54 protein-coding genes (2 of these 54 cut by a window edge) are annotated in these 56442 nt (G+C 66.8%); 23 read left to right on the top strand and 31 right to left on the bottom strand.

Annotated features, from left to right (window positions below; all coding sequences use genetic code 11):
- Positions 1-655, bottom strand: partial view of an MFS transporter gene (locus ACFC4D_RS36520; protein ID WP_376070250.1) — the start only. The gene continues 713 nt to the left of window position 1, outside the view; only the first 655 of its 1368 coding nucleotides appear in the window; its start codon is at positions 653-655; the stop codon falls past the left edge of the window.
- Complete coding sequence (locus tag ACFC4D_RS36515) at positions 655-1290, bottom strand: GntR family transcriptional regulator (protein WP_376070247.1); 636 nt, start codon at positions 1288-1290, stop codon at positions 655-657. Before ACFC4D_RS36515 ends, ACFC4D_RS36520 begins: the two co-directional genes overlap by 1 nt.
- 180 nt (positions 1291-1470) lie before the next feature.
- Here ACFC4D_RS36515 and ACFC4D_RS36510 point away from each other — a divergent pair, with 180 nt between their 5' ends.
- Positions 1471-1935 (top strand): YiiD C-terminal domain-containing protein, encoded by a 465-nt coding sequence (locus ACFC4D_RS36510; protein WP_364628932.1) that lies wholly within the window; start codon positions 1471-1473, stop codon positions 1933-1935.
- 71 nt (positions 1936-2006) lie between these two features.
- Here ACFC4D_RS36510 and ACFC4D_RS36505 read toward each other — a convergent pair whose 3' ends face one another.
- The 4 genes from ACFC4D_RS36505 to ACFC4D_RS36490 all read right to left on the bottom strand — a co-directional run bounded on the left by ACFC4D_RS36505 (position 2007) and on the right by ACFC4D_RS36490 (position 5722).
- A complete protein-coding gene (locus ACFC4D_RS36505; protein WP_376070244.1) occupies positions 2007-3227 on the bottom strand; it encodes a cytochrome P450 in 1221 nt (406 codons plus the stop codon).
- Between the two features lie 225 nt (positions 3228-3452).
- Entirely contained in the window at positions 3453-4469 is a 1017-nt protein-coding gene (locus ACFC4D_RS36500) for an NADP-dependent oxidoreductase (RefSeq protein WP_376070241.1), read from the bottom strand.
- Positions 4466-5023, bottom strand: coding sequence for a TetR/AcrR family transcriptional regulator (locus ACFC4D_RS36495; protein ID WP_376070239.1), 558 nt, complete (start codon positions 5021-5023; stop codon positions 4466-4468). The genes ACFC4D_RS36500 and ACFC4D_RS36495 overlap by 4 nt, the downstream gene beginning before the upstream one ends.
- Before the next feature lie 6 nt (positions 5024-5029).
- The gene (locus tag ACFC4D_RS36490; RefSeq protein WP_376070237.1) at positions 5030-5722 is read right to left on the bottom strand and encodes a type 1 glutamine amidotransferase domain-containing protein; all 693 of its coding nucleotides are present in this window, start codon (positions 5720-5722) and stop codon (positions 5030-5032) included.
- A 118-nt stretch (positions 5723-5840) separates the two neighbouring features.
- Here ACFC4D_RS36490 and ACFC4D_RS36485 point away from each other — a divergent pair, with 118 nt between their 5' ends.
- Complete coding sequence (locus ACFC4D_RS36485) at positions 5841-6767, top strand: LysR family transcriptional regulator (RefSeq protein ID WP_376070235.1); 927 nt, start codon at positions 5841-5843, stop codon at positions 6765-6767.
- A gap of 39 nt (positions 6768-6806) precedes the next feature.
- Here ACFC4D_RS36485 and ACFC4D_RS36480 read toward each other — a convergent pair whose 3' ends face one another.
- The 3 genes from ACFC4D_RS36480 to ACFC4D_RS36470 are packed head-to-tail and all read right to left on the bottom strand — an operon-like array spanning position 6807 to position 10104.
- Positions 6807-8573 carry an oleate hydratase gene (locus tag ACFC4D_RS36480; RefSeq protein ID WP_376070233.1) on the bottom strand — a complete coding sequence of 589 codons (1767 nt, stop codon included), beginning with the start codon at positions 8571-8573 and terminating at the stop codon, positions 6807-6809.
- 38 nt (positions 8574-8611) lie between these two features.
- A complete protein-coding gene (locus ACFC4D_RS36475) occupies positions 8612-9472 on the bottom strand; it encodes a 3-hydroxyacyl-CoA dehydrogenase (protein ID WP_376070230.1) in 861 nt (286 codons plus the stop codon).
- The gene (locus tag ACFC4D_RS36470) at positions 9469-10104 is read right to left on the bottom strand and encodes a TetR/AcrR family transcriptional regulator (RefSeq protein WP_376070227.1); all 636 of its coding nucleotides are present in this window, start codon (positions 10102-10104) and stop codon (positions 9469-9471) included. The genes ACFC4D_RS36475 and ACFC4D_RS36470 overlap by 4 nt, the downstream gene beginning before the upstream one ends.
- Positions 10105-10267: 163 nt before the next feature.
- Between ACFC4D_RS36470 and ACFC4D_RS36465 the strand changes: the two genes are divergently transcribed.
- The gene (locus ACFC4D_RS36465) at positions 10268-11587 is read left to right on the top strand and encodes a hypothetical protein (protein ID WP_376070224.1); all 1320 of its coding nucleotides are present in this window, start codon (positions 10268-10270) and stop codon (positions 11585-11587) included.
- A gap of 10 nt (positions 11588-11597) precedes the next feature.
- Here the strand turns inward: ACFC4D_RS36465 and ACFC4D_RS36460 are convergent, their stop codons facing one another.
- From ACFC4D_RS36460 to crcB (ACFC4D_RS36425), 8 genes are all read right to left on the bottom strand, one after another.
- Entirely contained in the window at positions 11598-12773 is a 1176-nt protein-coding gene (locus ACFC4D_RS36460; protein ID WP_376070221.1) for a hypothetical protein, read from the bottom strand.
- A 132-nt stretch (positions 12774-12905) separates the two neighbouring features.
- Positions 12906-13781, bottom strand: a complete 876-nt coding sequence (locus ACFC4D_RS36455; protein ID WP_375955600.1) for an alpha/beta fold hydrolase — start codon at positions 13779-13781, stop codon at positions 12906-12908.
- Positions 13782-13819: 38 nt separating this feature from the next.
- Positions 13820-14626: a phosphatase PAP2 family protein gene (locus ACFC4D_RS36450; RefSeq protein ID WP_376070218.1), complete on the bottom strand. Its 807-nt coding sequence runs from the start codon at positions 14624-14626 to the stop codon at positions 13820-13822.
- 127 nt (positions 14627-14753) lie between these two features.
- A complete protein-coding gene (locus ACFC4D_RS36445; RefSeq protein ID WP_376070215.1) occupies positions 14754-16169 on the bottom strand; it encodes an aminotransferase class I/II-fold pyridoxal phosphate-dependent enzyme in 1416 nt (471 codons plus the stop codon).
- Entirely contained in the window at positions 16166-22561 is a 6396-nt protein-coding gene (locus tag ACFC4D_RS36440; protein ID WP_376070212.1) for an SDR family NAD(P)-dependent oxidoreductase, read from the bottom strand. The genes ACFC4D_RS36445 and ACFC4D_RS36440 overlap by 4 nt, the downstream gene beginning before the upstream one ends.
- Before the next feature lie 61 nt (positions 22562-22622).
- On the bottom strand, positions 22623-23246 hold the full coding sequence (locus tag ACFC4D_RS36435) for a GNAT family N-acetyltransferase (RefSeq protein ID WP_375955592.1): 624 nt from the start codon (positions 23244-23246) through the stop codon (positions 22623-22625).
- Between the two features lie 237 nt (positions 23247-23483).
- Complete coding sequence (gene crcB, locus ACFC4D_RS36430; protein ID WP_375955590.1) at positions 23484-23843, bottom strand: fluoride efflux transporter CrcB; 360 nt, start codon at positions 23841-23843, stop codon at positions 23484-23486.
- On the bottom strand, positions 23840-24367 hold the full coding sequence (crcB, locus tag ACFC4D_RS36425; protein ID WP_376070209.1) for a fluoride efflux transporter CrcB: 528 nt from the start codon (positions 24365-24367) through the stop codon (positions 23840-23842). The genes crcB (ACFC4D_RS36430) and crcB (ACFC4D_RS36425) overlap by 4 nt, the downstream gene beginning before the upstream one ends.
- 104 nt (positions 24368-24471) lie before the next feature.
- Here crcB (ACFC4D_RS36425) and ACFC4D_RS36420 point away from each other — a divergent pair, with 104 nt between their 5' ends.
- On the top strand, positions 24472-25605 hold the full coding sequence (locus ACFC4D_RS36420; RefSeq protein ID WP_376070206.1) for an LLM class flavin-dependent oxidoreductase: 1134 nt from the start codon (positions 24472-24474) through the stop codon (positions 25603-25605).
- A gap of 10 nt (positions 25606-25615) precedes the next feature.
- Positions 25616-26290 carry an FMN reductase gene (locus ACFC4D_RS36415; protein WP_376070203.1) on the top strand — a complete coding sequence of 225 codons (675 nt, stop codon included), beginning with the start codon at positions 25616-25618 and terminating at the stop codon, positions 26288-26290.
- Between the two features lie 8 nt (positions 26291-26298).
- On the opposite strand, the gene ACFC4D_RS36410 is transcribed toward ACFC4D_RS36415, so the two are convergent.
- Positions 26299-27195: an alpha/beta fold hydrolase gene (locus ACFC4D_RS36410; RefSeq protein WP_376070200.1), complete on the bottom strand. Its 897-nt coding sequence runs from the start codon at positions 27193-27195 to the stop codon at positions 26299-26301.
- A 210-nt stretch (positions 27196-27405) separates the two neighbouring features.
- Between ACFC4D_RS36410 and ACFC4D_RS36405 the strand changes: the two genes are divergently transcribed.
- Positions 27406-28668 carry a hypothetical protein gene (locus tag ACFC4D_RS36405; protein WP_375955581.1) on the top strand — a complete coding sequence of 421 codons (1263 nt, stop codon included), beginning with the start codon at positions 27406-27408 and terminating at the stop codon, positions 28666-28668.
- A gap of 9 nt (positions 28669-28677) precedes the next feature.
- Here ACFC4D_RS36405 and ACFC4D_RS36400 read toward each other — a convergent pair whose 3' ends face one another.
- On the bottom strand, positions 28678-29109 hold the full coding sequence (locus ACFC4D_RS36400; protein WP_376070198.1) for a hypothetical protein: 432 nt from the start codon (positions 29107-29109) through the stop codon (positions 28678-28680).
- Positions 29110-29233: 124 nt separating this feature from the next.
- On the opposite strand from ACFC4D_RS36400, the gene ACFC4D_RS36395 reads away from it, so the two are divergent.
- From ACFC4D_RS36395 to ACFC4D_RS36375, 5 genes are all read left to right on the top strand, one after another.
- Positions 29234-29974: a glutamine amidotransferase gene (locus ACFC4D_RS36395; protein ID WP_375955578.1), complete on the top strand. Its 741-nt coding sequence runs from the start codon at positions 29234-29236 to the stop codon at positions 29972-29974.
- A 56-nt stretch (positions 29975-30030) separates the two neighbouring features.
- On the top strand, positions 30031-31560 hold the full coding sequence (locus ACFC4D_RS36390; RefSeq protein ID WP_376070196.1) for a bifunctional phosphatase PAP2/diacylglycerol kinase family protein: 1530 nt from the start codon (positions 30031-30033) through the stop codon (positions 31558-31560).
- A 77-nt stretch (positions 31561-31637) separates the two neighbouring features.
- The gene (locus tag ACFC4D_RS36385) at positions 31638-32408 is read left to right on the top strand and encodes a DUF3472 domain-containing protein (protein ID WP_376070193.1); all 771 of its coding nucleotides are present in this window, start codon (positions 31638-31640) and stop codon (positions 32406-32408) included.
- Entirely contained in the window at positions 32405-33271 is an 867-nt protein-coding gene (locus ACFC4D_RS36380; protein WP_375955573.1) for a DUF4436 family protein, read from the top strand. Before ACFC4D_RS36385 ends, ACFC4D_RS36380 begins: the two co-directional genes overlap by 4 nt.
- A gap of 82 nt (positions 33272-33353) precedes the next feature.
- Positions 33354-35612, top strand: a complete 2259-nt coding sequence (locus ACFC4D_RS36375) for a germacradienol/geosmin synthase (protein WP_376070191.1) — start codon at positions 33354-33356, stop codon at positions 35610-35612.
- Here ACFC4D_RS36375 and ACFC4D_RS36370 read toward each other — a convergent pair.
- The 3 genes from ACFC4D_RS36370 to ACFC4D_RS36360 form a co-directional block, all read right to left on the bottom strand.
- Complete coding sequence (locus ACFC4D_RS36370; RefSeq protein ID WP_376070188.1) at positions 35599-36951, bottom strand: hypothetical protein; 1353 nt, start codon at positions 36949-36951, stop codon at positions 35599-35601. The two genes, ACFC4D_RS36375 and ACFC4D_RS36370, sit on opposite strands and share 14 nt — an antisense overlap.
- Before the next feature lie 129 nt (positions 36952-37080).
- Positions 37081-37689, bottom strand: coding sequence for a dihydrofolate reductase family protein (locus ACFC4D_RS36365; protein ID WP_375955569.1), 609 nt, complete (start codon positions 37687-37689; stop codon positions 37081-37083).
- 64 nt (positions 37690-37753) lie between these two features.
- Positions 37754-38632: a LysR family transcriptional regulator gene (locus ACFC4D_RS36360; RefSeq protein WP_376070185.1), complete on the bottom strand. Its 879-nt coding sequence runs from the start codon at positions 38630-38632 to the stop codon at positions 37754-37756.
- Between the two features lie 84 nt (positions 38633-38716).
- Between ACFC4D_RS36360 and ACFC4D_RS36355 the strand changes: the two genes are divergently transcribed.
- A complete protein-coding gene (locus tag ACFC4D_RS36355) occupies positions 38717-39742 on the top strand; it encodes a bile acid:sodium symporter family protein (protein ID WP_376070182.1) in 1026 nt (341 codons plus the stop codon).
- Here the strand turns inward: ACFC4D_RS36355 and ACFC4D_RS36350 are convergent.
- A complete protein-coding gene (locus ACFC4D_RS36350; RefSeq protein ID WP_376070179.1) occupies positions 39705-40700 on the bottom strand; it encodes a polysaccharide deacetylase family protein in 996 nt (331 codons plus the stop codon). The two genes, ACFC4D_RS36355 and ACFC4D_RS36350, sit on opposite strands and share 38 nt — an antisense overlap.
- Before the next feature lie 112 nt (positions 40701-40812).
- Between ACFC4D_RS36350 and ACFC4D_RS36345 the strand changes: the two genes are divergently transcribed.
- The 3 genes from ACFC4D_RS36345 to ACFC4D_RS36335 all read left to right on the top strand — a co-directional run bounded on the left by ACFC4D_RS36345 (position 40813) and on the right by ACFC4D_RS36335 (position 42917).
- Positions 40813-42147 (top strand): putative glycoside hydrolase, encoded by a 1335-nt coding sequence (locus ACFC4D_RS36345; protein WP_375955562.1) that lies wholly within the window; start codon positions 40813-40815, stop codon positions 42145-42147.
- A gap of 130 nt (positions 42148-42277) precedes the next feature.
- Positions 42278-42508: a lipopolysaccharide assembly protein LapA domain-containing protein gene (locus ACFC4D_RS36340; protein ID WP_364629018.1), complete on the top strand. Its 231-nt coding sequence runs from the start codon at positions 42278-42280 to the stop codon at positions 42506-42508.
- A 103-nt stretch (positions 42509-42611) separates the two neighbouring features.
- Positions 42612-42917: a hypothetical protein gene (locus ACFC4D_RS36335; protein ID WP_375955560.1), complete on the top strand. Its 306-nt coding sequence runs from the start codon at positions 42612-42614 to the stop codon at positions 42915-42917.
- Here the strand turns inward: ACFC4D_RS36335 and ACFC4D_RS36330 are convergent.
- Complete coding sequence (locus tag ACFC4D_RS36330) at positions 42912-43580, bottom strand: cysteine hydrolase family protein (RefSeq protein ID WP_376070176.1); 669 nt, start codon at positions 43578-43580, stop codon at positions 42912-42914. The genes ACFC4D_RS36335 and ACFC4D_RS36330 overlap by 6 nt on opposite strands.
- The gene (locus ACFC4D_RS36325) at positions 43564-43890 is read right to left on the bottom strand and encodes a hypothetical protein (protein WP_364629026.1); all 327 of its coding nucleotides are present in this window, start codon (positions 43888-43890) and stop codon (positions 43564-43566) included. Before ACFC4D_RS36325 ends, ACFC4D_RS36330 begins: the two co-directional genes overlap by 17 nt.
- 111 nt (positions 43891-44001) lie before the next feature.
- Between ACFC4D_RS36325 and ACFC4D_RS36320 the strand changes: the two genes are divergently transcribed.
- Positions 44002-44355, top strand: a complete 354-nt coding sequence (locus tag ACFC4D_RS36320; protein ID WP_376070173.1) for a winged helix-turn-helix transcriptional regulator — start codon at positions 44002-44004, stop codon at positions 44353-44355.
- 3 nt (positions 44356-44358) lie between these two features.
- Here ACFC4D_RS36320 and ACFC4D_RS36315 read toward each other — a convergent pair whose 3' ends face one another.
- Positions 44359-45258 (bottom strand): MarR family transcriptional regulator, encoded by a 900-nt coding sequence (locus tag ACFC4D_RS36315; RefSeq protein ID WP_376070170.1) that lies wholly within the window; start codon positions 45256-45258, stop codon positions 44359-44361.
- Positions 45259-45327: 69 nt separating this feature from the next.
- Here ACFC4D_RS36315 and ACFC4D_RS36310 point away from each other — a divergent pair, with 69 nt between their 5' ends.
- Positions 45328-46131, top strand: coding sequence for an SDR family NAD(P)-dependent oxidoreductase (locus ACFC4D_RS36310; protein ID WP_376070168.1), 804 nt, complete (start codon positions 45328-45330; stop codon positions 46129-46131).
- A 5-nt stretch (positions 46132-46136) separates the two neighbouring features.
- On the opposite strand, the gene ACFC4D_RS36305 is transcribed toward ACFC4D_RS36310, so the two are convergent.
- The 5 genes from ACFC4D_RS36305 to ACFC4D_RS36285 form a co-directional block, all read right to left on the bottom strand.
- Positions 46137-47138 (bottom strand): ABC transporter permease, encoded by a 1002-nt coding sequence (locus ACFC4D_RS36305; protein WP_364629038.1) that lies wholly within the window; start codon positions 47136-47138, stop codon positions 46137-46139.
- A complete protein-coding gene (locus tag ACFC4D_RS36300; RefSeq protein ID WP_376070165.1) occupies positions 47135-48661 on the bottom strand; it encodes a sugar ABC transporter ATP-binding protein in 1527 nt (508 codons plus the stop codon). The genes ACFC4D_RS36305 and ACFC4D_RS36300 overlap by 4 nt, the downstream gene beginning before the upstream one ends.
- Positions 48662-48743: 82 nt before the next feature.
- Entirely contained in the window at positions 48744-49697 is a 954-nt protein-coding gene (locus ACFC4D_RS36295) for a sugar ABC transporter substrate-binding protein (RefSeq protein WP_364629044.1), read from the bottom strand.
- Positions 49698-49722: 25 nt separating this feature from the next.
- The gene (locus ACFC4D_RS36290; RefSeq protein ID WP_376070163.1) at positions 49723-50763 is read right to left on the bottom strand and encodes a LacI family DNA-binding transcriptional regulator; all 1041 of its coding nucleotides are present in this window, start codon (positions 50761-50763) and stop codon (positions 49723-49725) included.
- Between the two features lie 133 nt (positions 50764-50896).
- Complete coding sequence (locus ACFC4D_RS36285) at positions 50897-51703, bottom strand: DUF1460 domain-containing protein (RefSeq protein WP_376070160.1); 807 nt, start codon at positions 51701-51703, stop codon at positions 50897-50899.
- Between the two features lie 115 nt (positions 51704-51818).
- Between ACFC4D_RS36285 and ACFC4D_RS36280 the strand changes: the two genes are divergently transcribed.
- The 6 genes from ACFC4D_RS36280 to ACFC4D_RS36255 all read left to right on the top strand — a co-directional run.
- Complete coding sequence (locus ACFC4D_RS36280) at positions 51819-52433, top strand: NADPH-dependent F420 reductase (RefSeq protein WP_375955547.1); 615 nt, start codon at positions 51819-51821, stop codon at positions 52431-52433.
- Positions 52434-52499: 66 nt separating this feature from the next.
- On the top strand, positions 52500-53243 hold the full coding sequence (locus ACFC4D_RS36275) for a hypothetical protein (RefSeq protein ID WP_375955546.1): 744 nt from the start codon (positions 52500-52502) through the stop codon (positions 53241-53243).
- Between the two features lie 73 nt (positions 53244-53316).
- Complete coding sequence (locus ACFC4D_RS36270) at positions 53317-54498, top strand: cytochrome P450 (RefSeq protein WP_376070157.1); 1182 nt, start codon at positions 53317-53319, stop codon at positions 54496-54498.
- Positions 54499-54675: 177 nt separating this feature from the next.
- Positions 54676-55131: a hypothetical protein gene (locus ACFC4D_RS36265; protein WP_364629061.1), complete on the top strand. Its 456-nt coding sequence runs from the start codon at positions 54676-54678 to the stop codon at positions 55129-55131.
- A gap of 3 nt (positions 55132-55134) precedes the next feature.
- Positions 55135-55686, top strand: coding sequence for a hypothetical protein (locus ACFC4D_RS36260; protein ID WP_375955543.1), 552 nt, complete (start codon positions 55135-55137; stop codon positions 55684-55686).
- Between the two features lie 5 nt (positions 55687-55691).
- On the top strand, positions 55692-56442 hold the 5' portion of the coding sequence (locus ACFC4D_RS36255; RefSeq protein WP_376070154.1) for an MAB_1171c family putative transporter. The gene runs 491 nt beyond the window's last position; only the first 751 of its 1242 coding nucleotides appear in the window; the start codon lies at positions 55692-55694; its stop codon lies beyond the right edge, outside the window.

Genomic DNA, 56442 nt, shown 5'->3' with positions numbered 1-56442 from the left:
CCAGCACTCCCGCCACACCCGCACCCACACCGAACCCGCCGGTGAGACTCATGGCCGAACGCCGCGCCCCGAGCCCGGAAGCGTTCTCGCCCGCGAACGGCGGCTGCGAAAGTTCCTTGAGCCAACTGCTGCCCACCGCCATGGCCAAGCCGATGGCGACACCGCTGAGCACGCGACCGGCGGAAAGCATTGGCACGGAAGAAGACCCGAAGGCGAGCAGCAACGATCCGGCCGCCGCGATCAACGGCGCGGGCCGCATGAGCCGCCCCCGCCCGTATCGATCCGACAGCGGCCCGCCGATCAGCAACGCGGGCACGATCCCCAGCACATACTCGAACAGCAGCAGATCAACGGTGGTGACCGGCAACCCGTCCCGCTTGTACATCACCAGCAACGGCGTGAATTCGTTTCCGCCCCAGGCGATAGCGAAGATAGCCGCGCTGACGCTGATCCACGCCCGGCTGTGTGTCGCCCGCGTCGCGATGGGCCGGTCCAGGACGGCGACGGTGGTCGTCACACCCGCCGCGTCGTTGAGACTGCCTGCGTGGCCCATATTTTCGCCCGCGGTGCCCGGTCGAGCGGTCATGGAGTTCGAGTCGGCCTGCTGCCGTGCGGGGGTCGCGCGGGAATCGAAGTCGTTGATTTCGTTCGCCATCACAGCCCTCTGATGGTCACGCCGTGCACGTCCATGAGGTGCTGGGCGAGGGCGGTGGCGAAGCCCGCGGTGTCGCCGGATTCGATGAGGTCGGCGAGGCGGGCGTGCTGGGCGATGATGCGGTCGGTGTGGATTTCGCCGTGGCGCAGGGCGACGCTGTTCATGCGGCGCTGGCGTTCACGGAGCGAGTCGTAGAAGCCGGCGAGCAGGGGATTGCCCGCGGCGACCACGTATTCGCGGTGGAAGTCGGCGTCCACGACGGCGAATTCGTCGAGGTCACCGCTCGCGGCGAGGGCGCGCTGGCGATCCAGGGAGACGTGCAGGCGGGCGATGAGGGCCGACCGGTCGGTCTCGGCGAGAGCGCGCACGGCACCCGTCTCGACGACATAGCGCGCCTGTGTCACGTCCTCCGCTTCGTGCGAGGGCACCGGCACCACCAGCGCACCGCGCTTGGGGTACAGCTTCATCCAGCCCTCGGTCTCGAGCCGCAGGAACGCCTCCCGCACCGGCGTGCGCGAGGTGCCGAGCGCGGTGGCGATCTCGCCCTCGCTGATCAGCTCGCCACCGGGGAGTTCCCCGCTCAGGATGCGTTCCTTGACCTCGCGGTAGGCCCGCTCGGCGGATGAATACGTCATAGACACAAGTTGCATCCTAGGTATCCGACCGGTCGGATTTGCTGGGATGTGGCCGGTCTCACCGCCCTGCCGTACGGGCCCCGCGGCCACGCCGACCCGGGGACTTGCGCGCGCCGAACCTTTGGCACGATGATCTGTGCTGTTGGCATGCTGCCAGTAAGTCTGACAGGGAGGTCCCGCATGGCGAATGACGCCACCCCGCCGCTGAACGAAGTCGTGAACGGCGCACTCGAATTCACGATTCCGATCGCGCACAAGATGGGCATCAAGGCTACCGAGGTCCGGCCGGGCTACGCCGCCACCCGGGTTCCCATCGAGGGCAACGGCAATCACTTCGGCGTCATGTACGCGGGCGTGCTGTTCACCGTCGCGGAAATCCTGGGCGGTGCGCTCGCGGTCGCCAGTTTCGATGGCGCGCTGTACTACCCGCTGGTCAAGGACCTGCACATCTACTTCCGCAAGCCCGCCGCCACCGATGTGACCGCGGTGGCAGAGCTATCGGAGTCCGAGATCGCCCGGATCGCCGAGGAAGCGGAGTTGAAGGGCAAGTCCGACTTCACCCTGAAGGCGACCGTCACCGATGCCAATGGCGTCGTCGTCGCCGAGACCGAGGGTGTCTACCAGCTGCGCGCCCACCGCAAGTAGGCGGACGGGCCCGGTATCGCACGCCGATACCGGGCCGCGGCGGCCCGGTATCTCGGCATGAACGCCGCCGATCAGGCGATGCGCAGCGGGAGCCGGTGATGTCGGCGCACGAAGATGCTCGGAAACCATTGCGGCGGTGCGTCATCCACCAGGGTGAAGGTCGAGGTGCGGTCCAGTAGCGCGGTCAGCGCGGTGGTGGCCTCGAGTTTCGCCAGCGCCGACCCGACGCAGAAGTGCACGCCGCGGCCGAAGGCCAGATTGTTCGCGCCACTGCGGCGATCCAGATCCGGGGCGTCCGGATCGTCGAAGCGGGCCGGATCACGGTTGGCCGCGCCCCAGGAGAGCAGCAGGTGGCTGCCCGCCGCGAGTTCGATGCCGCCGAGCGTGGTGTCCGCGGTGACGTGCCGATGATGCCCTCGGAATGGCGATTCCAGGCGCAGCGCCTCATCCAGGAACGCGGGCAGCAGGGCGGGCTCGCGCCGGAGTTCCGCTTGCAGCTCGGGGTTTTCGGCCAGTATGCGAACGGCATTGGCGATCAGCCCGGCCGAGGATTCACCGCCCGCGCCCACCAACTGCACCAGCACCAGTACGGCCACGGTATCGGTCAGTGTGCCCGCGGCGCAGGCTCTCGCGAGCACGCCCAGTAGGTCATCGCCCGGGTTCGCCTCGGCGGCCTTGAAGGTGGTGTACAGGTAGCCGGTGAGTTCCGCCGCCGCGGTGACCGAACGGCCGAACCCATCGGAATCGACTACGCCGCCGAGCATTTCGGTGCTGTCGTAGGCCCAGTCGAGCAGCCGCGGGACATCCGCGTTCGGCAGTCCGATGATATCGGCGACCAGGGCGAGCGGGAGCCGGTCGGCGACGGCGGTCGCCCAGTCGATGCGGCCGTCACGCGCATGCGCGGACCACAGGCTGTCCACGAGCTCGCGGACGGTCGGTCCGAGACCGCGAATTCGCTTGGCGAGCAAGGGTTGTACGAGTTTGCGATGCGCCAGATGTGTCGGATCGTCGGCGGTGGCGAGCACATGCACGGCTTGACCGCCGCCATCCATATCGAAAGTGGCGGGCGGACCGTCGCTCTGCCGCAGCAGCACCCCGGTCAGGTTGGAGGAGAAGGCATCCGGCCGCCCGATCGCCTCGGCGACCAGATCCCAGGAGGTGACCAGGTGGAAGTCCGTCCCCGGGATCCGATACACCGGAGACCGCTCCCGCAGCCGGTGATACAGCGGGTACGGATTGTCCAGGTGGACGGGATCGAAGATATCGATCGCGTCCGGTGCGGTCTGCGTCATTGCCCACTCCGGTGTCGGGAACCTCTGGTGGGCACACCGTCTCCGCTGCTGATCCGGGTGTCAACAAGTGTCTCCGGGTGAGACGCCAGTGGACCCGCCCGATGCGATGAGTCGGCCTCGTAGTTCGTGAAATACACTGGTGAAAGCATGAATTCGCCGCGAGACAGAAGATGTCTTCTGTCTCGCGGCGAGATATTCGCGACCGCTGCGAGCGCAGCCGGATCTCTACCCGTTATGCGGCAGGCGCACCAGCATCTTGCCGGTATTGGCACCGCTCATCATGGCCGTGAACGCATCCAGCGTCTGCTCGATCCCGTCCACCACGGTCTCCTCGGCGCGCAGCGAACCGTCGGCCAGCCAGCCCGCCGCCTGTCCGATCCACTCCGGGGCCTGATGCAGATGATCGCTGACATTCATGCCGCGCAGGTTGATTCGCTTACCGATGGCCAGCGGCAGATGCGCGGGTCCGGGGGCGAGTTCGGTGTCGTTGTACACCGAGATGGCCCCGCACAGCGCGATCCGCCCGTACCGGTTCATGGCCACCAGCGCGGCATCGAGGTGATCGCCGCCCACATTATCGAAGTACACATCGATGCCCTCGGGCGCGGCAATGGCCAACTGCCCCACCAGATCACCCTCGCGATAGTCGATGGCGGCATCGAAGCCGAATTCGTTCAGCAGCCGCGCGGTCTTGGCCGGGCCGCCCGCGGATCCGATCACCTTGGACGCGCCGAGCCGCTTGGCGACCTGACCCGCGATCGAGCCCACCGCACCGGCCGCGCCGGAGATGAACACGACATCGCCCTCCTTGACCGGGGCGACCTCGGTGAGACCCGCGTACGCGGTGATGCCGGTGGTGCCGAGCACGCCCAAATACGCTTGCGCGGGCGCGATTTCGACATTCACGACCTGTACGGCGGCGCCGTCGAGCAGCGCGTATTCCCGCCAGCCGTAGAAATGGCTGACGACCGTGCCGACCGGCACATCGTCCGCGGCCGAGGCGACCACGGTGCCGACGGCCCCGCCGGTCATGGCCTCACCGAGCACGAAAGGCGGGATATAGGATTCGACATCGTTCATGCGCCCGCGCATGTACGGATCCACCGACAGCCAGTCATTGCGCACCAGTACCTGTCCCGGCCCGGGCTCGGGCAGCGTGACAGTGGCGAGTTCGAAATCGCCGGGCTTGGGCTCGCCGAAGGGGCGGGCGATCAGACGCCATTCACGGCTGTCCACGGTCATTGCTGTTCTCCTTCAAAGGTTTTCGATGGCGCGCCGAGCCCGGCCAGGACGGCGTCGGACGCGGTGCGCAGTAGATCGGGGCGGCCCGCCGAGAGCAGCCCGATGGTGGCGGCCAGCACGATCCGGGCGGCGTCACCCGGCCGTTCCAGCTCGGCCGCGGCGAGCACTCCGGTGAGTAGCTCGTGCAGTTCATCGGTGAAGCCGCGGCAGATATCCCCGCACAGCCGGGCCTGTTCGTCGAGCAGTTCGGCGGCGTGCGGTGAGGCGGCGAACGGTCCCGCCATCAGTTCGGCCTTGGCGGTGACGATGCCGAAGACCCGGTCCGCCAGGGGAATCGGCGCGACCGCTGATTCCCGCGCGGCGGTCAGCGCCTGCTCGTGCAGCCGTTCGGCGATGCGCCGCACGGCATCGTCCTTATTGCGTACGTACTGGTAGACCGCCGACCTGGAAACGCCTGTCTCAGCGGCGATATCGTCCATGGTGGTGCGCCGCGCCCCGTACCGCAGCAGGCAGCGCAGGGTGGCGTCCAGGACATCGGCGGTCCGATCGGGCATGGCGGGTCAGAGCGCCTTCAGCAACTCCGCCGCCAGCGGGGCGGAGGAGGCCGGGTTCTGCCCGGTGTAGAGATTGCGGTCGACCTCGATATGCGGGGCCCACGGCTCGCCCTCGCGGAAGTCGGTTCCCAGTTCGACGAGCCGATCCTGGAGCAGCCATTTGGCCTTGTCCGCCAATCCGGCCTGGGTCTCCTCGGCATTGGTGAAGCCGGTGAGCCGGTAGCCCGCGAACGGCGACTTGCCGTCGGCGTCGGCGGTGGCGAGCAGTGCGGCCGGGGCATGGCACACCACACCCAGCGGCTTGCCCGAAGCCAGTGCGGCGGTGAGCAATTCGCCGGAGACCGGATTGACGGCCAGATCTTCCATCGGCCCGTGCCCGCCGGGGTAGTAGACCGCGTCGTAGTCTGCGAGGTCGACCGTGCCGAGCTCGATCGGTTCGCTCAATTCGGTTGCCTTGCGCAGGGTTTCGGCGACCTTCTCCGCGCCCTCGGGACCGCCGTTGGCCTCGGGGGCGAGACTGCCGCGATCGATCGGCGGTACCACCGCGCCCGGGGTCGCGACGACGATGTCGTGCCCGGCTGCCTTGAACGCCTCGTACGGCGCGGCGAACTCCTCGGCCCAGTACCCGGTGGGGTGCTGGGTGCCGTCGGCCAGCGTCCAATGATCGACGCCGGTCATGACGAACAGGACCTTGGCCATGATGCTCCTCGCTCGGAATGATGTAGTACCGATGAACTGACACTTCGTATGCGGAATGTCAGGTTGTCGGGTTCCACCGTAGGTACGCGAACATAGATCGACCAATAGACTCGCCTATATGAGACATAGGCAAACCGATGGATCCGTGGATTTGGCGCAGCTCCGGACGTTTCTCGCCGTCTACCGGGCCGGATCGCTCACCGCGGGCGCGAGCCAGGTCGGCCTCTCCCAGCCTACTGTGACGACGCAGTTGCAGGCACTGGAACGACACCTGGGCCGCCCGCTCTTCGAACGCCTGCCGCGCGGGGTGAGTCCCACCGCGGCCGCGCACGATCTGGCCACCCGGGTGGCCGATCCGCTCGACGCGCTGGAGACCGTGGTCGCCGATTCGCCCGAGGCGGACACCCCCGAACCGCCGGTGCTGCTCGGCGGTCCCGCGGAACTGCTCGCCGCGCTCACCCTGCCCGCCCTGGCCCCGCTCATCTCCCGGGGCATCCGGTTCACCGTCACCACCGGACTGGCCGATGATCTGCTCACCGATCTGCGCCTGGGCAAACTCGATCTGGTGCTGTCCACCATTCGCCCGCGCGGGCGCACCGTCCTGGCCGAACCGCTGGCCGATGAGGAGTTCGTGCTCGTCGCCGCACCGCAGGTGGCCGCGCATATCGATATCGAGCGATTGCGCGTCAATGATCTCGCGGGGGTGCCGCTCATCAGTTATGCGGCGGATCTGCCCATCCTGCGCCGCTATTGGCGGCACGTTTTCGACACCCGGCTGGAAGCCGAAGCGGCTCTTGTGATTCCGGATCTGCGCGCGGTGCTGTCCGCGGTCGTCGCGGGTGCGGGACTGTCGGTGCTGCCGCGCTATCTGTGCGCGCGTGAACTCGACGCGGGATCGATTGTGACACTGCTGGATCCGGAGGATTCGCCGATCAATACGGTCTATCTCGCCCGTCGCGTCGGCGGTCCGGCCCGCCCGCATATAGATTTGGTTCGTACCCGCCTGGTGGAGGCCGCGGAAGTGTGGCGGGCCTGCGTGCACTGAGCACGCCGACCCGCCACGGTTCCGAAATACGCTGCGGCGCTACTTATCCGAGATCAAACCGAATTCGCTGAGCAGTTCGCCCACCTCGGTCGAATCGAGGCGTTTGAACAGCTGTTTGCGCAGGATCTGCGGTCCGGGCAGATCGATGGCCTTGCCATCGCGTAGTCGGCTGGTCGCCGCCAGCAGTGAGCGGATGTCATAGGTGGAGTTGAAGACCTCCGGCACCCCGCGCTCGATGTTCAGCAGCTGATACGCCGCCTCCATACCGGTGCGCACCGAATACTCGGTGGTGAAGATGCAATCGCGGCTGGTTTCGGAGAACTGCCCGATGAACGCGAAATTGACCGATCCGTCCGGCACCACGTTCGGCCGGTCACCGGCCTTGCGCGGCATGAAGAACGCGGTCACGTACGGCATCATGCACGGTACGCAGGTGGCGGCGTTCGCGGCCAGATCCGGAATATCGGCGACCGGAACACCCATGTGGTACAGCCATTCCTGGGTGATCTCCTCGCCCGTGCACTCCTGCATGGTCTTCTTCACGTAGTCGCCGGGCACATCCACGAACAGCGAATACACCCACACCACGATCTGATCTTTGGGCTGCTGTTTGAAGTGCGGCTGCCGGTTCACCGTCCAGCTCATCAGCCAGCTCGAATCCTTCACCGTGACAATGCCGCCGGTGACGACCTTGCCGCTGAACGGATCTCGCTTACAGATCTTCTGAATGTATTCGGGGATGCGCTGATCCAGCGTGGTGACGGTGGCCGATTCCCATTTGGTCTTCTCGATATCGCCCGCGAATACCTCCGGGCGGCCGAACACCGGATCCTTCGCCGCGAGGGTGCGCCACAGATCCCAGGCGGGCGCGGGGCCCTTGTTCAGTTTCGCGGGGGTGTCCTGATCGCCCTCATCGGAATTCTCGGTCAGCGAGCCGATGGTCATGAGCAGCAGATCGTTCTCGCTCAGATCCACCCCGCCCTCCACGCCCTCGGACACCCAGTGAATCCGCGTGGCCTGTTTGCGTTTCCCGCTCAGATCGAAGTCCACATCGGTGACCGTGGTATCGAATTTGAAGTTCACGCCCTGATCGAGCAGCCACTGATACAGCGGCAGCACCAGCGATTCGTACTGGTTGTACTTGGTGAACTTGAGCGCCGAGAAGTCCGGCAGACCGCCGATATGGTGGATGAAGCGGTGCAGGTACAGCTTCATCTCCAGCGCGCTGTGCCATTCTTCGAAGGCGAACATGGTGCGCCAGTACAGCCAGAAGTTGCTCTGCAGGAAGTCTTTCGAGAAGACCTCGTCGATGCGCTTGTCCTCCATCTCCTCGCGCGTGGCGAGGAAGACCTTGACGATCTCCTTCTGCGCCTTGTCATTCAGCGTGAACAGGCCGTCGGTGTGCGCGTCCTGACCGCGTTCCACGGTGGCGCGCTGGAGCGAGAAGTTCGGATCGTCCTTGTTCAGCCAGTAGAACTCGTCCAGCACGCTGGCCCCGTCGATCTCCATGGACGGGATGGTGCGATACAGGTCCCACAGGCATTCGAAATGGTTCTCCATCTCGCGGCCGCCGCGAATGACGAAGCCCTTCTTGGGTTTACGGATACCGTCCAGCGCGCCGCCGGGCAGTTTCAACTCCTCCAGAATGGTGATCTTGTCACCCGGCAACTGCCCGTCGCGGATCAGGAAGGCGGCTCCGGACAGCGAGGCGAGGCCGGACCCGACGAACCACGCCGTTTTGCCGTCGACGCCCTCGGGCTTACGCGGGCGCGCGAAGGCTTCGTAATTGCCGCTGCTGTAGAACATGTGACTCCCATCCCTGGTTGTTTCGAACTTCGGGCGGATCAGTTGCCGTACTTGTAGAAGCCCTCCCCGCTGGCGATGCCGAGCTTGCCCTTGCCGATGTAGTTGTCCTGCAACCACTTCGCCAGCTGCTTACCGTTCTCGTCGGAATTGACCAGGATGTTGTACGGGGTGGTCAGGCCGATGATGTCGAGAATCTGGAACGGCCCCATGGGCGCTCCGGTGGCGATGCGCCAGGTCTTGTCGACCGCTTCGGGATCGGCGTAGCCGTTCGCGCTCAAATCCATGGCGGCATTGAGCAGCGGGACCAGCAGCGAGTTGAGGACGTAACCCGCCTTCTCCTTATGCAATTCGATCGGCACCATGCCGATGTCGGACGCGAAGTCCACCACCGCCTGATACACCTTCGGATCGGTCTCCGGGGTGCCCATCACCTCGGCGGTATTGAACTTCCACACCTGATTCGCGAAGTGCAGCGCCAGGAATCGATCCGGGCGGCCGGTGAATTCCACCATGGCGCTGGGCAGCAGTGTGGAGGAGTTGGTGGCGAAAATGGTGCGCTCCGGCGCGAGTTCACCGAGCTTGGTATAGGTGTCCTGCTTGATCGAGAGCACCTCGGGGACCGCCTCGATGACCAGGTCGGCGTCCCGAACCGCCTGTGCCAGATCGGAAGTCAGCGTGATGCCCGCCGCGGTCTTCTCGGCCTTACCGCCCCCCGCGCCGTTCACCTCACCCTTGTAGATGGCCGCGAGTTTCTCGAAGCGCTCGCCCGCCGCCTGCAGCGCATCGTCATTGATGTCGTACGCGGTGACGTCGAAGCCGCTGAACGCGGTCTGGAAGGCGATCTGCGATCCGAGTACACCGGTGCCGAGTACGGTCACCTTGCGGATATCGATGGTCAATTACCTCTCCTGTCTTCGGGTTTGGTGACGGACGTGTGCAGGGCCGCGAAGAATCCGGCCACGATCTGCGCGATTTGCGCACGCAGATCGGTGAGCGGGTCATATCCGGGGTGCGCCCCGGTGGCGGGCCGGGCCAGCGCCAGATGCAGCACCGCGAAGACGCTGCGCCCGGCCAGCCGGGAAAGTTCCTCCAGCCGAGGCGATTCCAGTCCGCGGGCGCGGGCGTCGACGGCGAGCCGATCGGCGATCATGGCTTCCAGCCGGGCGACCAGGGCCAAGCCTTCGGCGCGATACTTCTCGTCCGGCGGGCCGAAGAGCAGTTCGCGCTGATAGGCGACGGTGTTCTCGGCGCTGCGCGCGGCGGATCGCACGGTGGGCCGGATGAGTTCGAGCACCGTCTCCACCGGATCGTCATAGGCGCGGGCGCGATGCTCGGCGAAGTCCAGCGCGGACCGGAAATCCGCGTTGTAGACCATGAGCAGCAACTCGCCCTTCGAGGCCGCGTAGCGGAACAGCGTGCCCGCGGCGATATCCGCGCGATCGGAGATCTGCTGGGTGGTGACGCGTGCGAAACCGTTTTCGGCAAACAATGCGGCAGCGGCGTCGAAGATGCGGCCCTGCTTATCCTGCATACCGCGTACTCGCCGTCCTACCTGGGGCGACTCCTGCGGTACGGGCACTGGACACCTCCGGATCGCCCTCGAATAATGAGTGGACTCATTCCCGAGCGTACCCATGGCTACCGAATGCGCAACCCTCCCGCGCAAATTACCGACTGAGCAGTATGTTGTGAGGGTGCGGCGTCTGCGCGACCTCGTGGAAGTGGTGACCGCGTTCCTGGCAGCGGCGGTCGCCTGCCTGTCGGTGATGATGCCCGTGGACTTCGCCCGGGTGGCCGGCAGTTCGGCGCTGCATCAATATCTGCTGGTGGTGAACGTGCCGCGCGCCGATACCGCGGGCGCGATCTCCGCGGTGGTGGCCGTGGTGCTCGCGGTCTCGCTCGGCGATACCCGGCTCACCTGGATCTGCGCCGGCGTCACCGGAATCGCGCTGCTCGGCAATGCGGTACTGAGCCGGCGGCTGGATTCCGATGTCTCGCTGACCACGTCGAACTACATCGACTCCATTCTCGGCGGTGTCCTGCTCGGGCTCATCGGTGCGGCCGTACTGCGGTCGCGGCGCACCGGCGCGGCCTTCATGCTGGGCGCGGTCGCCAGCGTCGTACTCGGTGACCTGACCGAATTGCCGAGCGCCGAAGCCACTTACACCGGGGTCGGCACCGATTCACCGCCGCTGTGGGCGATCTTCGCGGTGGTCGTGCTCATCCTGCTCTCGATCCGCTGGCATCACCGCCGCCGCGTGGAGATGGTGCACGAATTGGACGCGCCGTTCGGGACGGTGGTGGCGGGCGCGATCGGTGCGGGCTCGACATTGCTTGCGGCCGAATGGTTCACCGGACATCAGGTGGACACCACCGTCGCGGTGGTGGCCGCCGCGGCGACCGTCGCGGTCGCCATACTGACCGCGTTCATTCTCACCGGCCGCGATGGCGGGATCATTCTGATCGGCGTCGGCCTGGCGGCGGTGGGCAGCGCCATTGTGGCTGTGCCACGGCCGAGTTGGGTGCATCCGCTGCTGTTCGTCGCGGTGGCGGCGGGACTGTGGCTGGGGGATAGGCGGCGCTATCCGCTGGTCGCCATGGGATTGATCGCGGGCCTCGCGCTCTTCGCGGCCCTGGCCCCGGTCTCCGATCAGAACCGGGTGATTCCCTCGATCGGAGCGCTCGCGCTGGCCGCGATCACCGGATACGGATACGGGGCCACCCGGCCCGAGCTGCTCCAGAATCGGGTGCTCGGCATCGCGGTGCTGTTCGTGCCGTCCGTGGTGCTCGCGGTGCGCGGCGCACAGGACACCCTGGCCGGTTACTCACACCTGTGGTACCGATCGCCGTCGACCGCGCACGAGCCCAAGGCCGGATGGATGGCGCTGGGCATCGCGCTCGGCTGCGCGCTCGGACTGGTGTGGCTGCGCAAGATCCGCCCCGCCACCCGGCCGCCCGCCGTGTCCACGGAAGCGGTTCGGGCGCAGGGCGATTCGGATACCGACGGTCAGTAGTGCGCATCGCTCAGTAGCGCAGCACCGCGATGGCGGCCGGGGCGATGGCGCTCTTGAAGAGTCCGGCCAGCGCCTCGGGCGGCAGCATGTACACCGCGCCCTTGTTCTCCAGGGTTTTCACCGTGGCGTATTCGGTCAGGTCGATCACCGAAGTGCCCGGCTCGGAATGGGTTTCGACGGCGTCGGCCATTTCGTCGAAACGGCCCCACTCCACCGTGCCGTCGGTGAGCAGCAGCGTCTCGACCCGGCCCTGGAAGGCCGCCCGCACCACCTCGCCGATGGTGACCGCGACCTTGGTCGGACCGTCGGCCAGCAGTAGCGCGGCGCGTTCCAGGGCGGCGCGTTCACCGGCCTCGAAATGCGGGCGCACCACCTGATAGGCGGTGTCGTGCAGTTTGCCGTTCAGCAGGGCGGCCGGATTCTTCTCCACGGTGCCGACCAGCAGCGGGCCCAGGGTGCTGCGTTTCTTGAACTGGCCGCCGAGTTCGGGATCGGCGATGAGCACCAGCGGAATGGCCTGATCGGCCAGGCGGCGCTCGACCGCCGAGGCGACCTTGCCGACCCAGTCGTCGAGCACGGATTTGCGCCAGTCCGTTGGTGTTTCGCCGTACGCCTGGGTGGAGGTGGTGGCCTTGCCGCCGGTGTGCGGGCGCGCGGTCGGACTGGCCAGGATCCGGCTCTGATTGTCCTCGTCGAGGTTATCGGTGGGACCACCCGGCAATCCGGCCTCCGGGTCCGGGGTGAGCGCGAATTTGGAGCCCGCGTACAGCGCCGCGCCGTCGGCGGTCAGGGTGAGCACCGCGAACTTGCCGTCGGCGGACAGCAGCGGCAGCAGCGGCTTCACATAGAAGCCGGGTTCGATATGCACCTGTTCGGTGAAGGTGAGCGGCACCGGGAATCGGTATTGCGAACCGTCCGCGCCCAGGAAGAGCGCCAGGCCCTCATCCAGGTGCTGCCAGAACGGATAGTCGTCCAGCAGTGCCTCGCCGGGGGCGAGCAGCTCGTCGGCCTCGCGCTTGCCGACGCCGTCGGCGACGAGTTTGGCATGCGCCTCGGTGAGCAGATTCCGCAGCCGGATCGGGTCCTGGCGCGTTTCCGGACCACTGCTGTGCGTGGGCAGATAGATGGAGACGCCGCGCCCGGGCGCGGCGGAGATGAGCGTCGTCAGGTCGGACTGATTGAACATCGGCCGTCCTTCGGTAGAGGTTGGTTGGTCGATCCTCATGCAGGTTTTCGCCAGCCTACGCCTAGCCGAGATCAGCGCACCTCGATCGAGATCGTGGCCGCGATGGCATCGGCGGGCGCTTCGATCCGGGTGTCAGTCCTGGATTGGGTTGGGGGCCGCGGGGGCGGCGAGGAAATCGCGGAGGATTTCGGTGAAGCGGTGCGGGGTTTCGACATTGGGGCTGTGACCGGCGTTGTCGATGAGTTCGAAGCGGGCGCCCGCCGCGATGTAGCGGTCGCGGGTGGTGGCCCAGTCGTACATGCCGTCCAGGCGGCCGTGGATGACCAGGGCGGGCAGGGCGAGCCGGCGGAGTTGGCGGTCCAAGGGGTCGGCGGCCAGGGCTTGGCGGCGGACCGTGGTGACCTCGCGATAGGCGCGCCATGACATGGCGCGGTGGTCCAGGAACATCTGATGCGGGCTGGGGACCGCGCCGGATAGCTCGAAGCCGGGCGCGAAACCCTCGCGCAGGGCTTGGCGCACAATCGGTTCGGGGGCGAACCGCTGGATGAACCGGGCGACCGGGCCGAGGGCGAGCAGCGCGGCCCCGGCCGGGACGTGCAGATAGCTCAGGTCCGGGGCCTGATCCAGAATGATGATCTCGGTGATGCGGGGTGAGCGCGCGGCCACGGCCAGCGCGGCGTCCGCACCCCAGGAGTGTCCGCACACCGCCACCTTGGCGACGCCGAGTTCATCGAGCACCGCGGCCAGCATGCTGCCCTGACCGTCCTGGCCGAATCCGGCTTCACCACCGGTGCAGCCGAATCCGAGCAGATCGACGCGAATCACCCGATAGGTATCGGACAGCAGCGGCGTGACCGCGTCCCACCAGTGCAGTGAACCCTCGAAACCGTGCAGCAGCAGTACGGGTTTGCCGTCGGCCGGTCCGTCCTGGCGTACGTGGACACGGCGGCCCTGCACGGTGATGAGGTCACCGATCCGCGCGCGAGACTTGGTTTCGGTAGACGTCATTGTCCTCGGCACCGGCTTTCTGCAGTCGAACGGTCGAGTCAGATCCTCTCATTTCCGTGCATTTCCGGCATTGACCCGGGCCGCTCGAATACCGGCGGATGCAGCAGCGTCGCCACCGCCAGCAGTGCGGTGGCCACGATGGCGTCGAACCAGTAGTGATTGCCGGTGCCGACCACCACCAGCGTGGTGATGGCCGGATGCAGCAGCAGTAGCCAGCGCCATTGGGTGCGGGTGGCGGCGATCAGGCCCAGCGACAGCAGCAGCGCCCAGCCCACATGCAGTGACGGCATGGCCGCGAATTGATTGGAGAGGGTGTCGGTATCGGGCGGCCCGTAGACCGATTGACCGTATTTCGCCGCCAGATCCACGAATCCGTACTCGGGCAGCATGCGCGGCGGGGCGAGCGGGATGAGCATATGCAGCGCCAGCGCCGCCGCGGTGAGCGCGACCATCAGATTGCGGGTCACCCGGTAGTACATGGGCCGGAAGGTCCACAGCCACAGCAGCGCCGTGATGGCCACCGCGAAATGCGCGGTGGCGTAATAGAAGTTCGCGGGCACGGCCAGGAACTCATGTTTGACGAAGATCGATTGCAGCGCTTGCTCATTCGGCATCTGCAGGCGGTCTTCCCAGGTCAGCAGCGTGCGCGCGTTGGCGAGCGCATGCGTCTGCTCATCGGCCGCGAGCATGCGGCCGACGCGGTAGGTCAGGTAGAGCACGGTGATAACCACGAGTTGGACCACGGCCTCGCGGCCGCGGCCGTGTACGGCCGCCCGCGTTCGATCGATGACGCCGGTTCCCGATGGTGAAACGCGTACGGGTGCATCGAGATCCAGTGCCACCATTGGCGCGGCCTCCTCCTCGCTCGGCTGACCGCCCTCCGGGAAGTTAACCGGAGTGATATCCTCCGGTTAACCTAGCACCACCTTCTCGTCACTGGAAATGGGGTGTGATCCGAGAGACACGGACCACTCAGACGGCCGCCGTTTCGGGCAGCCCCGCAGCCAAGGCAATGGTCTCGGCCAGTAGGTCCGCGGTCGAAATAAGCTGCTGCGCAGTGTGTTCGGAGGTAATGAAGAAGCGCAGCCGCTCCTTGCCGACCGGCACCGCCGGGGCGGAGATGGCCCCGGCGTACACCCCGCGCTGGAGCAGCGTGGCCGAGACGAATCCGGCCCGCATCTCGCCGGGCACGATGACCGGGCAGATCGGGGTGCCCTGTGATTCGCCGAGGTTCAGACCACGCTCGCGCAGCGCGGCATGGAAGATCTCGGAGTTCTGCCACAGCCGTGATACCCGCTCGGGTTCGGCCTCGAGCACCTCGAGTCCGGCCATGGCGGCCGCGATGGTCGACGGTGCCGGACCGCCGGTCAGCATGGCCACCCCGGGTGCGCTGGCCTTCATCGCCCCGATCAGATCGGCGTCCGCGGCGATGAAACCGCCGCAGCTGCCCAGGGCCTTGGACAGCGTGCCCATCCAGATGTCGACCTCCGCGCCCGCCATACCGTAGTGCTCGCGAATACCGTGCCCGCGTTCGCCGAAGACGCCGAACGAATGCGCCTCGTCGACCATGACCGCGCAGTCGAATTCCCGTGCGATGGCGGCGAGTTCGGCCACCCGGCCGACGGTGCCGTCCATGCTGTAGTGACCCTCCAGCACCACCAGCGCGCGATCGAAACCGCTGCGCGACATGCGCAACACTGCGCGCAGCGATTCGGGATCGTTATGCCGGAAATTGACGCGGCGGCAGCCCGCCCACTGCGTCCCCGACACCACGCTGCCGTGGATGAGCGCATCGCAGATGGCGACATCGCCCTCGCCGAGCAGGAAGCCGATCACGCCCGCGTTGGTGAGGTAGCCGCTGGTGGTCACCATGGCATCGCCCGCATCGTAGATATCGGCCAGCCGCCGCTCGAGTTCGCCGTAGAGCGGAATCTCCCCGGAGACAATGCGACTGGCCGAGGCGGACGCCCCGTAGTGATCGAGGGCGTCCTTGGCGGCCTCGATCACGTGCGGATGGTTCGACAGGCCCAGGTAGTTGTAGGCGCTGAAGTTCACCAGATCGGTGTCATTGGCCCGAATCACCGTGTCATTCGGGCTGTTTCGCGGTAGGAACAGTGGATTGACCAGCCCGGACTGTGCCGTGATGGCGGCGATGGCGGCCTGTTTGGCCACCGTCGCCGCGACCTCCGGATGATCCGCGAACTGGCGGCCCGGACCGCGCACCGGCCGGGCGGCCGCCGCACCGGCCGCCGCGGGGCTCGCGGTGGCCGGGCGAGCGGCAGCGGGTCGGATGGCACCGCCGTTCGAGCGCGGTGCGGTCGCCACACCGCCGCCGTTACCGGTGCCCGCCAATAGTTTCCGGGCGATATCCCGTGCGGATTCGGTCATGCTGTCACCTCCGTGGGTGTCGGAGCCGCATCGGTGAGGCTGGTTGGATCTGTCGAATCGGTGCTGCCGATGAGGAATTCGGCGGCGCGAGCACCCGCCTGTTCCAGGGTGAAGGTGCGGCCCATCTTGAGCGCGGTGAGATCGATGCCGAGCGATTTGCCCACCAGCGCACCGAATTCCACCGCCATGAGCGAATCCAGGCCGAGATCCGGGACGGGGACGGTGAGATCGATGGAATCCGGGTCCACGCCCATGACCACCGCGAGCTGCTCGGCGAGCATATGCGCCACCACATCCCCGCGCTTCTGCGCGTCCAGGGCACGCAGGGCGGCCACCAGATGTGATGCGGCGGAATCATCTTCGGCCGCCGCCGCGATCTGCTCCTGTACGCGCCCGACCATGCTGAAGAACGGGACGGTCGAGGCCACCTTGCCCCAGTCCACCGGAATGATCGCCACCTGATGGTGGATGCCGAGTTCCAGTGCCTTCTCCAGGAATTCGGTGCCCTCGTCCATATCGATATCGTCGAAGCCGGTGGTGCGCAGATAGCGCGCCACGCTCTCGTCGTCGGCCATACCGCCGCCGGACATATGGCCCCAGCCGACGGCCAGCGCCGTACCGCCCTCGCGGACCACCACATCGGCGACCGATTGCAGGGCGAGATTCGCGGCGGTGTACGAGTATTGGCCGATTCCGGCGAAGATCGAACTGCCGGAGGAGAACAGCACGAACAGATCCAGTTCGGCGTTCGCGAGATCGAGGCCGTAGCGCAGTGCGCGCACGCCTTCGATCTTGGGCCGGTACACCGCGGCCAGGCTGTCCCGGTCCATCACCGAAATGCGCTTGTCGTCAACGACTCCCGCGGTGTGGACGACACCGCGCAGCGGCATTTCCGCCGTATTCGCCCGGGCGATGACCGCGGCCATGCCCTCGACATCGGTGACGTCGACGCGTTCGGTGATCACCTCGACGCCCTCATGCTCCCATGCGGCCAGCTGATCGCGGCTGGCCGCGGTGGTCGCGCCATTGCGGCCGAGCAGGGTGAGATGCCGTGCGCCCGAACGCACCAGCCACCGACCGACCGCCAGGCCGAACGCGCCGAAGCCGCCGGTGATCAGGTACCGCGCCGCCGGATCGATGGCCAGGCGTGGAATCTGCGGCCGCACCAGCGGTGCGACGGCCTCCATGCCCACGGCGATGCGGCCCAGCTGCGTGGAGCGCGCCACCTCCTCGAAAGCCTTTGCCACATCGTCGGTCTCGTACAGCTCGAACGGCAGTCGCCGGTACCGGCCGGACGCCAGCGCGGCCTCCACCCGCTCCATCAGCTCGATGGTCTGCGTCCGGCGCAGCGCCAGCATGCGATCGAGATCGAAGGAGTGGTAGGAGATGTTCTTGTCGAAGTACTTCAGGTCGAGCACGCCGCCGCCGTAGATATCGGCCTTGCCGATCTCCACGATGCGCCCGAATTCGGCCACCGCCTTGAAGTTCCGGCGCAGGATCTCCCCGGGCGCGGTGCTGATCACCACGTCCGCGCCGCGGCCGTCGGTGAGCGCGAGCACGTCATCGGCGAAATTCAGCGAACGCGAATCCAGGACGTGATCCGCACCCTGACCCAGCGCGTAGGCGCGCCGGTCACCGGTGCTCGCGGTGCCGATCACGGTGGCGCCGTGCAGTTTCGCGATCTGCACCGCCGCCGTGCCCACGCCGCCCGCCGCACCGTGCACCAGCACCACGTCACCGGTGCGCACCCGCGCCAGTTCCAGCAGCGAATGCTCGGCGGTGGCGAAGGCGACCTCACTGGTGCAGTAGCCGGGTTCGGCATCGGGGGATACCGGGCTGACCAGGGTGCGGTCGGTGGTGTGGAAGCGGCTGATCATGCCCTTGGAGGAGAGCATGACCTTATCGCCGACCGCGAGATCGGTGATGTCCGAACCGATTCGGACGACGATCGCATCGCCCTCCATACCGGGGACCGCGCCGAAGTAGGTTCCGGCCAGTTCCTCCTCGTCCAGGACGCCGAGCACCTTGAGCGGATCCTTGTAGCCGAGGCCGACGGCCCGCATGCGGACCTCCACCTCACCGGGACCGGGTTCGCGGCGGTCGCAGCGCCGCCAGCCCAGCCGGGACAGCAGCTTCGACTTCGGGAGCTCCAGGGTGAAGTTGGCTTCCGGATCGGTCAGCGGCACCGCCTGATCCATGGCTTCGATGCGATCGGGCAGGGATGCGTCCACCACCGGAATCCAGCGCAGGCCATTGCGCAGGAAGATCTCATCGGCGTTGTCGTAGCTGAACGCACCGGTGATGGCCAGCTCCGCGGCGATATCGGCTGCGGCGGTGCCGGATTCGATATCGACCAGTCGCCAGCGCAACCGCGGCTGTTCGTTCAGCAGTACCCGTCGCGCACCGGCGAGGGCGGCATGCGCCGGATTCGGCGTCGCCTCCTCCTCCGGATGTGCGAAGGCGCGTTCGGTCACCACGCTCACGTGCAGCGAGCCGTCACCGATCATCGGGGTTTCGACGCCGCGCCGTTCCAGCCAGCCGTCGAAGAACTCGTCCAGGGTGAGGGCGAGGCGGCGCAGGGTCCACAGATTGTCGAGGTCCTCGTACTCGGCCCCGGCCACCACGATGACGTGCAATCGCTCGATGTCCTCGGCCGTGGCCGTCAGGAGTTGTTCGGCGACAACGGCTTCCAGATCCTCCCGCTGCGGATCGCCGAGTGTGACCAGTCGCTCCGTGCCAACCGCCGCCGCGATATCGGCGGCCCGGGAGCCCGCGTGCACGCCCAGTTCGAGTACCAGCGCGGCGGTATTCGCACTGTCCGGCAGCGCACTTCGATCGATCGGATCGCGCAGCTCCCAGCGGTCCTCGTAGAAGAAGTCCGTCATGCGTTGCAGCGCACCGCGTCCCGGCGCGATGGAGCCGAAGCGCATACCGATGAGCTGCAATACCACCCGCTGTTCGGCATCGAGCAGATCGATATCGGCGATCGGATCGGCGCTGGTGTCCAGGCGCGCGACCACCGTGACCCGGTCCGGAATGGCATCGAAGGCACGGACTTCGGCGACCCCGATGGGCACCATGGCCCCGTCCTCGGGACCGCCGACGCCCGCCAGCAGCGCCGCGACGCTCTGGAGCGCGGCATCCACCACGCACGGGTGTGCCAGATGTCCGGGGGCCGCCGCGCCCGCGCCATTGAGCGCTTCGGGCACGGTGCCGTCCAGGGTGGCCAGCACCGTGGACCCGGAGACGCGCACCGAGGTGGCGCGCTGGAAGGCCGGACCGTATTGCAGTCCGCGCGCGGCCAGTCCGGCGTAGAACGCGGCCGGATCGATGGCGTGCATCTCATCGATAGCGGGCAGGTCCACCTTGCTGGATTCGAAGACGCCCTCCACCAGGCGACCGGTCGCATGCACCGTCCACAGCGCGTCCACGGTCGCGCGGGAGCGAATGGTGAAACGCCGGGTCGAATCCTCCACGTGCAGTTCGACGGTCGGCGCGGCCCCGTCATCGATGATCAGCGGTGCGATGAAGCGCACCTCCTCGACCGCCACCCGGCGGGTCTCGGTGCGCAGTGCGGCCGCACTCAGCGCGGCGTCCAGATAGGCCGCGCCGGGCAGGATTCGAGCGCCGCCGACCACATGGTCGTCCAGCCACGGCATCGCGCCGACGCTGAGCTGAAGCCGCCACGAGGTCGAGGCATTGTCCAGATCGGCGTCGCCGAGCATGGCGTACACCCCGGGCGTCCCGTGCTGGAGCTGGGTGAACACCGGCAGCTCATGCCGCAGGTGGGTGCGCTGCCACGGATAGCGCGGCAGATCGATATGCGGGGTGATCAGATCACCGAAGAGCGGTTCCAGCTCCAGCACGCCCGCGCCGTACAGTCCGGCGATGGTCTGCCGGATGCTCTCGGCATCGGCCTGTTTGCGATTGAGCGTCGCCACCGAGGTGCCGGTCTCGCCCGCGCCGATCAGGATTTCGCGAATATTCGCGCCCAGCACCGGATGCGGGCCGACCTCCAGGAATACCCGATGCCCGGCGTCCACGAACGCGCTCACGGCATCGGCGAATCGCACCGGCTGCCGCACATTGGCGCACCAGTATTCGGCATCCCAGTCACCGGCGATGACCTCGCGGCCGGTGACGGTGGACAGCAGCGGGATCTTCGGATCGGAGAGCGTGAGATCGGCGAGCGCCGTACGCAATTCGCCGAGGATCGGCTCCATGAGATAGCTGTGGTACGGCACCTCGACCTGCAGGCGGCGCGCGAAAACACCCTCCGCGGTGAGGCTTTCGGCGATCTCGTCCAACCGCGTCTCGGCCCCGGCCAGGGTGACCGCGCTCGGGCTGTTCACCGCGGCGATATCGACCAGATCATCACCGTCGATCAATTCCATTGCGGCCGCGAGCGGCAGCCCGATCGCCAGCATGCCGTCCGAACCGGCGGTGGTGGCCTGCAATCGGGCGCGGTGGTAGCTGACCCGCAGGGCGTCACGCAGCGAGAGCATGCCGGTGACGTACGCCGCCGACACCTCGCCGACGCTGTGCCCGACCACCGCGGCCGGATGGATGCCCAGCTCATCGAGCAGGGCGAACAGTGCGACCTGCACCAGGAAATTGGCGGGCTGCGCGATGGCGGTGCCGGTGACCCGGGATTCCTCCTCCGGGCGCAGCAGTTCCTCGATGATGGACCAGCCGGAGATCTCCTGGAACACCGTGTCGATGCGCTGCGCCTCGGCGGCGAAAGTGCCGCCCGCGGTGAGCAGTTCGCGGCCCATGGCCCACCACTGCGGTCCCATACCGGTGAAGACGAACACCGGATCGGTGACCTTGCGCGGCACCACCTTGGTGGCGGCACGACCGCCGCCATTGGCGTATTCCACCAGGGCCGTGACCAATTCGGCGTCATCGCCGAAGGTCAGGCCGGTGCGGAACTGGTGATGCTGGCGGCGGGTCCAGGCCGCCTCGGCCAGCAGGCCCGGATCCGCGCCGTCGGCGATGAGTTCGGCATAGCCGCGCGCCAGTTCCCGCGCCGCCTGATCGGTGCGCGCGGACACCGGCAGCACGCCGTAATGCCGTGGTTCGCGGTCGATTCCGCTGGTCTGCCGGTATTCCTGGAGAATGGCATGGGCATTGGTGCCGCCGTAGCCGAAGCCGTTGACGGCCACGGTCATTCGCTCGACCTCCGGCCCGACCGGCTCCGCCTCCAACTGGAGTTTGATACCCAGCTCATCGAAGGGGATATCCGGATTGGGGGTCTCCAGCCAGCCCTGCGGTGCGATGGTGCGCTTGGAGATGGCCAGCGCCGATTTGATGATGCTGGCAATGCCCGACGCGGCCTCGGTATGCCCGAGCTGGCCCTTGACCGAGCCGACGCCGACCGGTGCGGTGCGGCCCTCGACCTGACCGTAAGCCCGTCCGATGGCACGCAATTCGAGCGGATCGCCGACCGGGGTCCCGGTGCCATGCGCCTCCACGTAGGTGACCTCGTGCGGTGCGATGCCCGCGCGCCGCGATACCGATTTGGCCAGCGCCTCTTGCAGATCCGCGTTCGGCACCGTGATGGCCGAGGTGCGACCGTCCTGATTGGAGCCGGTGGCCTTGATGACCGCGTACACCCGATCGCCATCGCGTTCGGCGTCCGCCAGCTTCTTGAGCACCACCATGCCGGAGCCCTCACCGCGCCCGTAGCCGTCGGCGGCGGCGTCGAAGGGCTTGCTGCGCCCGTCGGCAGCCAGGAAGCCGCCCTTGCACATGGACACGAACGCCTCGGGCTGCAACAGCATGGTGACGCCGCCCGCGATGGCGACCGCGCAGTCGTCGTTCGCCAGCGCCTGACAGGCCAGATGCAGGGCGACCAGCGAGGACGAACACGCGGTGTCCACGGTGAGCGCGGGGCCGACCATATTGAGCGCGAACGCGATTCGGTTCGACAGCATGGTGTACGACGCGCCCGCGGCGGTGTGCATATCGACGTACGGCAGCGCGGTGCTGGTACCGGAGATGGCCAGCTGATCCAGGGTGAACGCGCCGATGTAGACCCCGATCGGGGCGCCGGAGATATGCCCGGCGATGCCCGCGTCGTCGAGCGCCTCCCATGCGACCTCGAGCACCAGGCGCTGCTGCGGATCCATGGCGGCCGCCTCGCGCGGTGAGATGCCGAAGAAATCCGGATCGAAGGCCCAGGGATCGCCGGTCATGAACGCGGCGCGTTTGGTGTACATGCGGCCCGGCGTGCGCCGGTCCGGATCGTAATAGCGGCGGTAGTCCCAGCGCTCGGGCGGTATTTCCGCGACCCCGTCGCGTTTGTTGATGATGAAGTCCCAGAAGGATTCCGGTGAATCGATACCACCCGCGTATCGGCACCCGATTCCGACAATGGCAATGTCAGACACTACGACTCCTCGGCAAATCAGCTCGAACTCTTGATCCCCCCCGAGAAGGCTGCGGAACTCGCTACGGCACCGGAACCGGCTGTCGCAGAACGAAATTCATCTCGGGTCCGGTACTCCCGATCCGGACCCGGCGAATCAACCCATAGCCGAAAGTGGCGTAGTACGGCATATTGCCGTCCTTGCAGATACCGCCGACGGTCTCGTTGCGCTCATCGGCGAGCGCGTCCAGCCAATTGACCAGCGAGCGGCCCACGCCCGCGCGCTGCACCGTCGGATCCGCGCCCAGGTACACCATGAAGTGGTGTCCCTCGACCGGCCTGACCTCGGCGATGGCATTGTCCACGTGTACGCCCCGGGCGGTCCCCGCGCCCATGGCGGCCAGCAGCAGCGGCCCCGAAATCGCTTCCCGCCACAGTGATTTCCGGTATCCGGCCGGGTACCACAGCAGTGCGCCCACCACTTTGCCGTCGACCGTGGACACGGCCGCGCCCCCGGCGGGCAGGAAGCGGTACCTGATCATGATGCGCAGCATGCGCGGTGATCTGCGATGCCGGTCCGCCGCATCGGGGAAGACGTATTCCTCGATCGGATCATCGGTCGCGAAGGCCCTGGAGATGATCCGCGCAATGTCCTCGATGTCCTGCGAGGTAGCCCGGCGAATGACCGGTGTACCCGACTGATCCAAGATTTTTCCCTCGATAGTTCCCGGCTTGCCCCATGCCGGGGCGGTAGCCGAACAAGGCTACTGACCAGTAGGTTACATGGCCGGGATTAACTCGCCACCCGTTCGCGTTGTGGCATAAAACAATTCACCCGGCCATTGCCTGTGGGAGGTTCATAATCTAAAGTGCCGCCGATCAAATCCCTTGGGGCGCAACACTATCGACCCAGACAGCCGCGTATCACCAGTACTGGGAATGGCTCACAATGCGGCTTGAAATGCGGTGTAGCTCAACAGAGTTGCGCCCAATCCCGCGATGACGCTCACGACGATATTCATCGCGGCGTACAGGTATGCCCGCTGTTCGGTCAGTCGCACGGTTTCGTAGCTGAACGTGCTGTAGGTGGTGAGCGCACCGCAGAACCCGGTGCCCGCCAACGCGTACACCGGACTCGAGACCGCGGCTCCGGTCAGGCCGCCCAGCACCGCGCAACCGATCAGGTTCACCGTGAAGGTGCCCCACGGGAAGACGCTGTCATGCTTGGACTGAATCGTGCGATCGGTCAGATAGCGCAGCGGTGCGCCGATCATCGCGCCGAGTACGACGAGCAGGGCGGTCATCGCGCGGCCTCTTTCTCGCGCAGTGCGCCGTGCAGGGTGCGGGTGAGTGCGATCGCGGCGAGGGTGGCGAGCAATGCGCACACCAGTGTCCCGGCCAGATACGCGAAGGCGAGCGGGACCGTGCCCGGTTGCAGCAGCCCGCGCGTCTCATTGGCATAGGTGGAGAAGGTGGTGAAGCCGCCGAGAATGCCGACGCCCAGGAACGGCCGGGTGAGCGGATGTACCGGGCGGATCTCGGTGATGGTCACCATGAGCACGCCGATCAGGAAACAGCCGAGCACATTGGTGGCGAAGGTGGCCCAGGGGAACCCGCCCGCGGGGGTCGGCCAGATCCGCGCGAGGCCGTAGCGGCTCAGCGCGCCGAGCGCGCCGCCGACCGCGATCACCATGAGTACGGTCGCCGGATGGTCGGTGAGTTCGCGGCGCTGGGCGGGGGAGTGCACGTCGATATCGGAATCGACCGGACCGCCGATCGGTTCGGTAGCCTCGGGTACGGCAGTGCCGTCCTTGTTCGTGCTGCTCATCGGGTCCTCCGCACGATCGATCAGGGTAGCGGAATAACCTGTGAGACCCGCCGGTTCATTTGGTTGCCATATCCACAAAGTGGCTTTCGATCCGAGGAGGACTCGTGCAGTTCGGAATCTTCACCGTCGGGGACGTCACCACCGACCCCACCAACGGCCGCACCCCGACCGAGGCGGAGCGGATTCAGGCGATGGTCGCCATCGGCGAGAAGGCCGAAGAGGTCGGACTCGACGTCTTCGCCACCGGTGAGCACCACAATCCGCCGTTCGTGCCGTCCTCACCGACCACCATGCTGGGCTATCTCGCCGCCCGCACCGAGCGCCTGATCCTGTCGACCGCGACCACGCTGATCACGACCAATGACCCGGTCAAGATCGCGGAGGATTTCGCCATGCTGCAGCACCTCGCGGGCGGGCGTGTCGACCTGATGATGGGACGCGGCAACACCGGACCCGTATACCCGTGGTTCGGCAAGGACATTCGCGACGGCATTCCGCTGGCGGTGGAGAACTACCACCTGCTGCGGCGGCTGTGGCGCGAACAGCGCATCGACTGGGAAGGCCGATTCCGCGGGCCGCTACAGGGTTTCACCTCGACCCCGGCCCCGCTGGACGGCACCCCGCCGTTCGTGTGGCACGGTTCGATCCGCTCGCCCGAGATCGCCGAACAGGCCGCGTATTACGGTGACGGGTTCTTCCACAACAACATCTTCTGGAACAAGGAGCACACCGAGCAGATCGTGCGCCTGTACCGGCAGCGCTTCGAGCACTACGGACACGGCAGCGCGGATCAGGCCATCGTGGGACTCGGCGGTCAGGTGTTCATGGCCGAGACCGAGGCCGAGGCCAAGAAGCGGTTCCGCCCCTACTTCGACAACGCGCCCGTCTACGGGCACGGACCGTCGCTGGAGGATTTCACCGAGCTGACCCCGCTGACCGTCGGCACCCCGGAGCAGGTCATCGAACGCACCCTCGGCTTCGCCGATTACGCGGGCGATTACCAGCGCCAGCTGTTCCTGATGGACCATGCCGGTCTGCCCCTGGACGTGGTGCTCGAGCAGATCGAGATCCTGGGCCGCGAGGTGGTTCCGGTGCTGCGCAAGGAGTTCGAGCTGCGCCGCCCCGAGCATGTGCCCAGCGATCCGCCCACCCACACCAGTCTGGTCGCCGCCGGTCCCGACGCCCCGCACCACCTGGTCGAACCTGCCCGTGACCGCACCGCGGCCAAATCGAATTGAGGCACAACAGATGAGCCGCAAGGTCGTGGTACTCACCGCCGGACTGTCCCAGCCCTCCTCGACCCGCCTGCTCGCCGATCAGCTCGCCGCCGCCGTCTCGGCGGCGGTCGGCGGGCGCGGCGAGAGCGTCGAACTCGACGTGATCGAACTGCGTGAACTCGCCACCGAACTGGCCGCCACCATGGCCACCGGCGGTATCCCCACCCCCGCCGTGGCGGCCGCCCGCGAACGAATCTCCCAGGCGGACGGCCTGATCGCGGTGACCCCCGTCTTCGCGGCGAGCTACAGCGGCCTGTTCAAGATGTTCTTCGACATCCTCGATCCGGACGCGCTCAACGCCATGCCCGTCCTGATCGCGGCCACCGCGGGCACCCCGCGGCACTCGCTGGTCCTGGACTACGCCATGCGGCCGCTGTTCACCTACCTGCGCGCGGTGATCGTCCCGACCGGCGTCTTCGCCGCGACGGAGGATTTCGGATCGACCAGGCTGGCCGATCGAATCCACCGCGCCGCAACCGAATTCGCGACCCTGGTGGTAGCCGAACCCGCCGCCGTCGGCGGCTTCCTACAGGAGCCCGAGCCCCGTAAGCGCCATTCCGGCAACTCGCTCGGCGCGGTGACCCCCTTCAGTCGCCTGCTCGCCGGACATACCGGCAGCGGACCGGTACCGGCGAAAGAGCACTGAGCCGAAAGCTATTTGGTGCTGTCGGCCAATTCGATCAGGCGGGCGCGAACCAGTTCCGGGCGTTCGTCGATGACGAAATGGCCGCAGCCGGTGACGGCTTCGAACGTGTAGTCATCGGCCTTGGCGGTGGCCGGATCGGCCATCGAGTGATGCACGGCTACGTCGTCCACGCCGAAGAGCGCACGAATGGGGATGGTGCCGCGGCGGCGCTCCGGATTTCGGGCGGCCTGCGGAATCTCCTTCAGCCAGAAGGTGCGGTAGGTGTCGGTGGCGGCCTTGGCGCAGACCGGATCCCGGAAGCGGTCGGAGAAGATGCGGATATCCTCGCGGCTGACCGATGAGCGGTCGCTGATGGCGGCGGTGATGAGCCGATTCAGGAAGCCGGTGCGCTGCTGGATCGGCTTGCCCGCGACGGCGATCAGCGGCTGGTAGGCCAGGAAGCGCCAGATATTGCGTGCCACAACGGATGTGGGCACCCAGGGGTGCGCCATATTCATCGCCAGGTAGCCGGAGAAGCGGTCCGGGTTGCTCAGGATCATCCGGTAGCCGATGAAAGCGCCCCAGTCGTGGCCACCCAGCAGGACGCGCTCGATGCCCATTTCGTCGAGCAGCGCGAACAGATCCGAGGCCACATCATCCTTGGCCCAGCGATGCGGTGCGGGTCCGGACCAGCCGTACCCGGGCAGATCGGGAACGATGATGCGCAGTCCCGCAGGCGGATTCGCGAGCAGCTCGCGGTACGCGTAATGATGCTGGGGCCAGCCGTGCAGCAGCAGTACCGCTCGGCCCTCCGCCGGTCCGGCCTCGGTGACGTGGAATTTCACGCCGCGCGCGGTGACGAATGAACGCCGTACCCCGTCGATCTCGGGTGGTAGGGATGCGGCGGCACTGCCGAATTCAGCCATGCGGCCACGATATCCGGCGGTGCGAGGTCCCGCCTCCTACCGCGGGCGGAGCCCGGACGCCGCCCACGGGCGGGCCGCGCGGACCTGTCCCGAGGCACGCCGACGCTGTCAGCAACCTCCCAGTCAAGCCGCCGGGTCCCGCCCGCCGGCCGCGCCCGATGCGGTGAAAACCGCCCGTACGCACGGCGTCCAGGCCGTACTCTCGGGAGGGTGTGGCTCGATCTGATCTCCATTCCATTGTTCACCGGGGTCATCGGCTATGTCACCAACTGGACCGGCATCCTGATGCTGTTCGAGCCGATCCGCTTCCACGGTTTCCGCTTACCCGGCCTGCGCTGGGTGTTCCCCTATCTGCCGCGCCGTATTCAAGTGCTGCCGCTGCTGTCCGCCGACGGTCAGGTCGGATGGCAGGGCATCGTGCCCTCGCGCGCGGAGAAAATGGCCAGCATCGCCGTCGACAAAGGGCTCTCCAAACTCGGCGGCATGTCCGACTTCTATCGTGAGCTGGATCCGGACAGTATTGCCGAACAACTGGTCACGCTCACCCGGCCGCAGGTTCCGACCATGGTCGCGCGCATTCTGGAGCGGCGGAATCCGCAATTGTGGTTCAACCTGCCCGAATCCGCGCGTGAACTGGTGTTCCGCCGGGTCGCCGAACAATTACCGGCGAGCGCCCGCGCCATTACCGATGGCATCGGCGACCATATCGAGGAATTGATCGACCCCAAGTGGATGACCATCCGGCATCTCACCGCCAATCCGCGCCTGATCAATCGCATATTCCGCGAGATCGCCGCATCGGAACTGCGCTTCATGCAGAATTTCGGCTTCTACTTCGGCTTCCCCATGGGTTTCGTGCTGGTCGCCATCCTGCATTTCTTCCCGTACTGGTGGGTGCTGCCGCTGGGCGGCGTGGTGATCGGCTACATCGTGAACTGGGTCGGCATCACCATGATCTACGAACCGCTGCATCCGAAGTGGTGGGTGCCGTGGCGGCAGGGCCTGATGCTCAAGCGCCGCAATGAGATCGCCGACGGCTATGCGGAGATCATCGCGGGCGAGGTGATGACGCCGCAGAATCTGGCGCGGGAATTGCTGGCCGGTCCGCGCGCGGACCGCACCACCGCCATGCTCGACTCGATTCTGAGCGCGTCCATCGATCAGGCGGTGGGGCAGGCCAAGCCCGCGCTGCGATTCTCCTTGGGCCGCACCGGTTATGACCGCCTCAAATCCGATGCCACCCCGGAGATCCTGCAATTGGCGCACACCGCGTTCGACGATCCGTCGTTCCTGTCCTCGCAGACCGCGCGCATTCGCGATTTCGTGGCGACCCAGATGCGGGCCCTGGATCGCCGCGATTTCGTGGACCTGCTGCGTTCGGCGACTCGTCAGGACGAGTGGCTGCTGTTCGTGCACGGCGCCGCGCTGGGTGTGCTCGGCGGTCTGCTGCACCTGGCCATATTCGGGGTCTGAGCGGGAGCGCTAGATGGGGGTGATGGTGGCGACGATGGTGTGGATCGCGCCCTCGGTCATGGCGAAGGTCTCCACGATGTCCACCGTCATGAGCCGGATTCCGGCGACCCCGGAATCGAGCAGATAGCGCGCGGTGACCACATCACCGGCTTCGGAGAACTTGATATCGCGCACCCCCTGGATCACCTGATACTGCACACCGTGTTCGAGGTCATTGGACAGCTGCGGTCCGGAGGTCCCGGTCTTCAGTCCCGCCTCCACGCGGGTCGCGTCCGGGGTGAAGCGCACCGCGCTCGCGTCATGTGAGACCAGTGCGTCGATGTATGCCTTGGCCATGGCGGCGTTGGGGCTGAGCGCCGGATCCGTTGCCGCCCCGGCGCTTCCCGAGCCGAAGGTGAGCGCCGCTGCCGCCGCTGCCGAGACGACTGCAACCTGTTTCATTTTCATGGTCACATCCTGTCAGCAAACCCGGTCCGCGCGGGCGCGATCCGGAACTCGGACCGGGTAATCATCGCTAAATGGACTTCCCAGTTTTCCGGGCGCTCGGTATTCCATAATCGAATCCATGCCCAAGCCCTGCGTACTGCTGCAGTTGCGTCCGGAAACCGCCGCTGCGGATGACGAATACGCCGCCATCCTGCGCATGGGCGAGCTGTCGCCCGGCGATCTGGTGCGGGTGCAGATGGATCGCGAATTCCCGGATCTGGCGCTGGACGACTACTGCGCGGTCATCGTCGGCGGCGGTCCCAGCAATGTCAGCAATCCCGACGCGCGCAAGTACGACTATCAACGGAAATTCGAGCCCAAGCTGCGCAAACTGCTCTCCGAGATCGTGGCGCGGGACTTTCCCTACCTGGGCGCGTGCTACGGACTGAGTATTCTGGCCGATGTGCTCGGTGGACGGGTAAGCGATGAACGCTACGGCGAAACCGCCGGGGCGACCACCATCGAGCTCACCGCCGAAGCCGAGCGGGACAGCCTGCTCGCGGGCCTGCCGCATTCCTTCCGGGCCTTCGTCGGCCATAAGGAAGCCTGTCAGGAGACTCCGCCGGGCGCGGTGCTGCTGGCCGATTCCGCGGGCTGCCCGGTGCAGATGGTGCGGGTCGGCGAGCACGTGTACGCCACCCAGTTCCATCCCGAACTCGACGGTGACGGGCTCGCGCTGCGCATCGAGATCTATCGCAACGCAGGCTATTTCGATCCCGAGGAGGCCGATCTGCTGACCGCCCTCGGCCATCGCGAATCGGTGCCCGTACCCGCGGAGATACTGCGCCGCTTCCTCGACCGCTACTACCGTGATCGATGAGTGCGCCCGTGGCACAAGCACTTCGCCGCATCCTGCCACCCGGTAGGTTCGATGGGGTGAGTGCTTGGTTTGGGCGAAAGTTTCGACAGGTAGGCAATTTCGACCGGGCCGTGAACGGCGCGGTGGGGCGGATTCCGGTGACGGCGGTCGATCGCGGCATGCTGCGCCTGACCCAGACCGCGGACCGCGGTGTGCTCTGGGCGGGTATCGCGGTGCTGCTGGCCGCGCGGCAGGGCTCGACCCGGCGGGCGGCGCTGCGCGGGGTCATCTCGGTCGCGGGCGCGAGTTTCACGGTCAATGTGGTGCTCAAATCGCTGTTCGCGCGTCGTCGCCCGGCCGCGGAGGCATTGCCCGCGGCTCGGCGGCTGCTGCGCTTCCCGACCTCCTCGTCCTTCCCGTCCGGGCACAGCGCGTCGGCGGCGGCCTTCGCGACGGCGGTCGCGCTGGAGAGTCCGCGTGCCGCGCTGGTGGTCGCCCCGCTGGCGGCCTCGGTCGCGTATTCGCGGGTGCACACCGGTGTGCACTGGCCCTCGGATGTATTCGTCGGCGCGGCAGTGGGTTCGGGTGTCGCGCTGGCGACCCGGCGCTGGTGGCCGGTGCGCGTCTCGGATGAGGCGCAGGCGCGGCTGGTGCGTGAGGCTCCGGCCCTGGTCGACGGCAAAGGTCTTGTACTGCTGGTGAATCCGGTTTCCGGCGCGGCCGGTTACGACCCGTACGACGATGTGGTCGCCGCCCTGCCCGCCGCGACCGTCTACCGCACCGAGCCGGGGCGCGATGTCGTGGAGCATCTGGAGACGCTGCTCGCGGAGTACACCGGTGAGGTCCGCGGGGTCGGGGCGGCCGGTGGTGACGGCACCATCGCCGCGGCCGCCACGGTCGCGCTGCGGCACGATCTGCCGCTGGCGGTCATCCCCGCCGGCACGCTCAATCACTTCGCCCGCGATCTCGGCGTCTACGATCTGCTCGAGGTGGTGGATTCCACCGGTGCGGGCGAGGCCGTCGCGGTCGATATCGCGAGCGTGGAACTCGAGACCGCCACCGGTTCGCGCACCCACCATCTGATCAATACCGCGAGCCTGGGCGCGTATCCGGATCTGGTGCGGCTGCGCGAGAAATGGCAGGGGCGCTGGGGTAAGTGGCCCGCCTTCGCGGTCGCGCTCATCATCATGCTGCGCCGCGCGGAGCCCATCCGGATTCGTTTCGAGGATCGCTGGCACGATGTCTGGTTCGTCTTCATCGGCAATGGTCCCTACCATCCGCACGGCGCGGTCCCGGCCTTCCGCTCGCGGCTGGACGCCGGACTGCTCGATGTGCGCTGGGTGCGCGCCGATGTCCGGTTCTCTCGTTCGCGTGCGGTGCTGGCGTTGTCGCTGGCCGCGATCGGCCGCAGCAAGGTGTACGGCGAACGCCAGGTGCCGGAGTTGACCGTGCATCTCAATGAGCCGGAGTCCGTCGCGGCCGATGGCGAGGTGCTCGGTGCGGCCGTGCGCGTGCACTTCTCGATCGCCGGGCAGGTGACGGCCTATCGCCGCGACGAATCCAATCCGCGCTGGGCGAATCGTCCGCGTCCGCACCACCGCGGCTGACCCTTCCCCTTGTAGAGTTCGGAACACAGGTTTTTCCGCTGGTTGCCGTGTTCCGATCTCTTCGCGAGGGGAATTCGATGAAGCATTCAGCTCGACCGGGCGCGGGCCTGTGCCTGGCTTTCATCGCCCTTCTCCTGACCGGATCCGCCTGCGCCACTTCCGCCGCCGATGATCCGACCGCGGACCGGGATACCGGAGCCACCCCGGGCACCTACTCGTACTGGGTGCCGCCCGCGGATCCGACCTCGTTCAGCATGCCGATGATCCTGGTGGCCGATCCCGGCAACTACAACGCCTACTGGTCGAATCAGTTCAGCCTGAACGACGCCGCGCACACCGGCGGATACCTAGGCTTCCAAACCCATGACACCGGCGGCGGCATGTTCCTGGGCTCGCTGTGGAACGCCAAATCGGCGAAACCCGGTTCGGACAACACCTACTGCACCGAATTCGGCGGTGAGGGCGTCGGCATGTCCTGCCGCTGGAACGAGCGCCCCCACCCGGGTGATCAGTACCTGCTCACCGTGAGCAAGGCGGGCAGTCACGGCTGGACCTTCACCGTGGTCAACTCCACCGCCAACACCACCACCGTGCTCGGCACCATCGACACCGAAACCGACGCCAAACTCTCCGGCGCCGACTTCGTCTCCTGGACAGAGTATTTCGACTGGAACAACCCGGCCACCACCTGCGCCCAGGCCAAATACTCCAAACTCCTGTTCGGCATCCCCGCCACCAGCGCGGGCAACGGCCACTACACCGGAACCGACACCCGCAAACGCTGCCCCCAAATGGAGCGCGTAACCCTGAGCCCCGCCGGCGCGACCCAGGAGAACGGTCCGCTGTGAACGGGCGGCTGCGCGGCGCGGTGCCGGTGCTGATCGCGGCCGCTCTCCTGGTGGCCGCGCTGGCGGTCAGCCTCGGGCTGTACGCGGTGCAGAAGAATCACGGCAGCGCGGTGCACGTCGTCGGTGCGGAGGAGCACGCGGATCGCATCGATCTGGATGTGGCGATCATTCGAATCGACGCCGCCGCACAGGAACTCGTGATGCAGATGACACCGATGGCGCGCGGTGCGCTCGGCGATTCGGACGGCCGCTTCCGCGCCGACACCGTGCTGCACACCTCGGGGCTGACCTCCGAACCGATCACCTATCGGGCGGGTGATATCAACTCCGGTTCGGAACTGCGGGTCGCCATCGGTGGCGGCGGCATGATCACCGACTATCCGTTCGACAAGTACGACGCGCGCATGGCGTTCGCGGGAACCAGTGCCGGACAGGATGTTCCGGTGGTGCTGGATCTGTACAGCCTGGACGCGGCCTTCAGCGTGACCGCGAAGCCGGATACCGCGTACGGGGCAGACACCGTCGGCGCGGTGCTGACGGTGCGCCGGTCCACGCCCTCGATCGTGTTCGCGGTCTTCGTCATGGTGCTCATGCTGGGGCTGGCGTGGGCCGCGGCCACCGCGGCGTTCTATGTGCTGTCCGGGCGGCACGGATTGATCTGGCCCGCCAATACACTGATGGCCGCCATGCTGTTCGCCATGGTGCCGCTGCGCAACGCGGTGCCCGGATCACCGCCGATCGGTTCCATCATCGACTTCGGCTCGTTCTTCATCGCCGAGACGGTGGTGGCGCTGGCGCTGATCTGCACGGTGCTGGTCGGGTACCGGCAGGAAATGCGGAAGGCACGCGCAACGGACCGCTGAGCATGTTCCGATTCCCGTGAAAGTTGGCGGCGCTGGTCGTACCGTTGTTGGGGGCGTTTTAGTCGATGACTAGGGGGTTGCTGTGCAGCCGTTCGAACTTCCCGATTTCTATATGCCCTATCCCGCGCGGCTGAACCCGCATCTGGAGCAGGCCCGTGCCCATACCCGTGAGTGGGCTGCTGACATGGGGTTCTTCGAACCGCAAGCGGGGCATCATATTTGGGACGAGTCGGATCTGGAGCGCCACGACTACGGGTTGCTGTGCGCATACACGCACCCGGATTGTGATGGCGCGGAACTGGATTTGATTACCGACTGGTACGTCTGGGTGTTCTACTTCGACGACCACTTCCTGGAGCTCTACAAGCGCACCCGCGATATCACCGGTGCGCGCGACTACCTGGAGCGGCTGCGGGAATTCATGCCGCTCAACGGCATCGATATGCCCGAGCCGACCAATCCGGTGGAGCGCGGCCTGGCGGATCTGTGGCCGCGCACGGTGCCCGCCATGTCCCTGGACTGGCGTAAACGCTTCGCCACCACCACCCAGGCGCTGCTCGAGGAATCGCGCTGGGAGCTGAACAATATCGCCGAGGGCCGCGTCGCCAATCCCATCGAATACATCGAGATGCGGCGCAAGGTCGGCGGTGCGCCGTGGTCGGCGAATCTGGTGGAACACGCGGTGGGCGCGGAAGTGCCCGCTCAGCTCGCGCCCACCCGGCCGCTGCGGGTGCTGTGCGATACCTTCGCCGATGCCGTGCACCTGCGCAATGACATCTTCTCCTATGAGCGCGAGGTGCGGCAGGAGGGTGAGAACGCCAACTGCATCCTGGTCATGGAGCGTTTCCTGGGGGAGGAGACGCAATCCGCCGCCGAGATCGTGAACGATCTGCTCACCTCGCGGGTGCAGCAGTTCGAGTACACCGCGCTCACCGAATTACCGCTGCTGTTCGCCGAATACGGCGTCACCCCGGCCGAGCAGGCCGATGTGGCGTTGTACGCCAAGGGATTACAGGACTGGCAGTCCGGCGGGCACGAATGGCATATGCGGTCCAGCCGGTATATGAACAAGGGCAGCCGCAAGAGCGCCACCCATGCGCTGCCCGCCGCTCTAGCTCCGGCGGGTCTGGGTATGTCGGCGCTGCGAATCACCCCGAGCAGCCTGGGGCTCAAGCGATTCGCGCGATTCGCGCATCAGCCGTTCGAGCCGGTCGGCCCCACGCCGCTGCCCGAGATCTACATGCCGTTCGAACTGCGGCTCAATCCGCTGCTGGACAGCGCCCGCGAGAACGTCGTGGAGTGGGCGCGCGGAATGGGCATGCTCGAACCAGTGCCCGGCCTGGAGATCAATATCTGGAGCGAGGCTGATCTGCGCGATTTCGATTTCGCGCTCTGCTCTTCGGGATTGGACCCGGACGCCACCGCCGACGAACTCGATCTGGCCACCGCCTGGCTCACCTGGGGCACCTATGTGGACGATTTCTATCCGGCCGCGTTCTTCCCGACCCGGAACGTGATCGGCGCGAAGGCGCAGGGACACCGGTTACAGCAGTTCATGCCGATCGACCAGCCGGTCACCGCCGTGCCCGCGAATCCGCTGGAAAGCGGTCTGCTCGAGCTGTGGGCGCGCACCACCGCGGCGATGGACACCGAGCAGCGGACCGAATTCCGCAGGGCCGTACAGAGTTTCCTCACCGCCTGCGAATGGGAGGTGCTCAACCAGACGCTGCACCGTATCCCCGATCCCATCGATTACGTGGAGATGCGCCGGGACACCTTCGGCTCCGATCTGACCAAGGCGCTGTCCCGGCTCTCGCACGGCAATCTCGTTCCGCCGCACGTGTATCGAACCCAGACGCTGTCGAATCTGGAGAACACCGCCGCCGATTACGCCATCCTGCTCAACGATCTGTTCTCCTATCAGAAGGAGACCGAGTTCGAGGGCGACTTCCACAATGGCGTCAGCGTGATCCGCAATTTCCTGGACTGCGACCGCGATCGGGCCGTCACCCTGATCAATGATCTGATGACGGCCCGGCTGGAACAGTTCGAGCGGGTGGTGAGCCGGGAACTGCCGACGCTGTACGAGGAATACGACCTCGACGAATCGGTGCGCCGAGTGCTGAATCAACGCGCCGCCGCACTCCAGGACTGGATGGCGGGCATCCTGAATTGGCATCTGCACTGCCGTCGCTACACCGAATCCCAACTGGTGCAACGATTCCGGCCGGAGCCGGTCGCCGCGGTGGCCCGGCCCGAACTGCCATTCCTGCGGCCGACCGGGCTGGGCACGCTCGGGCTGCGCATCGGCGCGGCCCGAGCGCAGGTCACCTCCGGGTGACGCACACCGTCGCACCGAGGCTGATGCCCGGATCGATGGTGATGTAGGGCGAACCCGGCGGGCAATTCCCGTCATTGGGCTGATGCACGTCGGTCACCTGGAAACGGGCCGCCGGATCGCCGCAGTCGAGCCGCCGGGTGCGGGCCGAGGTGCCGGTGCCGTCGACGGCGATGCAGTCGCCGAATTTGGCGTATCCGCTATCGCTCTGATCGGCCGGGCCCAGGCAGATCGACAGCACCAGATCGGTCTTGTCATTGCTCGTCATCGAGAATGCCGAGGCCGCAACGATATCCGGGCATTGCGGGCGCACCGGCTGCTGGTAGCCGGTGCTCACCTTCAGCACCTTCTTGGACGCCTCGGGCGCGGTGCAGGCCACGATCTTCTGCACGTTCCTGTCGAGGCAGTCGCCGACCACGGCGCTGCCCAGATAGGTGGGATCCGTTGCGGTCACACACAATACGATCGCGCGGCCGCCCAGTGACGCCTGTGCGTACGCCTGTCGCGCGGTGGTCTCGTTCTTGCACGCCTGATCGGTGACCGGCACCGCCAGATGCATTTCGACGGCCAGCACTTTCGCCCCGAAAACGCCTGTGCCACAGGGCACCCGCAGAATCGTATCGCCGGCGCCCTTCACATCGACGCAGTCACCGGCCTGCACCGCGCCCGGATCGTTCATATTGATTCGGGTCGGCGCGAGACACAGCACGGTCTCCACCTTCGCGCCCGCATCCACCGGTTCGGCGACCGCCCTGGTGACATCGGGATACTTCGTGCACACCGATTCGATCGGATACTTCACATCCTCCCGGGCGGCGATCCGATAGAGCGCGTTCGGGTCCGCGCAATCGAATTCGGCCAGTGGATTCGACGTGATCGATACGCACGCGTTGAACGCGAAGCGCTGCACCGGATCCGGCCGGGTCACCAGATACCCGGCCACCGATCCGGCCACCGCCACCACGAACGCCACCGCCGCCCATACCAACGGCTTTCGCGTCCAGGACCTTTGCGGCGGCTCTACCGGATGATCGGTCGGCCACGGCCCGGGCGGAACGGAGCCGGGCGGAATGGGGCCGGGCGGAATCGTTCCGGCACCCCACCCGGCGGGGGCGGTGGGTGGCGCGCCCGCCCACGGTCCTGGCTCGGCGGGCGCGGGCCACATCGCGGGGGCCTGCACCGCGGGCGACTCCCCGGTCGGCGGCGGTGCCCAGCGCGAGTGGGCAACCGGGTCCGGTCCGGCGGTCGCCCATTGGACCTCGGCCGGGTGATTCGGTTCCGGCGTCGGGGCCGGGCCGGTATGGACGGGTTCGTCGACAGAATTGTCCGACTGGTCGTGCACTTTTCTTCCCCCACCAGCTGTTACGCGGTATTCGAGTCCCCGCGGGCGCGGGGGAAGATGATCTTAACCGGGCCGGGCGACAGTGCCGCCCGATCTGTCATTGCGGTGCGGCCCAATCCCTCTCGGCTGTCAGTCCTGCGGCAGATGGCGGGTGGCCTCGGTGTAGCCGCCGGTGCGGGACTCATGGTCCGAGGTGTAGATCAGGTGCAGTACGCCGGTGCTGAACGGGGTGGCCGAGAGCAGCCGCAGCGGGATGGGGTCGCCCTCGTCGAACAGGCGCAGACCGCTCCGCAGCGCGATCGGATGGACCAGCAGGTGCAGTTCGTCGAGCACGCCCGCGGCCAGCAGTTGGCGCACGATGGACGGGGAACCGCTCATGGCGATATCGGTCTCGCCCGGCTCCTGCTTGAGCGCGGTGACCGCCTCGATCAGATCGCCCTTCAGCAGTTCGGAATTGCGCCAAGGCAGGTCCAGATCCTGATGCGAGACGACGATCTTGCGCGCGTCGCCGAGCGCTTTCGCCATACCGGCGTCCTCACCGTCACTGTTCTCGCGGTCCGGCCACGCGGCGGCGAAACCCTCGTAGGTGGCGCGCCCGAGCAGCAGGGTGTCGGCGGTGGCGAGCTGGGAGCCGACGGCCGCGCCCATCTCGTCGTTGAAGTAGGGGAAGTGCCAGTCCTGGGGGTCGCCGATCACGCCGTCGAGCGAAATGAACAGTCCCGCAGTGATTTTCCGCATTGTGAGCTCCTTGCCGAAGTTGGTGTCAGCAGTACAGACGGGGCCCGCTCCGGAAAGTAATCGGTCACCAGCCGGGTCGTGCGCGATCGCCGTGTTTGAGCCGGTTGGTGTTCTCCACGATGGCCCGGGTCAATGCCCGTTCGGGTGCGGACTGCGCGCGGCGGGAGGCGGAGATCAGCACGAATTCGATGCGTTCGGGACGGGGTACCGGCAGGCCCGCGACCGGGTACAGATCCGGCGGCAGCAGTGCCTCGCTGTGCACCACGAAGCCGAGTCCGGCGAGCACCGCGGCGCGAAGTCCCAACTGCCCCTTGGTGGTACAGGTGATCCGGTATTCCAGACCGGCGTGTTTCAGCGCCGCCAGCGCGGATTCGCCGGACAGTCCGGGCGGCGGGTAGGCCACCACCGGGATGGGCCGGGTGAGATCGGGGACCGCCCCGTCCGGCCCGGCCCAGATGAACCGGTCCTCGAAGATCAGCTGCCCGTGGCGCTGGCCCGGGCGGCGCTTCACGAAGGCCAGATCGATGCGATCGGCGCGCAGATCGGCGTGTATCTCATCGCTGAGTCCGATGAACAGCTCCAGATCCACCTGTGGATAGGCCCGCCGGAATTCCAATAGGATCGCGGGAAGAGCCTGGGAGACAAGGTCTTCCGAGACGCCGAAGCGGATCCGGCCGGTGATCGGCTCACCGCCGAACAGCCGCATGGCCTCGTCCTGGGCGTCGACGATGGTGCGCGCCAGGCGAATCAGGGCCGCACCCTCGGTGGTGAGCGTGACCGCATGCGTATCGCGGGTGAAGAGCTCCCGGCCCAGCGCGGATTCGAGCTTCTTGACGTGCCCGGAGACCGTCGGCTGGCGCAGCCCGAGCTGCCGGGCGGCCTGGCTGAAACTGCGGTACTGCTCCACCGCCAGGAAACTGCGCAGCATGACCGGATCGAGCATGGGCGCTCCTATCGCGATTCGTGATAACGAATATAGCGGATATCGCATTCTGCTATGTACTACCGGACCGTAGCGTCGCCAAGTGTGAAGGTGCTGAGCAAGTTCCATCTCGACGGTTTCATCCTCGGCCTGCTGACCATGGTCTTGCTGGGGGCGGTCGTACCCGTCTCGGGGTCGGCCGCCGATATCTTCGGCTGGATCACCAAGGCGGCCATCGCCCTGCTGTTCCTGCTGTACGGCACCCGGCTCTCACCCGGCGAGGCGTGGGCGGGCCTGAAGCATTGGCGGCTGCACCTGACCGTGCTGTCGGTGACCTTCCTGATCTTCCCGCTGCTCGGGCTCGGGATCTGGTTCCTCGGACGCGATCTGCTACCCGCCGATCTGCGCACCGGTGTGCTGTTCCTGTGCCTGGTGCCGTCCACGGTGCAGAGCTCCATCGCCTTCACCTCCATCGCGCGCGGCAATGTGGCCGCGGCCATGGTCAGCGCCTCGGCCTCGAATGTGCTCGGTGTGCTGCTGACCCCGCTGCTGGTGGTGCTGCTCATGACCACCGGCGGCGGGGTGCGCATCGGTGCGGGCGCGATTCTGGCGATCATGACGCAATTGCTGCTGCCGTTCCTGATCGGCCAGCTACTGCGCCCGGTGATCGGCGGCTGGCTGACCCGGCATCAGCCGCTGGTCAAATACGTCGACCGCGGTTCGGTGCTGCTGGTGGTGTACACCGCGTTCAGTGCGGGCACGGTGCAGGGCATCTGGCGGGCGGTGCCGCCGATTCGGATTGCCGAGGTCGCGGTGATCTGTGCGGTGCTGCTGGCGGCGGTGCTGACCATTTCCGGCGGGGTGGGCAGGCTGTTGCACTTCGCCCTCGCCGATCGCATCGTGATCACCTTCGCGGGCTCGAAGAAGAGCCTGGCCTCCGGCCTGCCGATGGCCGCGGTGCTGTTCGCCGGTCAGCAGACGGCGCTGATCGTGCTGCCGCTCATGATCTTTCACCAGATTCAGCTGATCGTCTGCGCCTTCCTGGCCCCGCGGTTCGCGCGCAAGCACGTGGAAGGTGAGCCCGTGCCACCGGTCAGTACGGCGCCGATTGCGGCGACCAGCGCGCGGTGAGCTCACCGGAGAGGTTGCGGGGGAACGAGATTCGACCCGGATTGCCATCGCAGGTGTAGCGCTGCTCCGGATGTTCGGTGAGGTGATCGAGCCAATAGCTGGAGTCGAACGGTACGGGCGCGCGGCCCGAGCGGATGCGCGGAATGGCGGTGGCGTCGAGCGTGCCGAACGGGGAGGGCGCGGGTTCCGCGCCGACCAGCATGACGGCGTCGAAGGAATACGGTGTGCCGTCCCAATTGCCCGCGCTCGCCAGCCCCCGCTCCGCTGGTGAGATGCCAAGGGGCAGTGCCATTGTCCGGATCGGCGAGTTCGGAACCGCGGCGGTGATGGCACGCAGATTCTCCACCAGTTCGCGCTGTACGCCGGTGCTGTCCAACCGGCCCAGATTGGCATGCGTGGCGGTGTGCGCGCCGATCTCATAGCCGTGCGTGGCCAGCCAGGGCAGGGCGCGCGGATCGTTCGCGAACGGTTCGTTATTGACGAAGAATGTTGCGGTGGAACCGAATTCGGGATGCTTGGCGTGGAAATCCTCGAGTATGCCAATGGCGCTGTCCGGCGTCGGAGTGCCCTCGGCGGTGAAGGCGAGCTGGCTGATGGTGGAATCGTCGAAGGTGAGCACCACCGGATGGGTGCCGGCGGGCAGATCGATCGCGCCGGAGACATAGCGGGACACCGTGATCGGCCGATAATTCTCGCGCAGCAGCCGATCCAGTTCGGCGCGGAACTTCTCCGGCGTCTGGTCGTAGTCCCCGGCGGGGGCGGGGGAGAGCTGGTGATACATGAGAATCGGGATCAGCCCGAGTTCGTTCGCGCCGACGGCGGCCGGATCGGGTGGCGGCTCGGTGGTGGCCGAGGGCGGGGTGGTGGCCGGGGCCGGGGGGCTTTCGGTACCGCCGCAGGCGGCGGCGAACAGCAGCAGTGCGGCGGCGGCGACCCGCAGGGCCGTGATCTTGGCCATTGTCGAACTCTACTGTCCGACAATCCGTCTCGGGCGAGAGTCGGAAATCCCAACCGCCCGGCTCGCCGACAGCGGATAGTTGAGGGACCTCGAGTGAGAGTTGGTGTGGGCGTTGCTGAAGCGGGTCCCGGCCACCGGGCGTCGACGACTGTTGATCGTCGGCACGGTGGTGGTGATTGTCGTGGCCGGTGTGATCATCGGCTTCCTGCGTACCGATCCCGCGGCGCGAACCGCCTCGGCGGCGGTACCGCTGGCGCTGGAGGTGACCCAGCCCGATCCGGTCACCTCGTTGCATGCGCCGATCACGGTGCGCGGTAAGACGACCGGGGCCAAGAGCGTCACCGTCGCGGGTAAACCCGTCACTCCCGGAGCGGACGGCACGTTCGCGCTCACGGTGCCGGGTCCGGCCGCCGGGGCCACCGTGGTCGCCACCGACGGTGACGGCAAGACCGTCACCCAGCCCATCACCACCCGGGCCGAGGTGCCGCGCATTCGCGCGGTGCATGTCACCGCGTACGCCTGGGCCTATGAACCCATGCGCGAAGATGTGCTGAATATGGCGCGCGAGGGGCGGATCGACACCGTTCAGCTCGATATCAAGGATGAGGACGGCGTCGTCGGCTACGACTCGCAGGTGCCGTTGGCTCGCGAATCCGGTGCGTCCGCGGCCATCTACGATGCCGGGTCTGCCCTGAAGACACTGCACGATATGGGTATTCGGGTGGTCGGGCGGATCGTGGCCTTCCGGGACAAGACCATGGCCGAATGGGCGTGGCATGCCGGGCATCAGGACTGGGTGATCCAGAATCCGGGCGGCGGGCCCTACGCGAGTCACTACGGCGCGATCGCCTTCACGAACTTCGCGAGCCCCGAAATGCGCCGCTACAACATCGATCTCGCCACCGAGGCGGCCGGGCTCGGATTCGACGAGATCATGTACGACTACATCCGCCGTCCCGATGGGCCGCTTTCCAGCATGGTGTTCCCGGGACTGGTCGATACGCCGACGGTGTCGATCGCGGAGTTCCTGCGCGAGAGCCGGGATCCGGTGCGGGCGGCGGGCGCGTTCCAGAGCGCGGCCGTCTTCGGCATAGCCGCCACCCGGCCCGATGAGATCGCCCAGGACATTCCGCAGATGGCTCGGCATCTCGACTACGTCGCGCCCATGCTCTACCCCTCGCATTGGAATGCGGGTGAATACGATGTGGCGAGCCCGAATTCGCAGCCGTACGACATCATCTTCCGGTCACTCCAGGATTTCCAGCGCCAGGTGGAGGGCACCGGGGCGAAGGTGATTCCGTGGCTGCAGGATTTCAGTCTCGGGGTGAGTTACGGCGACGCCCAGGTGCGCGCGCAGATCGATGCCGCAGCGGCGGTGGGGATTCCGAGTTTCTTCCTGTGGAACGCGTCGGTGAGCTATCACGCGGGGGCGCTCGACCCGGCGTGACGGCTCGACCGGCGGGCCCGGGCGCCTGCTCGACTCGCCTGGGCCGGTGATCCGGTTTCGACCGGGGTGCGGGGGATAGTTGACCGTATAGCTACACCGACCGGTCGGAACTATCCCGCCAGGAGTGCGCATGAGTAGCCCGGAAAAGCGGTCCTTGCTCTCCCGCATCACGCCGAATCAGTGGATCGCCCTGGTCATCACCGTGCTGGCGGTCATCTTCGTGGCCGCGAACCGGAACAAGGTCTCCATCGAATTCCTGCTCGTCTCGGTCACTTCGCCGCTGTGGCTGATCCTGCTGGTGATGTTCGTGATCGGTTGGATCGCGGGCCTGCTCACCGCTCGTTCGCGCCGCCGCCGCTAACCGGACATAGGTGAGAATTGGCGCGAAGGCTGAATTCGGCGGAAATCGGTGCTGTACTTGAGCCGGTTTATTACGAATTGGTCTCGGGCTGCGAGGTGGCGCGATGGTTCGGAAGGTCAAGCGGTTCGGTTCGGCGCGGTCGCGGCGGCAGTTGATGCCGCTGCCCGGTGGCTATCCACCGCGGACCGCACCGTACTACCTGGTGCCGATTCGGCCCGCGCAGACTCCGCGCACGGACTACACGGAGCCCGGCGGCGAGATACTGCTGCTGGTGCTCGGACTGCTCTGCTTCGGCGCGGGCGCGGTGCTGGCGGTGCACGGTGTGGTGGTGATCGCCATGGTGCTCATCGCACTCGGCGGTTTCCCCATCTACTTCGCGAAGGTGATCCGCGCCCAGCGCCGGCTATGACGTGCGTTTCATCAGATCGAGCAGGGCGGCCGTGTCGGTCGTACGCGATCCGCCCGCGAAAGCCAGTGTGGCATAGGCGCGTTCGGCCGCTTCCGGATGTCCCGCGCCGCAGGCGTCGGTCACCATGACCGGGAGATAGCCGAGATCGGTGGCGTGCCGCACGGTGGGTTCGATGCCCACCTCGAGCGCTATGCCCGCGATGGCGAACGAGTCGATTCCCAAGTCCCGCAATACGATATCGAGCGGGGTGCCGACGAACGCCGACATGGCGATCTTGTCGAACACCACCTCGTTCGCACCCGGCGCCAACTCGGGCACCAACTGGTACTGGGCCGACCCCTGCGGGAACGCCGCCTGTACTTCGTTGGGATCGTCCTTGCGCTGCCATTCCATCGCGGTCCGCAGCTGCGAGACGCCCGCCGCCGCCACCGGCATCGACATATGCCGGGTGTAGAAGACGCGAAAACCCTTCTCCCGGGCCATATCCCGGATTCGCACGCAGTTCTCGACGATGCGGGCGGAGTCCGGAATTTGCCGCACGATCCCCACCTGCATGTCGTAGATGATCACCGCCATGCGCCCCGGGTCGACCACATCCTCGACCGTCTGCGGAATGCTCAATCCGTACGCGTACCGCACGCCGCCCTCACTTGGTCCGGTCATAGGGCTCACCGACGTCGACCGAGGTATTCATCAGCGCCTCCAATGGCAGTGGTGCGGTCACCGGCACATACGTCCACTCCAGCAACCCCTTCTTGGTCAGCGGAAAATCGTCGATATACCGCTTCGCCTCCTCCACACTATCCACCTCGAACACGATCACCACCCCTGGTTCGTCGGCCCGGGCGTAGTTCTCCCGCACGATCCCCGCCTTCCACAGCCGCCACACATTGGCGACTTCTTCGGGTAGGAAGGGAGTGATGGTCTCCAACGTAACCCCCGGCTTGAAACGATCAAATGTAATGACCTTCATGAGTTTTCGACTCCGTATCGGCAGTTTCAACGCTTGCGTACGGAGTCCATGGAAGCCCGATGATTACAGTCTTACAAGAACGCACTTTCCGGTAAGCACCCCGAGGTAACCATGCCCGCGAAGCGCTACTACTGCCCCGTCGAGGTCACCGTCGACCTCATCGGCGGCAAATGGAAACCCGTAATCCTCGCCCACCTCAAGGAGGGCGCGCACCGCTACGGCGAACTCCGCCGCCGCATGCCGAACACCAGCGAGAAGATGCTCATCCAGCAACTCCGCGAACTCGAGGCCGACGGCCTGGTCCGCCGCACCGCCACCGCCACCGTCCCACCCCAGGTCGACTACGACCTCACCGACGAGGGTTGGAGCCTGGTCCCGGTCCTGACCGCGCTGTACGAGTGGGGCGAAAAGCGCAGCGCCAGAGCGGGAATCACCCTGGAGAACGTCGCCCCGCAGGTGGGTTGAGGATCAGATCAGGTGGCTGCCGGGCCGGGGGTCACCCGATGCGGTCGCGCCCGGATCCGGGGAACCCGGGTCGACGGTGACGGTGTGGTCGTCGGCTACGCCGCGGGTGAGTTCGATGTGCAGGGTCGCGCCCGTGGACAGCGCGGTGTGCAGGGTGTCGATGGCGCGCAGGCTCCGGCCGTCGACCGCGGTGAGCACATCGCCGGTTCGAATTCCGGCTTTGTCGGCGGGGGAGTCGGGGGTGACTTCGCGGACCAGCAGGCCGGTGATCGGGGGCAGGCCGACGGCCCGGCGCATGGTGACGGCGAGGTGGGCGGGGGCCAAAGTCATTCCCAGTCCGGGGGATTCGGCGTCGGGGGTCGAGCCCTCGAAGGAGACGAGTAGGCGGTGCAGCAGGGCGCGGAGCGTATCGCGCTCGTCTGGGCCGAGGGCGGACAGCATGCGATTTTCCAGGTCCAGGTGGGCGGGGGTTACCCGGTCGAGGCGTTCGCGGCCCGAATCCGTCAGTGCCACCAGGGTATTGCGGCGGTCGGCGGGGTCGGCGGTGCGGGTTGCCAAGCCCTGTTCGACGAGCCGGTCGACGCGGACGCTGATCGTTCCGGAGGTCAGTCCCAGTTCACGCATGAGGTAGCGCTGGGAGACGCCGCCGGTGTTCTCGTGCAGTCGGAGGGTGGCCAGCGCGATGTAATCCGGTCCGTTGAGGCCGAATTCGACGAATCCGGCTTCGATCTCGGCATCCAGGAAGCGGCGCACCTTACCGAGTCGCTGCACGATCGCGACCGGTGCGAAGTCCAGCTCCGGCTGTACACGTGCCCAGCCCGCCAGCAATCGATCCACCGAATCCGGTGGTCCGGCCTGCTGTGGCCCGGCCGGGTTCGATTCATTTCCGGTTGACGAAGGCATTCGCTCACCCTACGCTTCGGATCAATAGTTTGGACTCAAGCTATTGACTCAAGCGAAAGCGAATCACGCATGGACCTGCAACTCGACGGGAAGCGCGCCCTTGTCACGGGCAGTTCGAATGGAATCGGGCGGGCCATCGCGCTCGCCCTGGCCGCCGAAGGGGCGGCGGTCGTGGTGCACGGGCGGGACCCCGGGCGCACCAGGGCGACCGCCGACACCATCGCGGCGGCGGGCGGCAAAGCCGCGGTGGCCCTTGGCGATCTGTCCTCCGATGATCCGGCCCGCGAGGTGGCCGATACCGCCACGGCGGCTTTCGGCGGTATCGACATCCTCGTCAACAATGCGGGTGGGCTCGGTGCGGACGGCTGGACCACCGCCACCTCGGCGGACTGGCTGGCGCTCTACAACACCAATGTCGCCGCCGCTGTCCGGCTCATCCGGGCGCTTACTCCGGCTATGCGAAATGCCGAGTGGGGACGCGTAATTCAGATCGGCAGTGCCGCGAACCCCAATCCGCTACCGCCGCGCGCCGCCTACAGCGCCGCCAAGGCGGCCCTGGCCAACCTCACCGTCAGCCTGTCGAAAGAGCTGTCCGCCACCGGCATCACCGTCAATACGGTCAGCCCCGGCCCGGTTCACCTGCCCGCCTTCGACGATTTCGCGCGCGAGTTCGCCCGCGCCCACCACCTCCCCGACGATATCCCGGCCGCCACCCGCGTTCTGTTGAACGGCCCGCTCGCCAACCCGTCCGCCCGGCTCACCGAACCCGCCGAAATCGCCGCCCTCGTAACCTTTCTCGCCAGTCCGCTCGCCGCCTCCGTCAACGGCGCGAACCTGCGAATGGACGGCGGGATGGTCCCCACCGTCAACTGAGGTGGTCAGGCCGCGCCGGAGAGGTGGGTCATGAGGCGTTTGCGGTAGGCGTCGAGGATGACGGCGATGATGATCACCGCGCCGGTGACCATGATGCGCTGGAAGTCCGAAACTCCCATCAGGAGTAGGCCGTTGGTGAGGACGCCGAGCAGGCATGCGCCCAGCAGGGTGCCGATGACCGAGCCGCGGCCGCCCGACAGGCTGGCTCCGCCGATCACCACGGCGGCGATGGCGTTGAGTTCGTAGCCCTGGCCGAGGATGGGGCTGGCGACTCCGAGGCGGGCCATGTAGATGACGGCGGCGATGCCCACGCACAGTCCGCCGATGACGAAGCAGACGATTTTGATCAGATTGGTGCGATGGCCCGAGAGTCGCACCGCCTCCTCATTGTTTCCGGTGGCGTAGACCAGGCGGCCGAAGACGGTGCGGGACAGGATGAACCAGGCCGCGGCGACGATCAGCAGCGCCACCGCGAAGACGGCGGGTATGCCCGCGATGGTGCGGGTGCCGAAGGCGGTGAGTTCCTTGGGGAGGCTGTAGATGGTGCGGGCATCGGTGTACTGCTCGGCCGCACCGCGTGCGAAATAGAGCATGCCGAGGGTGACGATGAATGACGGGACACGCCAGCGTTCGGTGACGAAACCGCTGATCAGTCCGCAGAGCGCACCGATGACAAGGCTCAATGCGATCCCGGCGGGAATGGAACCGGCCCCGCTGTTCTCCATCGCCTTGCCCGCCACCACCGCGCAGAGCGCGATGACCGAACCCACCGAGAGGTCGATGCCGCCGACCAGGATGACGAAGGTCATCCCCACGGCCAGAATCGTATTCAGGGTGATCTGGGTCATGATGTCGCGGATATTGCCGGTGGTGGCGAAATGCGGTGCGGCTGCGAGGAAGAACGCGGCCAGGGCCACCAGGGCCACGCCGATTCCGGCTTCGCCGAGCACCTGGGTCAGGATGCGGTTGGTGCGGGTGTCGGCTCGTACCGTGCTCAGGGATGTCATGCTGCACCACCGTTTTTCAAGTAGCCCGAGTAGGCGAGGTTGAGGATGTGTTCGGGATCGAAGTCGGGGCGGGCGATTTCGCCGGTGATCCGGCCCGCGGAGAAGACCAGGATGCGATCGCAGACGCCGATGAGTTCGGACAGGTCGGAGGAGACCATCAGCACGCCCTTGCCGGTATCGGCGAGATTCAGTAGCAGCTGGTGGATTTCGTAACGCGCGCCCACGTCGATGCCGCGCGTCGGCTCGTCGACGATCAGCAGATCGGTGTCGGCGGCGAGCCAGCGGCCCAGCACCACCTTCTGCTGGTTGCCGCCGGACAGCGCGCGCACGGTTTGCTCCACCCCGCTCGATTTGATCCGGAGCTTGTCCGAAAGCGCACGCGCCGAAGAGTTTTCGGCTCCGCGCCGGAGCAGCCCCAATCCGCTGACCTGGTCCAGGCTGGCCAGGCTCAGATTCGCGGCGATGGACAGATCCAGCACCAGCCCCTGCGCCTTGCGATCCTCGGTGAGCAGGCTGATACCGCGCCGCACCGCCGCGCGCGGATTCGGAATCCGAGTCGCGTTGCCGCGCACCGTGACCGCGCCACCGGCGGCCCGATCCGCGCCGAAGATCGCGCGCATGGCCTCGGTGCGCCCGGAGCCGACCAATCCGGCCACCCCCACCACCTCACCGGCGCGCACCGTGAACGAGATCGGCGGGGTTCGCGGGGTCACCGTCAATTCCCGCACCCGCAGTAGCTCCGGGCCCAGCTCGCGGGGAGTGACCGGGGGATATTCGGCGGCCAGCTCGCGCCCGACCATCATGCGCACCAGCCCGGGAATGTCCAGCCCGGCGATATCCCGCGCTGCGACCCCGGTTCCATTGCGCAGCACGGTGACTCGATCGCCGATCTCGAAGATCTCGTCGAGATGATGCGAGATGAAGATGATCGCGACGCCCTCCTCCCGCAGCCGCCGCATCACCTTGAACAGCGTGGCCGTCTCGCGCGGGGTGAGTGTGGCGGTGGGCTCGTCCATGATCAGCAGACGGCATTCGGTGGACAGCGCCTTGGCGATCTCCACCAGCTGCATCTGCGCGATGCCCAGCCGCCCGACTGGGGTGTCCGGCGATACGTCGAGTCCGACCTGCTCCAGCAAACCGGCTGCCCGCCTGCGCATTTCCCGACGGTCTACAATCCCGAACCGGCGCGGCATGCGCTGCAGGAACAGATTCTCGGCGACGGTCAGCGCGGGCAACAGCGCCAATTCCTGATGCACGACCTGGATTCCGGCGTGCAGCGCCGCCGCGGCGGATCCGGGCCGATGCTCCGCACCGCCCAGCCGCATCTGCCCGGAGTCCGGCTGTTCCAGTCCCGCAAGGCATTTCACCAGTGTCGATTTTCCCGCGCCGTTCTCGCCGATCAGCACGTGAATCTCTCCGGCGGTGACGCTCAGGTCGACGCCGTCCAGCGCCGTGACGCCCGGATACCGTTTGGTCAGACCGGTGACCTCGAGCAGGATGCCGGCCGTTGATTCGGGGTTCATACCGTTTCCACTACTCTCGCCGATGGACCGGGGTGGAGTCGCTTGGATCGACTCCACCCCGGCCGTGTCCACACCGGGCCCCTCACGCCCCGGCGGTGACCACGTTCATGCGGGTCTTCTGCCAGCCGGTGACGGCCTGCCCATTGATCAGCTGCATGGCCACGTCGATACCGTCGCCCGCCTGTTCGGAGCCGTACTGGTCGAGGGTGGCCAGCATGGGCCCGTTCTTCAGGAACGGCGTGACCGCCGGAATATTGTCGATGGACACGACTTTCACATTCGCGGAGCGTTCCTGGATCACCTTGATCACGCCCAGCGCCATGGAATCGTTGGAGGCGAGTACGCCCTGGATATCCGGGTGCGCGGTGAGCATATTGCCGAATACCGTGTACGCCTCATCGGTTTCCCAATGCGCGGTCTTGGAATCCAGCAGCGTCAGCTTCGCCTCGGCGACGGTGTCGTTGAAACCGTTCTTGCGCTGTAGTGCGTTGTCCGCGCCCGGATTGCCTTCCAGGATAACGACTTTCCCGCCCGGCACGGCCTTGGCCAGCACATCGCCGACCTGTTTGGCCCCGGCGCGGTTATCCGGTCCCACCAGCGGGATATCCACACCGGCGGCCTTCAGCGCGTCCGGATCCAGTGCCACATCGATATTGACGACCTTGATTCCGGCCTTGCTCGCCTTGACCACCGACTGCACCAGCGCCTTGGAATCGGCCGGTGCGATCACGATCGCCCGCACCTGCTGGGTGATGCATTTGTCGACCAGTGCGATCTGCCCGTCCACATCGGTCTCGTTCTGAATGCCCGCGGTCTGCAGATCGAGCGTGCCGAGCTTGTCGACGTGCTCCTTGGCACCCTTCTGCATCTGCTGGAAATACTCGTTCGCCAGCGATTTCATGATCAGGCAGACCTTGGGCTTCCCGCCGGAGTCCCCGGACGGACCGGAGGCGGTCTGTTCGGTGCCGCAGCCGCTCAGTACCAGCGCGGCCGCGGCCGTCACGACGGCGAGTACCGTCCCTGTGCTTCTTTGCATTTCGGATTTACCTCTCTTTGTGGAGCTAGCGCCCGGCGCTGATCGCGGAATCACCGCCGAGCGGGTCCGGGCAGCCGCAGGAGCCGCGCGCGACCAGCGTGGTGGCGTGACTGATCCGGCTGGGCGCCAAGCCCGGATCCGCGATCTTGGCGAGCAGCCATTCGACCGCCGCCCGCCCGAGTTGTTCGAAGGGCTGCCGCATGGTGGTGAGCGCGGGCACCGTGTACGCGCTGCCCTCGATACCGTCGAAGGCGCACAGGGCCAGGTCCTGCGGCACCCGCAGGCCCAATTCGGCGGCTGCGCGCAGTACTCCGAGCGCCTGCTCGTCACTGGCCACGAACAGCGCCTCGGGCCGATCCGGCCGGGCCAGTAGCGCCCGGCCCGCGCGATACCCCTCGGCCCGCCCGAATGCGGTGTGCACCAGCAGTTCGTCGGCGGGCCGCTGCCCAGCGTCGGCGAGCGCGCGCCGCCACCCCGCGACCCGATCGACGGTCGGATGGATGCCGGGCACCCCGGCGATACAGCCGATTCGTGAAAGCCCGTGCCCCAGTAGATGTTCGGTCGCCGCGTACGCGCCGCCCGCATTGTCGACCAGTACATGCGCCGCACCGGGCAGTTCCAATTCCCGATCGAGCACCAGTCGCGGCACGGCGGTTCCGGCGAGTTCGGTGACCCAGCTGCCGATTCCGTGCGCGGGTGCGACGATCAGCCCGTCCACCTGCCGGTCGATGAATATTCGAATGTAGGCGGCCTCGCGCTCGTCCCGGTCCATGGCATTGCCGAGCAGTAGCGTGTATCCGGCCTCGAACGCGACATCCTCGATGGCCCTGGCCAATTCGGCGAAGAACGGATTCGAGTTGTCCGGCACCACCAGCCCCAGCGTCATGGTGCGCGAGGTCTTGAGCGAGCGGGCGACCGCATTGGGCCGGTATCCGAGTTCCTTGACCGCGGCCAGGATTCGCTCCCGCGTCGCCGGGGCGACCCCGCGCGGACCATCGTTCAGGACGTAACTGACCATGGCTTCCGACGTTCCCGCCAGCCGCGCCACATCCCGCCGCGTGACCATATGACCCCGATCAACTCGTGTTGATTGAGGAGTATGCAGCGAATCGGACGCCGCCGGAGCGGATTCGGGAAAACGTTTCAGCAGCGCGTCACGTGGCTGACCGAGCCGGTGGAATCGCGCCTCGAACGGCCGATCAGTTGGGCCGCAGCACCACGAGACCGGGTGTGGTGCCCAGGTATTCGCGCAGCGGGGTGTCGACCACCTGATACGCGGCGAGCGAGGTGGCATTGCGGAAGACCGGACCATTGGGCGTCGATACGAAGATGCCGACGTGCGTCACGTCCAGGCCGGGCTGATCGGCGTAGGCGGCCAGATAATCGCCGGTGCGCAGCTGCGAGATCACCGAATCGGTGACGGCCCCGGCCGGAATGTAGGTGATATTGCGATCGACCGTGGGCAGTCCGGGCAGATACACGCTGCCGTCCGACTTCAGATTGAGGTGCTTGGGAACCGTCACGGCCGCCGGTGTGAGCCCCGCGGTGATATCCGTGGCCGCCGTGCGCGGGGTGTTCGCCCAGTCGGTGAAGAAGTGCTTGCGATTCGCGAAGGCGACCGTGCCATTGGTGTAGCGGGTCTCGGTCAGATTGGTCAGGAAGTCGGCCCGGTTGCTGGAGCGAGTGAGGGCTTCGACGTAGTCGAGGAAGGTGAAGCAGTCCACGCGACGCAGGTCGACAATCAGTTCCTCGGGCTGGGTGGCCGACCCGACCAGCATGTTCGCGCCGTACGGGGTGCCCAGGAAGCGCGCCGACAACAGATTGATCAGATCACCCTTGGTGGCTCCCGACGCGGCGGAATTGCGCAGCGCCAGCAGCTCGTCCAGCTTGCTCGCGGAGGCGTCGTCGATGGTCGCGGCGGGCGTGGCCAGGGCGGTGGGACTCAGCAGTCCGGCGCCACCGGCGAGCACCAGAAGGACGAACAGTATGCGGGTGAGGGTGCGCACGTCGCCTCCGGGAAACAGTCGATCGGTGAACGGGTTCGCTCCCCACCGTAGCCGGGTCCGGACCGGTCAGGAATCGAGAAGCGCCGGAACCCGCCTCCGACCTAGCGTTATTCACATGTGCAGCATCTATTTACAGGGCCCGGGCCTGCGGGCCGATGGGGTGCGACGGGTGAGCGTCGCGGTCATCGGAACGGGGCGGGTGGGTCGCGCGGTGGGTTACGCGCTCGCATCCGCCGGGCATTGCGTCGGCTACGGCTCACGCACGCCTGGGCGGGACAGTTTCAGCGTCGCCGATGCGGTGGCGGGCGGTGACGCGGTGCTGGTGGCGATTCCACCGCGGGCCGTCGCCGATTTCGCCCGCGAGCACGCATCGGCGCTGGCGGGCAAACTGGTGCTCGACGCCACCAATGACGTCATGGGCACACCCGCCAATGCCGCCGCGATATTCGCCGAATACGCGCCGGACTGCCGATACGTCCGCGCGTTCAACAGCCTCGGCGCGGAGCTCTTCGAGAACCCGATCATCGACGGCGCTCCGGCGGATCTGTTCTTCTCCTGTGCGGAATCGGATCGACCGGAGGTCGAAACGTTGATCACCGCGGTCGGCCTGCATCCGGTCTACGTCGGCGAGAACCATGAATTGGTCGACGGTGTCATGCGGCTGTGGCTCACCCTGGCCATGGGCCGAAACCTGGGCCGCGATATGGCATTCCGCATGGTGACCCGCTGACCTGCGATTGTTCGGCCGCGATTCGGCTCGGCGTGCGCTCCCAGCCAGGCCGGACATAATGCGGCAATGGGTATTTTCAGGCCGACCTGCCCGGTGGGGGAGCTGGAACGGCTCTGGGTCGAGGAAATGCTGAGCTGGTGCGCGGCGCAATTCGGCCCGCGCACCCTGCGCACGCCCGTCGTACTGCCGACCTCGGAATGGTTCCCGGACCCGTACTCCGGGACCGAACCGCAGGTCCGCGCCCTGGTGGACAGCGTCGGCGAATTCATGGGCGTCCACGGCGATCGCCTTGTGGTGGAGGTCAATTCGGGCCGCGACCCGCTGCCCGAGGGGATGAGCTTCCTGGAGGGCACCGCGAACGGCGAGGCGGGCCACTATCGGCTGGAGCACGGGCGCGCGGTGGTCTCCCTCGATATGGGGCGGTTGCGCTCCCAGCTCACCCTGGTCGCGGCGATCGCGCACGAACTCGCCCATGAACGACTACTGGGTGAGCGGCGCATCGACCGCGACCGCCGCGACGGTGAACAGCTCACCGATCTGGTGACCGTCTATCTCGGCTTGGGTGTCTTCAATGCCAATGCGGCCCTGCAATTCTCCCAGAATCAGCGAGGCTGGCGGTCGCAGCGGCTCGGCTATCTGTCGCAGCCGATGTTCGGCTACGCACTGGCCTGCTGGACGCTGATGCGCGGCGATCCGAAACCCGTCTGGGCCCGGCATCTGGACACCAATCCACGGGTGTACATGAAACAGGGGCTCAGATATCTGCGCTCCAATCCGGACGCGCTACCCGATTGGCGCGAGACCCATTGAGCCGCTTGGGCGATGATGGCTGTGCGCAACTTGGGCGATGATGGATATGCGCCGCTTGGGTGATGATGGATCGGTGCAGACTATCTTCGATGCGGAATTCGCGCGCGAACCCTGGCCGGTGTTGCGTTCGCTGCGGGACGACGGGGGCGTGCACCGGGTGGCGACGCCGGACGGTCCGCCCGCCTGGCTGATCACCCGCTACGCCGATGTCCGCGCGGGATTGCTCGACGATCGGCTCTCGACGAATCTGCGGTACAGCCGCGGTGACGACTATCGGGGCTTCGCGGTCCCGGAACCGCTGGATGTCTTCCAATCCAGTGAGCCCGGCGATTTGGCGCGGCTGCGCAGCCTGGTCGTCGGCGAACTGCGCCTGGCCGGGGACTGGTCCGAGCGGGCCGCGGAGCTGGTCGGCAAATGCGTGGCGGAGGTGGACGGGGCGGCCGAATTCGACTTCGTGGAGCGGGTGGCGCTGCCGCTGCCCGCCGTGATTCTGGGTGAACTGCTGGGATTGCCCGAGTCCGAACGGGATTCGCTCGCGGCGTGGGCCGAAGCCACCATGGCCCCGGACGCCCGGCCGCGTGCCCGAGACACCCTGGCCGCCATGCAGCGGATTATCTCGGCGGTCATCGCACGCGGTCGCGACGGTGCGGACGACACCATGCTCGGCCGCATGGTGCGCTCCGGAATCGGTGGTACGGCAGGCGATTCCGGTGAACTGCCCGGATTGCTGTTCTACCTGCTGTTCGTCTGGTACGAGGTGCTGATGGATGTGCTCGCCGGTGCGGTGCTCACCCTGTCCACCCGGCCCGAGGAGCTCGCCGAACTGCTGTCGGCCGCGGATCGATCGGTCGCGGTGGATGAGCTGCTGCGCTTCCTGTCCCCGCAGGTGCTGGCGAGTCCTCGTTTCGCGACAACCGATCTGGTGATCGCGGGGCAATCGATCGCGGCGGGGGAGACGGTGCTGCTCTGCCTGGCCTCGGCGAATCACGATCCCGAACGATTCACCGGCACAGTGGAATCGAACGGTGCGGTGGCCCTGGACGTGCGCCGCGCTCCCAATCCGCATGTGGCGCTGGGGCATGGCGCGCACGCCTGTGTCGGTACGGCGCTGCTGCGCCCGGTGCTGGCCTCGATACTCGGCGAGTTGTATCTGCACCTGCCGCGGCTCCGAGCGGCCGATACCGAGCAGAATGTGCCGTGGCGCAGTGGGTTCCGGCATCGCGGCCCGCTCACATTGCCGGTGCTGGCCCGATGAGGTGATCGGCGATGAATGGGGCGAGCAACTCTGGTCGCCCCATTCGACTTCGCGTACGAACCGCACGGGAGTCGATGCCCTCCCCTTCGGGGGCAGCGGCTCGTGCGCGATCACGAAGTAGGCATGAGTATATGATCAGGGTCACCGCGACTGTCAACTGCAGGAGACAAGATCAGAATGGTTGCCGCGCAACAGCATCCGTTCACCCGCGCGCTCAATGCGCTGATCGCCGGTATGCATCCGCCCGTGACCGGCCAGGGACGGGACGGGGAGATCACCCATCGGGCACTGGCGGAGAATATCCAGCACACCACCGGCGTCAGTCTGTCGGCGAACTATCTGTGGAAACTGCGCACCGGTCAGACGGTCAATCCGTCCTTCGAAACGCTCGAGGCGCTGCGCGGGTACTTCGGCCTGGACAGCCTCGATCCGCTGACCAATCCAGAACTCGCCGTCGCACGCGCCCGCGAACTCGCATTGATCAACGCGCTCAAGGGAACCGCCGATGCGGCGGCCCTGGAACTGGTGCTGCGGGACGGGCTGGCGCACGGTACCGTCCGAGCCGAGACGGTCGCGGCCATGCTCGATATGCTGCGGCGGATCGAGGCCGAAAACTACGGGGAAGACTTGTGAGCCATGCGGATCGCGGTCTGGGAGGGCGCTGAGCATCCGATGATGGAGCACCGGCGGCTGCGGCGTGAACTGCGCGGGCTGGGACTACCCGGCCGCTTCACGGTGGCGGAACTGGCCGAGGCGCTCGCCCGGCGACGCGGACGGCCACTGCGGTTGCGGCCGGAACCCTTTCCGGTGGCCGGACTTTCGGGCGGACTGCTGGTGACCCGGGATATCGACTTCCTGGCCTATCAGAGCAATACCAGCGAACTGCATCAGGATCACATCGTTTGCCATGAGTTCGGGCATCTGCTCGCCGGGCACGAACCGGTGACGGTGACCGGACAGGACGCGCTGCGCCTGCTCGCACCCAATATCGATCCCGCCGTGGTGCGGCGCATGCTCGGGCGCAGCTGTTCGGCCGAACATGAGGAACGCGAGGCCGAGCACATCGCGGATCTGCTGATGGCACACCACATCACCCGCTGGACGCCGCGCGCGGAATGGGTGCTGCCCGAGAACGCGCCCGCCGATATTCGCGGCCTGCTCGATACGCTCGGACCGGGAATCGACTGATCGCAATGCATTTCGCCCTGGTGTACGGCAGTGTCGGCGTATTGGCGGTACTGGTCTTCGGCTGGCGATTGATGCTGGCGCTGCGCGGCACCCGCTTCGCCTCGCGCTGGGCGGTCGCCGTGGCCATCGCCTGCGCGGCACTGGGTTTCGAGGCGGCGGTACCGCAGACCTACGAGTGGATCGGCCGGATCAGCGGTATCCCGAATCTGGCGACGCTGATCGTGTACTCGGCCATCGCCACCGCGACGCTGGCGCAGTTGGTCTGGACGACCTATCTGGTCGCACCGGACGCCGTCGCGGGATCGGAGGCCGAATCCGCACCGGACACGGCGGTGGCCGGGCCGATCGCGGGGCGAAATGTCAATGCGCGCAGGGTGATTCTGGTCAATGTGGTGGTCGTGCTCGCGATGGTCGCGCTGTTCTGCGCCGCCCCGGTGCACGACGAGCCGCACGCGACCGACTTCGACTATCACTACGCGACCGTTCCGCTGGTCGACGTCTTCCTGGGCATCTACCTGTGCGCCTACACCCTGTCGCTGCTGCGCATCGTGCTGCTGTGCCGCACCTGGCTGCCGCTGGTACGCGAACAGCCTTGGCTGCGACGCGGTTTGGTGCTGCTGGTGACCGGATCCGCGATCGCCATCGGTTACAGCGTCGGCAAGATCGCCGCGCTGATCTCGGCCTGGGCCGGAGTCGACGCCCGCCGGTTGAATATCGAGATCGCGCCCGCCTTCGCCAGTGTCGGCGCGGCGATCA

The sequence above is a fragment of the Nocardia sp. NPDC056000 genome (genome assembly GCF_042269265.1).
Taxonomy (GTDB): Bacteria; Actinomycetota; Actinomycetes; order Mycobacteriales; family Mycobacteriaceae; genus Nocardia.
This window is presented reverse-complemented; position numbering and strand designations above follow the sequence as displayed.

What these genes read in the sequence shown, in the direction of transcription:
- ACFC4D_RS36515 (WP_376070247.1), bottom strand. Translation starts at nt 1,290, where the DNA reads ATGACGTATTCATCCGCCGAGCGGGCCTACCGCGAGGTCAAGGAACGC.
- ACFC4D_RS36510 (WP_364628932.1), top strand. Translation starts at nt 1,471, where the DNA reads ATGGCGAATGACGCCACCCCGCCGCTGAACGAAGTCGTGAACGGCGCA.
- ACFC4D_RS36505 (WP_376070244.1), bottom strand. Translation starts at nt 3,227, where the DNA reads ATGACGCAGACCGCACCGGACGCGATCGATATCTTCGATCCCGTCCAC.
- ACFC4D_RS36500 (WP_376070241.1), bottom strand. Translation starts at nt 4,469, where the DNA reads ATGACCGTGGACAGCCGTGAATGGCGTCTGATCGCCCGCCCCTTCGGC.
- ACFC4D_RS36495 (WP_376070239.1), bottom strand. Translation starts at nt 5,023, where the DNA reads ATGCCCGATCGGACCGCCGATGTCCTGGACGCCACCCTGCGCTGCCTG.
- ACFC4D_RS36490 (WP_376070237.1), bottom strand. Translation starts at nt 5,722, where the DNA reads ATGGCCAAGGTCCTGTTCGTCATGACCGGCGTCGATCATTGGACGCTG.
- ACFC4D_RS36485 (WP_376070235.1), top strand. Translation starts at nt 5,841, where the DNA reads ATGAGACATAGGCAAACCGATGGATCCGTGGATTTGGCGCAGCTCCGG.
- ACFC4D_RS36480 (WP_376070233.1), bottom strand. Translation starts at nt 8,573, where the DNA reads ATGTTCTACAGCAGCGGCAATTACGAAGCCTTCGCGCGCCCGCGTAAG.
- ACFC4D_RS36470 (WP_376070227.1), bottom strand. Translation starts at nt 10,104, where the DNA reads ATGCAGGATAAGCAGGGCCGCATCTTCGACGCCGCTGCCGCATTGTTT.
- ACFC4D_RS36460 (WP_376070221.1), bottom strand. Translation starts at nt 12,773, where the DNA reads ATGTTCAATCAGTCCGACCTGACGACGCTCATCTCCGCCGCGCCCGGG.
- ACFC4D_RS36455 (WP_375955600.1), bottom strand. Translation starts at nt 13,781, where the DNA reads ATGACGTCTACCGAAACCAAGTCTCGCGCGCGGATCGGTGACCTCATC.
- ACFC4D_RS36450 (WP_376070218.1), bottom strand. Translation starts at nt 14,626, where the DNA reads ATGGTGGCACTGGATCTCGATGCACCCGTACGCGTTTCACCATCGGGA.
- ACFC4D_RS36445 (WP_376070215.1), bottom strand. Translation starts at nt 16,169, where the DNA reads ATGACCGAATCCGCACGGGATATCGCCCGGAAACTATTGGCGGGCACC.
- crcB (WP_375955590.1), bottom strand. Translation starts at nt 23,843, where the DNA reads ATGACCGCCCTGCTCGTCGTACTCGGCGCGATGATCGGCGCACCGCTG.
- crcB (WP_376070209.1), bottom strand. Translation starts at nt 24,367, where the DNA reads ATGAGCAGCACGAACAAGGACGGCACTGCCGTACCCGAGGCTACCGAA.
- ACFC4D_RS36415 (WP_376070203.1), top strand. Translation starts at nt 25,616, where the DNA reads ATGAGCCGCAAGGTCGTGGTACTCACCGCCGGACTGTCCCAGCCCTCC.
- ACFC4D_RS36410 (WP_376070200.1), bottom strand. Translation starts at nt 27,195, where the DNA reads ATGGCTGAATTCGGCAGTGCCGCCGCATCCCTACCACCCGAGATCGAC.
- ACFC4D_RS36400 (WP_376070198.1), bottom strand. Translation starts at nt 29,109, where the DNA reads ATGAAACAGGTTGCAGTCGTCTCGGCAGCGGCGGCAGCGGCGCTCACC.
- ACFC4D_RS36395 (WP_375955578.1), top strand. Translation starts at nt 29,234, where the DNA reads ATGCCCAAGCCCTGCGTACTGCTGCAGTTGCGTCCGGAAACCGCCGCT.
- ACFC4D_RS36385 (WP_376070193.1), top strand. Translation starts at nt 31,638, where the DNA reads ATGAAGCATTCAGCTCGACCGGGCGCGGGCCTGTGCCTGGCTTTCATC.
- ACFC4D_RS36365 (WP_375955569.1), bottom strand. Translation starts at nt 37,689, where the DNA reads ATGCGGAAAATCACTGCGGGACTGTTCATTTCGCTCGACGGCGTGATC.
- ACFC4D_RS36360 (WP_376070185.1), bottom strand. Translation starts at nt 38,632, where the DNA reads ATGCTCGATCCGGTCATGCTGCGCAGTTTCCTGGCGGTGGAGCAGTAC.
- ACFC4D_RS36350 (WP_376070179.1), bottom strand. Translation starts at nt 40,700, where the DNA reads ATGGCCAAGATCACGGCCCTGCGGGTCGCCGCCGCCGCACTGCTGCTG.
- ACFC4D_RS36340 (WP_364629018.1), top strand. Translation starts at nt 42,278, where the DNA reads ATGAGTAGCCCGGAAAAGCGGTCCTTGCTCTCCCGCATCACGCCGAAT.
- ACFC4D_RS36335 (WP_375955560.1), top strand. Translation starts at nt 42,612, where the DNA reads ATGGTTCGGAAGGTCAAGCGGTTCGGTTCGGCGCGGTCGCGGCGGCAG.
- ACFC4D_RS36330 (WP_376070176.1), bottom strand. Translation starts at nt 43,580, where the DNA reads ATGACCGGACCAAGTGAGGGCGGCGTGCGGTACGCGTACGGATTGAGC.
- ACFC4D_RS36325 (WP_364629026.1), bottom strand. Translation starts at nt 43,890, where the DNA reads ATGAAGGTCATTACATTTGATCGTTTCAAGCCGGGGGTTACGTTGGAG.
- ACFC4D_RS36320 (WP_376070173.1), top strand. Translation starts at nt 44,002, where the DNA reads ATGCCCGCGAAGCGCTACTACTGCCCCGTCGAGGTCACCGTCGACCTC.
- ACFC4D_RS36315 (WP_376070170.1), bottom strand. Translation starts at nt 45,258, where the DNA reads ATGCCTTCGTCAACCGGAAATGAATCGAACCCGGCCGGGCCACAGCAG.
- ACFC4D_RS36310 (WP_376070168.1), top strand. Translation starts at nt 45,328, where the DNA reads ATGGACCTGCAACTCGACGGGAAGCGCGCCCTTGTCACGGGCAGTTCG.
- ACFC4D_RS36305 (WP_364629038.1), bottom strand. Translation starts at nt 47,138, where the DNA reads ATGACATCCCTGAGCACGGTACGAGCCGACACCCGCACCAACCGCATC.
- ACFC4D_RS36300 (WP_376070165.1), bottom strand. Translation starts at nt 48,661, where the DNA reads ATGAACCCCGAATCAACGGCCGGCATCCTGCTCGAGGTCACCGGTCTG.
- ACFC4D_RS36295 (WP_364629044.1), bottom strand. Translation starts at nt 49,697, where the DNA reads ATGCAAAGAAGCACAGGGACGGTACTCGCCGTCGTGACGGCCGCGGCC.
- ACFC4D_RS36290 (WP_376070163.1), bottom strand. Translation starts at nt 50,763, where the DNA reads ATGGTCACGCGGCGGGATGTGGCGCGGCTGGCGGGAACGTCGGAAGCC.
- ACFC4D_RS36280 (WP_375955547.1), top strand. Translation starts at nt 51,819, where the DNA reads ATGTGCAGCATCTATTTACAGGGCCCGGGCCTGCGGGCCGATGGGGTG.
- ACFC4D_RS36275 (WP_375955546.1), top strand. Translation starts at nt 52,500, where the DNA reads ATGGGTATTTTCAGGCCGACCTGCCCGGTGGGGGAGCTGGAACGGCTC.
- ACFC4D_RS36265 (WP_364629061.1), top strand. Translation starts at nt 54,676, where the DNA reads ATGGTTGCCGCGCAACAGCATCCGTTCACCCGCGCGCTCAATGCGCTG.
- ACFC4D_RS36260 (WP_375955543.1), top strand. Translation starts at nt 55,135, where the DNA reads ATGCGGATCGCGGTCTGGGAGGGCGCTGAGCATCCGATGATGGAGCAC.